Origin of the sequence: Kitasatospora sp. NPDC096140 (assembly GCF_040303045.1) — a bacterium.
Taxonomy (GTDB): Bacteria; Actinomycetota; Actinomycetes; order Streptomycetales; family Streptomycetaceae; genus Kitasatospora.
Window position 1 is genome coordinate 1 of record NZ_JBEOUW010000002.1, and the last position, 49945, is coordinate 49945.

The following is a 49945-nucleotide window of genomic DNA, read 5'->3' on the forward strand; positions in this document are numbered from 1 at the left end:
GTTGTTGGTGAGGTGGTGGTGGAGGTTGGTGAGGGCGTGTTGGGTGGCGGTGGTGTGTTTGTAGGTGAGGTTGGTGAGTTTGTGGAGGAGTTTGGGCCAGTGGTGGGGTGTGGTGGTGAAGGTGATGGTGAGGAGGGTGGTGTTGTTGGGGTGGGGGGTGAGGGTGTAGGTGGTGGTGCCGTGGAAGTGGCCGGTGTGGGTTTGGGTGAGGGTGTGGTGGGGGGTGATGTGGGTGGTGGTGGAGTGGAATTGGAGTGTGGGGCCGGGTTTGCCGATGCCGTTGGGGTGGATGGTGGTGGTGGTGGTTCCGCCGGTGGTGTGGGGTGGGGTGGGTCCGGGTTGGTGGGTGTTGTGGGGGTGCCACCAGGTGGTTTTGCCGTTGAGTTCGTTGATGATGGCGTTCCAGATGGTGGTGGGGGGGTGGGGGAGGAGGGTTTGGTCGGTGTGGTGGATGGCGTGCACGGGGGTTTCCTTTCGGGGGGTTGGTCGGCGGGTTGGTGGGTTGGTGTTTGGGGGTGGGGAAGTACCGGGGTTTGTGTGTTGTTGCTGGTTTACGTGCTCACTTGCTTGCTGCTTGTTTGTTTGTGGCTGTTGTTTGTTTGTGGCTTGTTGTTGGGGGTTAGGGGAAGATGTTTTGGCCGGGGGTGAGGGTGTGGGTGGGGTCGTGGTGGGTTTTGGTGGTGGTGAGGGTGGTCCATTGGGGGCCGTAGTGGGTTTGCCAGTCGGTGGGGGTCATGTGGGGGATGGCGCCGACGAGGTAGCGTTTGGCGCCGAGTTGGGTGGCGCGGTCGTAGAGGTGGCGGTTGCGTTGGAGGGCGGGGGTGGGGTTGTAGTCGGGGTGGGGGAAGGTGAGGAGGTCGAAGAGGTAGGCGGTGGGTTCGTTGGGGGTGATGGCGAGGGGGTGGGTGAGTTTGTTGGTGTGGAAGGGGTAGCAGAGGAGGAGGCCTTGGCCGATGTCGTCGGGGGTGAGTTGGGGGAGGGCTTCGGTGAGGAAGGTTTTGGTTTGGGAGGCGGGGAGGAAGAGGGAGAGCCAGGGTTTGGGGGAGTTCCAGTAGCCGAGGTTTTTGATGTTGTCGGCGAAGGCGTCGGCTCGGTAGGTGTATTCGCGGTAGGTGGTGTCGGTGATGGTGGTTTCGGTGGGGAGGGGGTTGAGGCCGGTGAGGAGGGGGGTGGGGTCGGGGGGTGTGGTGCTGTTGTAGTGGGCGACGGCTTCGATTTTGTAGCGGGGGGGTTGGTTGTTGGGTTGGATGAGGATTTCGCCGACTTGGGAGGGGAAGCGGCCGTCGTTGAGGAGGGTTTGTTGGTCGGTGAGGTAGGTGGTGAGGTCGTTGTAGTAGAGGGTGAAGACGCGGGCGTTTTGGGGGGCGGGGATGAGTTTGAGGGTGGCGCGGGTGATGATGCCGACTTGGCCGGCGCCGGCGAGGGCGGTGTGGAAGAGTTCGGTGTTTTTGGTGGGGGTGGCGGTGAGGATGCGGCCGGTGCCGGTGACGATGTCGATGGATTCGACGGTGTCGGCTTGGAGGCCGTATTTGTGGACGGTGGATCCGATGCCGCCGATGCTGATGGTGCCGCCGATGGAGAGGTGGAGGTAGTCGGTGAGGCAGGGGGGTGTTAGGCCTTGGGCGAGGGTGGCGTCGGTGAGTTGGGCCCAGGTGACGCCGGCGTCGACGGTGGCGTTGGTGGGGGTGATGGTGTGGATGCGGTTGAGGGAGCGGGCGTTGATGGCGATGCCGCCTGCGACGCCGGCTTGGCCGTAGTTGGAGTGTGATTCGAGTTCGCCGTTGTTGCCGCTTTGGCCGTTCATGGCGACTTTGAGGTTGTTGCGGCGGGCGAAGTTGATGATGGTGGCGATGTCCTGGGCGCAGGCGGGGTTGAGGACGGCGTAGGGGGTGGTGGTGGTGAGGCGTCCGAAGTCCTGGGCGAAGGCGGTGCGGGTGGTGGGGTTGGTGGTGAGGGTGCCTTGGATGGGGGGGATGGGGGTGACGCGGTTGGTGGTGGGGTCGTCGGTGGTGGCCCAGGCGCGGGTGGCGGTGTTGTAGCCGATGACGGTGGCGGCGGCGCCGGTGAGCAGGGCTCGCCTGGACAGGGGTGGGCGGTTCATGGGTGTGGGTGTCTCCTGACGGGTTGTGTGGGTCGGTTCCGGGCGGGGTGTGCTCTGTTGTGGCCGGTGGTGGTGCGTGCCCGGTGGTGTGGTGGTGGTCAAAGGGTGGTGCTGCCCGGGTGGGGCCTGCGGTTCCCGGCTGGTGTTGAAGTCCGGGTTGGTGCGGGCCGTTGTCACCGGTGCCATGTGGTGCGGTGGTGGTCAATAGGGGTGCTGCCCGGGGAGGGCTGCGGCGTCCGGTCTGGTGTTGAAGTGCCGGGCTGGTGTGGGCTGTTGTAAGCGGTGCCTTGTGGTGGTCAAGGGGTGGTGCTTGTGGGTGCTGCCTGCGGTGCTGGTGGGCTGGGTTGTCCTCGGCTGTCGGTGCTGGTGCCGGCGGTCGGTGGTGGTGTGTGCCCGGTGGTGTGGCGGTGGTCAATAGGGGTGGTGCCCGGGTAGGGCGTGCGGTTCCCGGCTGGTGTTGAAGTCCGGGTTGGTGCGGGCCGTTGTCACCGGTGCCTGGTGGTGCGGTGGCTGCTGGTGGTCAATAGGGGGTGCTGCCCGGGTGGGGCTCGCGGTTTCCCGGTCCCGGTGTCGAAATGCCGCTCCGGTGCGGGCCGTTGTAGCAGGTGCCTGGTGGTGCGGTGGTGGTCAAATGGTGGTGCTGCCCCGGGTGGGGCCTGCGGTTTCCCGGCCTGGTGTTGAAGTGTCGCTCTGGTGCGGGCTGTTGTGGCCGGTGGTGACTGGTGGTGGTGCCCCGGGGGCGTGTGGTGGTGGTCAATAGGGGTGTAGCTGTTCGGTTGGGGCGTGCGGCCTTCCGTATGGGTGTTGAAGTTCCGCGCTGGTGTGGGCTGTTGTAGCCGCCGCCTGGTGCTGGGGTGGGTGGTGCCCCGGTGGGGTGCTGGGTGGTGCGGTGTTGGTCAGTAGGGGGCTGTCCGGGTGGGGCCTGGGGCTCCCGGTTTGGTGTTGAGGTTCCGGGTTGGTGCGGGCGTTGTAGCGGGTGCCTGGTGCTGTGGTGGTCAAAAGGGGGTGTTGCTCGGGGAGGGCTCGCGGATTCCCGTTCTGGTGTGGGCTGTTGTAGCGGTGCCTTGTGGTGGTCAAGGGGTGGTGCTTTGTGGGTGCTGCCTGCGGTGCTGGTGGGCTGGGTTGTCCTTGGCTGTCGGTGCTGGTGTCGGCGGCCGGTGGTGGTGTTTGCCCGGTGGTGTGGTGGTGGTCAATGGGGGTGTTGCTCGGGTAGGGCGTGCGGTTCCCGGTCGGTGTTGAAGTGCCGGTTTGGTGTGGTCTGTTGTGGTCGGCGCTTGGTGGTGGTCGTGGGTGGTGTCCCGGGTCGTGCTGGGGTGGGCGGTGTTGGTGGGTTTCGGGGTGGTGGGGGGTTGTGTGTGGTTGTGCGGGGGTGTGGGGGTGGCCCGCGGTCCCCGGGTGTGGTGGGGGCGGGCGTGGTTGGGGGTGTTCGGCCGGGGTGGTGGCGGGTGGTGGGTCGGGCCGGCGGGTGAACGGGTGTGAAGTTGTGGGGTCTGGTCTGTGGTTGGTGTTCGGGTGGTGCGGTGGGTCGGGTTGACCGGTGGTGGTGTGCGGTGTCCGGTCTTCGGTTGTCCGGGCGGGGGCTGGGCTGGGTAGCTGTGCCGGGGTGCCGGGGTGCCGGGGTGCCGGGGTGCCGGGGTGCCGGGGTGGTGCGGTGGCCGGGTGTCTGGCGGGTTCGTCGTCCTGGCCGGGTTGGTCGTCTGGCGTGGTGGCCGGGTGGTGCTGTGTGCCGGTCCGGGTTGAGCGGGTGGTTGTGGTGCTTGGTCTGCGTTGTCCGGCGGGTGGCCGGGGCTTTGTGGTCCCAGTCGGGTTCTGTTGCTGGGTGCCGGTGCCCGGTGGGTGGTGCCTGGCTTTGTTCCGGTGTCCGGCGGGGGGTTGTGTGGTGGGTTTGTGGTCCCGGGGGTGGGTTGTTCGGCTGGGCTGAGGTGGTGCTGGATGCCGGGCATGTAGGCCTGGTGGTGCGGGGTTCTGGTGCGGGGCTGTTGGCCGGGTGCGTGGGCCTGGTGGTGCGGGGCTGTCGGTCGTTTGTGGTGCGGGGTTGTGTCCTCGGGCTGCTTGCGGGGTGAGGGTGCCGGGGTTGTGGTGCCTGGCTCTTGTTCCCGTGTGCGGCGGGGGGTTGTGTGGTGGGTTTGTGGTCCCGGGGGTGGGTTGTTCGGCGGGGCCGTGGTGGTGCCGGGGTGCCGGGGTGCCGGGGTGCCGGTGTGGGTGGTGTGGTGGTCGGTGTGTGGTTGCCTGTTCGGGTTGTCGTGCGGGGTGGCTCAGGGGCGGTGTTTCGCCTGTTCTGGCTTTGTCGGGTGCTGGTTTGGTGGGGTGGCCGGCCTGCCGCCCGGGTGGGTCGGGCGGCAGGCCGTGGTGGTGCCTGTTGTGGTGCGTGGTGGTGTTTGCCTCTTTGTTGCTTGGTGTGACTGCCCCGTGTATCCCAGGTGGCTGCGGGTGTGCCCTTGTGGTGCCCCGTGTCCTGGCACTTTGTGTTCCGTGTCCTGTGCCCGGTGTTCTGGCGTTGGGTGGCCTGGTGTCCCGGTGTCCTGATGTCCCCGGGTGTGGGTGCGGTGTGCCCCTGTGGTGCCCGCCAGTGTCCTGATGCCCGGTGATGTCCCGGGTCTTGGTACGGGGTGGTGCCCTGTGTCCCGTGTCCCGTGCCTTGGCACCTGGTGTTCCGTGCGGCCGGTGTCTTGGGGCCGCGTGGGACGGGCGGCGCCGGGTGTTGGTGGCGGGTGGTGCCTTGTGTCCCGTGTCTTGGCATCTCGTGTGCCGTGCGGCGCCGGGTGGTGCTTTGTGTCCCGTGTTCTGGTGCCCGGTGTTCTGTTGTCCGGTGCTGTCCGCGGGTGTTGGTGCCGGCTGTCCGGTGCCTGGTGGTGCGGTGGCCGGCTGTCCGGTGTTTTGCCTGGTGTGGCGTGGTCTGGCCGGGTCTGGCCGGGTGTGGCCGGGCCGCGGGGTGGGGCTGGGGTGTCCGGTGCCTGGCTGTGGCCGGCGGGCCGGGGCGGGCCTGGTGGTCCGGGGCGGGGCGGGCTGGGCGGGCGGGGGCGGGGCGGCTGGGGGCTGGGGCCCTGGGGTTAGGGGTTGGTGTGGTTGGTGTGGGTGGTGGTTTGGTAGTTGCTGATGTCGAGGTGGCGGGTCTGTTTGCGGAATCGCCAGGTGTAGGTCGGCCAGATCGAGGGGTTGTTCCCGCGGGTGTCGGTGTACCAGCTGGTGCAGCCGCCGTTGTTCCAGACGGTGTTCTTCAGGCGTGTCTGGACGTTGTGGTTGTAGGCGTTCTGGGCGTCTTCGTGGACGTCGATGCTGGTGATGTGGTGGGTGTCGAGGGTTTTCAGGGCGTCGAGGATGTAGGTGATCTGGGCTTCGATCATGACGGTCTGGGAGGAGTGGCCGAGGGTGGTGTTGGGTCCCAGGATCATGAAGAGGTTGGGGAAGCCGTGGATGGTGGTGCCGCGGTGGGCGGTCATGCCGTGGGTGTTCCACGTGTCGGCGAGGGTGGTGTTGTCGCGGCCGTGGATGCGGTGGGCGATGGGGCGGTTGGTGGCGGTGAAGCCGGTGGCGAGGATGATGGTGTCGATGTCGCGTCGGGTGCCGTCGGCGGTGGTGATGTGGGTGGGGCCGATACGGGTGATGGTGTCGGAGACGATGTCGACGTTGGGTTGCTGGATGGCGGGGTACCAGGTGTTGGAGAACAGGAGGCGTTTGCAGCCGACGGTGTAGTCGGGGGTCAGGCGCTGGCGCAGGGCGGGGTCTTTGACGCTCTTCTTGAGGTGGCCGGCGGCCATGTTCTTCATGCCGGTGGTGCGGGAGGGGCTGGACATGAAGAACGCGACGATTTCACGGCCGTGTTGGTTGAAGGCGCGGCGGAAGCGCTGGTAGCCGGGCAGGTGGCGCAGCATCCAGGTGTGGCGGGCGGTGTTGGGCTTGTCGGGTTTGGCGGCGACCCAGGGGGGTGTGCGCTGGTAGAGGTCGAGGCGGGCGACCTGGGGCTGGATCTTGGGGACGAACTGGATGGCGGAGGCGCCGGTGCCGATGACGGCGATGTTGCGGCCGGTGAGGTCGTGGTCGTGGTTCCACTGGGAGGAGTGGAAGACGGTGCCGGTGAAGGTGTCGAGGCCGGGCAGGTCGGGGGTGGCGGGGTTGGAGAGGTAGCCGGTGCCGGTGACGAGGATGCGGGCGGTGTAGCGGCCGTGGGTGGTGCGCAGGTTCCAGTGCTGGTGGGTGTCGTCCCAGCGGGCGTCGAGGAGTTCGTGGCCGTAGCGCAGGTGGGGGTCGACGCCGTAGCGGGTGGCGCAGGCTGTGAGGTAGGCGTGGACTTCGGCCTGGGTGGCGAAGGTGGATTTCCACTCGGGGTTGCGGGCGAAGGAGAAGGAGTAGAGGTGGGCCTGGACGTCGCAGGCGCAGCCGGGGTAGGTGTTGTCGCGCCAGGTGCCGCCGAGGTCGTCGGCGCGTTCGAAGACGAGGAAGTCGTCTTCTCCGCGGCGTAGGAGGCCGATGGCGGTGCCGAGGCCGGAGATGCCGGCGCCGATGACGGCGACTTTGAGGTGGCGCACGGCGAGGTCGCCGCTGTCCGCGGCGGCGGGCGCGGCGGCGGGTGTGGTGTCCGCGGTGGTGTCTGCGGTGGTGCCGGCGGCCGGGCCCTGGGCGGTGGTGGTGGTGGGGGTGGCCCCCGCCGCCGGGGCGGGGGCTGCGGCGGTGGTGCCGGTGGCCGCGGGGGTGGTGGTGCGGTCGGGGGCGGGGGTGGTGGTCATGGCGTCGGTGTCCCTTTGTCGCGGTTGGCTTGAGGGTGCCGTTCGGTGGCCCGGCAGGGGGCGGGGTCAGGCGCGGCGGGTGAGGGTGACGCGGAAGTTGTTGAAGATGTGGTCTTCGAGGGTGTAGGCGAAGATGTCGAGGTAGCGCTCGAAGCGGGCGACGGTGGTCTCGTCGGTCATGGCGACGGCTTCGTCGCGGCGGGCGGCGAGGAGCTTGAGCCAGGCGCGGCAGGCGCGGGCGAAGGACTCGGGCTCGTTGCGGATCTCGGTGACCTCGAAGAGGCCGTCGAGGCCGGAGGCGAGTTCGGGCAGGCGCGGGATGTGGCAGCCCTCGAACTCCTCGCGCTGGAGGAACTTGAGGTCGTCCAGGAGCTGGCGGCGCAGCGGGGGGTTCTCGACGGTCATGGTGTGCAGGACGAAACGGGCGCCGGGCTTGAGGAGGGAGTGGATCTGCTTGAAGAAGACGCGGTAGCGCTGGGTGCGCTCCTTGGGGGTGAGGGAGGAGAGCACGAAGTGTTCGAGGGCGTTGATGCAGAACGCGGCGTCGTAGGCCTGCTCGCCGTCGGCGAGGCGGTGCTCCTCCCAGCTCTCGACGCGGGCTTCGATGGCGGGGTTGCCCAGGGCGTGGACGAAGTCGGCCTGGGTGCGGGAGAGGGTGACGCCGACGGCGCGCTGGACGCCGTGGACGGTGGTGAGGCGGTTGAGCATGGTGCCCCAGCCGCAGCCGACGTCCAGGACCTTGGCGCTGCCGGCGGCGCGGGCGAGGTCGGTGAAGGCGTCGAGCTTGCGTTCCTGGGCCTCGTCGAGGACGGCGACGAGGTCCTCGCCGTCCTCCCAGTAGCCGCCGGAGTACATCATGGTCGGGCCCAGGATGAGGCGGTACAGCTCGTTGGGGACCTCGTAGTGGTGGCGGATGGCCTCGACGTCGGGGTTGATGGAGCGGGCTTCGACGGTGGTCATGGGATGGGGCCCCTCGAATGTGGTTGGCGGGTTGGGGGGAACGGGGTGCGGGCGCCGGCACACGCGGGGTGTGCGGCGCGGGCACGGGCGCGGGGCGCGGGGTGCGGGTGCGGGCGGCCGGCGCCGGGGCCGGCACCTGCGCGCTCCCGGACACCGGGCACGTACGGGCTGTGCGGGTCGTGCGGGGTGGTGCTGTGCCCTAGCGGCCGTGTGGGCCGGGCCTGTCGGCGTGTGACGCCGCGGGCGTGGACCGTGCGGGCCGTGCGGGCCGTGCGGGTGGTGCGGGGTGGTGCTGTGCCGTAACGGCTTTGCGGGTCGGGCCTGTTGGCGTGTGATGCCGGGGGTCGTGGACCGTGCGGGCCGTACGGGCTGTGCGGGGTGGTGTGGGGTGGTGCTGTGCCGTAACGGCTTTGCGGGTCGGGCCTGTTGGCGTGTGACGCCGCGGGCCGTGGACCGTGCGGGCCGTGCGGGTGGTGCGGGGTGGTGCGGTGTCCGACTGGCCCTGTGGGTGCGGCCGGTCGGCGGGTGGCGCTGTGATGCCGTGACGCGGGTGGGCTGTGGTGCCGTGGGCCGTGTGGAACCGGCTTGTGGGCCTGGCCTGTGGTGCGGCCGGGGCCGGTTGCCGTTCCGGTGGCCGGTCTTGAGGCCCGGTCAGGTCGGGTCCGGCCTGGCCTTGAGGGCCCGGCCCGGCCCGGTCTTGAGGCCCGGCCTGGTCTGGCCTGGTCTGGCCCGGTCGGGTCCGGCCTGGTCTTGCGGCCTGGCCCCGGTCCTGAGGTCCGGCCCGGCCTGGTCTGGTCCGGCCGGTTCGGTTTGGTTGGTCGGGGTGTGCCGGTGGGCGTGCGGGTGCGGTGTGTTGTGGGTCAGGTAAGCGTGTGTCTCGCAAGCGGTGCGCAAGGGCGGCGGGGTGTGGGGGGTTGCGGGGCGTTTGCGCGGGCGCGGGTTTCATGCGGTTTCGACAAGACACGCGGCCCCCACGGCCGGGTCGCTTTCCTTCTGCCTGTTCCTTGCGGGCCGGGGAGGGTGCTTGTCCGGGCCTTGTGCCGGCTCCCCAGGTGTTCGTCCCGCTTCCGGGCGGGGCGGGGCGGGGGGCCGGTGTGCCGGTCCCGTCCTGTGGGTGTTCCGTCTTCCTGGTTCCTGCCCCTTGTTCTCGTGGTTGCCGGTCTCCGGTTCGTCGTTGTCCGTCGTCGTCCTGTTCTCGTGGTGCCTGTGCCGGGCTCGCGGGTGTGCGGACGGGACGGCCGGACAACGGCCGGACAACGGCCGGCGGCCGCGGGCGAAGGGGCCGGCGGGGGGCGGGGCGCCGACGGGGCGGGGTGCCGGCCCGCAGGGTGCGGGCGGGTACCGCACCCCCCGGGCCTCCCGCACACAACGAGGGGCGGGCCGCGGGGTTGCGGTCCTCGGGTGTTGTCCCGGCCGGCGGTGCCTTCGGGTACCGGCGGGCCGGTCTGTGCGCTCCGTTCCCGACAAGGGGGCCGGTCGCGTGCACTTCGTTCCCCACATTCGACGCGTTGACAGCCGTCTGCCCTCCCCCCTGGTGCGCCGTGATACGGCCCCCGGGGGGGCGGGGCCGGCGAGGAGAGGAAACGATCACCAATGTCGCAGATCCCCACCATCGAGGACCTGGCCCAGCAGCTGCAGGCGGTGTCCGGTGCGCACGAGATCGACGCCGACGCGGCGTTGCAGCACATCGCGGACGTCGACTCGCTGGACCTGATGGAGTGGCTGTACGGCTTCCAGAACCAGTACCCGCACATCCCGGCGGACGAGTCGCTGTTCGCGGACATCGACGACACCACGACGCTGCGGGTGGTCCACGAGCGGATCCTGGCGCTCGTCCCCACCGAGAGCAACTGAGGCCCCGGAGCGGGGAGAGAGGGGTCGGGTGATGAGCGGTTTCGACGTCACCGGCTGGGGGATGTTCGTGCCCGAGCGGGTGGTGACCAGTGCGGAGCTCGCGCAGCGTTTCGGTGTGGACGAGCACTGGATCGTCTCGCGGTGCGGGATCCGGGAGCGCCGTGCGGTGGGGCCCGGGCAGACCACGGCGTCGATGGCCGTGGAGGCCGGGCGCCGGGCGCTTGAGCGGGCGGGGCTGACGGGTGCGGACATCGCGCACCTGATCGTGGCGACGGCCACCCCGGAGCAGCCCTCGCCGGCGACGTCGGCGTTCGTCCACGACGAGCTGGGGATCGCGGGCAGCGCACACGACGTGAACTCCGAGTGTGCGGGGTTCGTGTACGCGCTGGTGACGGCGGCGGGCCTGATGCGCATGGACCCGCGCCCGATCCTGGTGATCGGCTCGGACACCCACACCCAGACCGCGAACCCGGCCGACCGGGACCTGTCGATCCTGGTCGGTGACGGGGCCGGCGCGGTGGTGCTGACCCCCGGGCCGGTGGACCGCATCCGGGCGTGGAACCTGGGCGCGGACGGCTCCTGCAAGAACAGCCTGAAGGTCCTGGCCGGCGGCTCGCGGATGCCCACCACCGCCGAGACGGTCGCCCAGGGCCTGCACTACGCGCAGATCAACGGCAACGAGATCTACCTCAACGCCGTGCGCTACACGGTGCGCACGATCCGCGAGACGCTGGAACAGGCGAAGATCACCGCGGCCGAGGTGGACCACGTCGTGCCGCACCAGGCGAACATCCGCATCATCAACTCGGTGCTGTCCCACACCGGGATCCCCACCGACAAGCTGGTGACGAACCTGGAGCGCTACGGCAACACCGCCTCCGGGTCGATCCCGATCGCGCTGGCGGAGGCCCTGGACGCCGGGCGCATCGCGGACGGCGACACCGTCCTTTTGGCCGGGTTCGGCGCGGGCATGACGTGGGGTTCGGTCCTGATGACGTGGGGAGGCGTGCGATGAGCGGCAAGGACGCCTTCGGCGCGCGGCCCGTGTCGCCGGTGGCGCTGGTCACCGGCGCCTCGGGCGGCCTGGGCAGCGAGCTGGCGCTGGCCCTGGACGCGGCGGGCTGCCGCGTCGCGGTCCACTACAACTCCTCGCGCGACGGCGCCGAGAAGACCGCGGCGCAGCTGACCAACGCGCACGTCCTGGTCACCGGCGACGTGGCCGACTACGGCGCGGTCACCGCGATGTACGAGGAGATCTCGGCGGCGCTGGGCCCGGTGGACGTGCTCGTCAACAACGGCGCGATCCGCAAGGACTCGCTGATGGCGATGCAGGACCCGGCGCAGTGGCGCCAGGTCATCGACACCAACCTGGTCGGCTCCTTCCACACCGCCCGGGTGTGCGTGCCGGCGATGCTGCGCGCCCGGTGGGGGCGGATCGTCAACATCGTCTCCCCGTCGGCGCTGATCGCCACGGCCGGGCAGACCGCCTACTCCGCGTCCAAGGCGGGGCTGATCGGCCTGACCCGGACGCTGGCGGCGGAGTGCGGGCGCCGGGGGGTGACGGTCAACGCCCTGTCACCCGGCTTCATGATCACCGGGATGACGGACACCCTGCCCGAGCACGTCATCGCCGGCATGCGCGACAAGGTCCCGGTGCCGCGGTTCGTCACCCCGCGGGAGGTCGCCCGCTCGATCACCCTGTTCCTGGACCAGGACTGCATGACCGGGCAGGTCATCAGCATCGACTCCGGCGCCTCCATCACCTGATCACCCGAGCGGCACACCCGCCCCGCCCCGCCCGCCCGTACGGCGCGGTCGTCGCCCCGTACGGCGCGGCGCCCGCACCACCGCACGGCGGGGCGCGCGGGGCGGACCGGTCCTCACCCCCCGGCCGTCCCCGCACCGCCCGGCCGTCCCCGCACCGCCCGCACCGCCCGCACCGCCCGCACTGCCCGCACCGTCCGATGTCCGTCCTCACCACCGTGTGCGGTCCCTGACCGTCTACCGCGGCCCGGCCGGGTCCCCCCGGTCACCGCGGCCGGCCGCAACCGCGGCCGGTACGGCAGCCGGTACGGTGCCACCCGCACCGCCCGGCCCCTGTCCCACCCCGCCCCTCCCGGTCCCCTCCGGCCCGGCCCCCCGGCCGGACGGGACCACCCCGGCGCCCCCGTTCCCCGGCTCCCACCCGGGCAACGGGGGCGCACCCGTTGCCCGCGGGACGCACCGCCGCCTGCGCGCCTGCCGACCCCGGGCCCCGCCCCTGCACAACCCCGGCGCCCCGGCGCCCGTTGCTCCGCCGCCCCGTTGCTCCGGTATCCAGGGCGGCGGGTGCACGGACGGCCGGCGGGAGCCCGCCTGCCCGCCCCCGGCTCCCCGGCATCCCGGCGCCGGACGGCCGGCAGACGGCGCGTCGAGGGCTCCGGGACCCCGGCGCCCGGACACCCGGCCCCGGCACCACTGCGCCCCGAACCCCGTTGGCCCGACGCCCCGTTGCTCCGCTGTTCCGGCCGCCCGCCACCATGGGCACCGCGCTCTGCCCGGCGCCGCACGGCCGGCAGACGGCCGCTTCTTCACGTTGCGGGTTCAGGGGCTCCCGGACACCCGGCCCCGCCACCGCTGCGCCCCGAACCTCGTCGGCCCGGCCGCCCGGTTGCTTCGGCAGCCCGGCGTCTCGGCGTCGGGGTGTTCCCGGCGGCGGGGTGTGCGGGTGGTCGGCGCACGGCCGCTTCATCGCCTTCCCGGCGTCCTGCCTTTCCCGGCGCCGGACGGCCGGCGGTCGGTGGCCGGCTGTTCTCTGCCGTCCCGGCTTCGGGCTTGCGATGCCGGTTGCGGGGCGGCCGGCACCCTGTTGCGCTGCTGCCTCGGTACCTCTCGGCAGTTGCGGTGTCCCGGTCCCGGCCCCGGCCCCGGCCCGTTCTCCCGTGCTCCCGTTGGCCCGTTCTCCCGTTGGCCTGGTGTCCTGTTGTCCTGTTGTCCTCGGCTCTACCGGCCACAGGAGCGCGGATATCGGCTCTGAACTGCGACGATTCATGGACTGCATGTCCGTGACGGTCGCTCGGCGCGTTGCGGTGCAATCCCTGTGAAACCGTGGAGGCCGGCCGCCCCGGCCACCGCCCGCGTCGTGGCCGGGGGCGGCGGCGGTTGTGGTGCCCGGTGGTGTGGTCATCGGCAGCCGGGAACGTCTAAGGTCGCGGTTGTGGCGCCGAGTTGGCGGCGGCTTCGGGGCGGGGGAAGCACAGTGGGGGACGGGTCGGGCGGGTCGGGCGAAGGGCTGACGGGCAGTCGGCTTCGTCTGTACTTGGGTATGGGTGCGTCGGCCGTCGCGCTGCTCGCGTTCTTCGGGATCCGCAACTTCGATGATCTGCGTCAGGCGGTCGGTTACGGGCCGGGCGGTGGGTCGGGTGCGGCTGACGCGTGCAATGTCGCGTACGAGGCCTACCACAGTCGGGAGAATGACGATCGGGCGGCTCCGGCGGGGAGCAGCGGCTGGGAGGAGGCCAGGGCGCTCGAATATCGCACGTACGCCGGGAAGTTGAGGCAGGCGGCGGCCCTGACCGGCGATGGAACGCTCAAGGCCCATCTCGTCAACCGCGCCGACGACGCCCAGCACATCGGCGACTGGTGGGGGAATCCCGCCCGCTCCGATCAAGGGCGGCCGTCGCTGATGATGCTGATGGACGAGCCATGGAGGAAGGACTGCATCGGTCGGGGCATCAAGGCCCCTTCGTAGCTGATCGGTGTGTGTGCTGCGGGCCTGTGACGGGTGCGGTGACCGGTGTGGGAGCTCTTGCCCGGGTGTCTGCTGCTCCGGTTGTGCCGGGGCCGCGCCGGCAGGCTCGCTGATGCAGGCTTCGAGGTCGGCGACGCGGCGGTCCTGGTCACGTTCGCCCGCGTGCGTGGGGCCGGTGGCGCGGAAGGCGGTCGACCGCACTCGGTGGAAGTGGTCCCGGGGCTTGCACAGGACGAGCGCGAGGGCGGGCGTCTTCCATGGGGCCGAGTCCGGCCAGGGCCTGCTCCGGGCCGTCGATCGCGCGGGCAGTCGGCTCGACGTAACGGTGGAGGCGGTCGGCGGCGGCGTCGGGGCGCCCTCGGCGGCAGCCGCCACTGCTCGCGCTTGCGCCGCCATCGGAGCGGCGTGGGGACCTCCGCGCCGACGATGCCCATGTCGCGCTCAAGGTCCCGCAGCACGGCTTTCCCGAAGGCGAGGAACTCGCGCTCCGGCCACCGCAGATGGTCCACCAGGCGGTACGCGTAGGTCTTCTGTGTCCCGGACCCGTCGTGCAGGCGCAGGAAGCGGTCCGCCTCCGCGTGGAGACTGTCCTTGGGCCGCACGATCGTCCATGACCGCCGCCCGTCCTTCCGTTCGATCTGCTGGACCCTCGGGTCCGCGACCACCACGCGCCGTGCCACTCCTCCTGCGTACCGGTCCTGGAACATGACGGGCGCTGCGGGCGCGGTCGGCGGACGAGTCCGCGACGCCCGGGTCACAGGTCCGGACGGACATCACGGGCGGCACTGCCTGCGGTCGGTGGACCGGTGTCCCGGTGCTCGGGTGTTCCGGGCTTCGCGGTGGCGGTGGCGGTGGCGGTGGTGGCGGCGGCGGTCGCGGTTGCGGCGGGCGCGAGTGCGGTTGCGGTGGGTGCGGGACGGGGTCAGGGGGTGGTGGTGTGGGGGAGGGTGGTGTCGAGCCAGTCGAAGACGCTCTGGTGGAGGCGGGCCATGGCGCCCATGTGGCAGTGTTCGCCGGCGCCTTCGGCTTCGGTGAGGGTCAGGAGGGTGTGGGGGCAGGTGAGGGCGGCCTGGACCTGCTGGGGCTGGCCTTGGAAGAACTGGTCGTTCTCGGCGTCCAGGACGAGGGTGGGGCAGGTGATGAGGGGGGCGTGGCCCTCCAGGGTGTAGGGGGCGGTGCGGCGCAGGTAGTCCGCGGGGCCGGTGGCGCCGAACGTCCACACGCCGTTGCGCAGGGCCCAGCGCAGCTGGGTGCTGTGTTCCATGAGCAGGCCCAGGACGGCGTCGGCGAGGTCGTCGTGGCCGCCGTGGACCAGGTCGCGCAGGAACGGCGGAAGGAAGCGGTCGTGGGCCTGGCCGTAGCTGTAGAGGCCGTCGTCCAGGACGAGGGCGGCCGGGCGGTGGTCGTGGGCGCCGGCGCGGGCGGCGAGGTAGCCGCCGAGGCTGTAGCCGAACAGGACCAGGCGCTCGGGGTCGACCTCGGGGCGGGTCAGGGCGTGGTCGATCACCGGGGTGGCCACCGCTTCCCAGTCGGGGCGGAAGACGAGGTGCTGTTCGCGCAGGGCGGCGCCCTGGCCGGGGCCGTCGTAGGCCAGGACGTGGTAGCCGCGGCGCACGGCGGCGGCGGCGAGGGCGAAGTAGGACTCTTCGAGGGTGGAGTCGAAGCCGCTGGTGAACACGATGGTGGGGCGGGGGGCGGCGCTGTCGTCGGCGAGGAAGAGGTACCCGGGCAGGGTGGTGTCCCGGTAGGGGATGCGCAGGGCCTGGACGGGGGTGTCCATCAGGGCGGCGGCCGCCGCGAAGCTCTCGCGCGAGAGCGCGGACAGGCGACGGGCCTCGGGGTCGTTCGCGGGGTCGTCGCGGCGGTAGAACTCGGCGGTGCGGTAGTAGTTGGAGGCGCGCAGCAGGCCCTCGCGGGCGCTGACGCGGTGGCCGGCGGCCAGGGAGCGTTCGGCGGCGGCGTGGACGCGTTCGGCGGTGGCCGTCCATTCGCGCAGCCAGGCCGCCTCGTCGCCCTCGCCGATGCGCGAGGCGGTGGCCACCACCTCGCCCAGGTCGGCGCCGCCGTCGTTCGCGAACCCGGCCGCGCGCAAGGTCTCGAAGGAGAACGACTCGTCCTCGAAGAGGAACCGCATGGTGCACTCCCAACCAAAGCCGAGACGGAACCGTTCCGTCTCGACTTTGACGTTAGCCCTCTCCCAGTCGAGACGCAAGCGTTCCGTCCGGTGGTAGGTTCGGGCCATGCCCGCCACCCCCGCCCCCGCGGACCCCGGCCCCGCGTCCCTCCCCACGGACCCTGCCGCCGCGGACCCTGCCGCACCCGCGGACCCGGCCGCCGCCCCCGCCGCCCCGGCGGGGCCCGGGCGCCGTGCGCCCGGCGGGCCGGTCCTCCAGGACTCCGTCACCCGGGCCATCGCCGACGCGTTCTTCGAGGAACTCGCCGCGGTCGGCTACGCCCGCCTCTCCCTGGAGAACGTCGCCCGCCGCGCCGGCGCGGGCAAGGCCGCGATCTACCGCCGCTGGTCCTCCAAACTCGACATGACCCTCGCCCTGGTGCGCGCCGTCGCCGTCGACGACTCCGAGATCAAGGACACCGGCACCCTGCGCGGCGACGTCCTCGCCTTCCTCACCGACAATGCCCGCGCGCTGCGCCACCCGCTGCCCTCGCGGATCATCCCCGACCTGCTCGCCGAAGCCGGCCGCAACCCCGAACTCGCCCAGGTCCTGCTCACCGCCGTACGCGACACCCGCCGCGGCAACGCCTCCCGCCTGCTGGAACGGGCCGTCGAACGCGGTGAACTGCCCCCCGGCACCGACCTCGAACTCGCCCTCGACCTCCTCGCCGGCCCCCTGTACTGGCGCCTGGCCGTGGTCCACACCCCCACCGCCCCCGACTACCTGGAGCGCCTCACCGACAAGCTCCTCGCCGCCTTCGCCGCCTGACCCCCGAGAGGGGGTCGGAGCCGCTGCGGGCCCGGGGGGACGGCTGCCCGGGGCCGTGAGGGGTGGCCGCCCCGGGGGAGGGGGAGTGGGCGGTGGTGCCCTCACCCGCGTGTCGGTGTGTCGGGGTGTCAGCGCGTTGCTGCGCCGCCGGTGCCCCGGAACGGCCCGGGTGGGCACCGGCCCCTGTACTGGCGGCTGGCCGTGGTCCGCACCCCCACCGCCCCCGACTGCCTGGAGCGCCTCGCCGACAAGCTCCTCGCCGCCTTCGCCGCCTGACCCCCGAGAGGGGGTCGGAGCCGCTGCGGGCCCGGGGTCGCTGCGGGCCCGGGGCCGTGAGGGGTGGCCGTCCCCCCGGGGGGAGGGGGAGGGGGTGGGGGTGGTGCGGGTCCGGGGCCTGCCGGGCGGTGGTGCCCTCACCCGCGCGTCGGCGTGTCGGCGTGTCCGGCGGCGCTGCGCTGCGCCGCCGGTGCCCCGGAACGGCCCGGGCGGGCACCGGCCCGCTCGCGACGGACCGCCGGCAGCCCGAGGCGCCGCGGTGACCGGGGGTCCGGGCCGTCCGGCGGGGCCCGGGAAACCCTGCGGCCGTCCCGCCGCCCGCCGTGACGACGACCCGGTGGGACACGTCCCCGACCCGCCGCTGCCCGTCGTCCTCGGCGCGGGCGACCTGCGTCCCCTTCCCCGGGCCGTGCGGGGCGCCCGCACCGGCCACGAAGGCCTCCGGCTCCCGGAGGAGCACCGCGACGGCTTCATCGACACGCTGCGGCCCGACCACGACCACGACCTCGACCTCGACCTCGACCACGACCTCGACCTCGACGGCACCGTCATGCCGGTGGTCACGCTCATGGGAGCAGCCGCCTTGACCGGGCAGCCCTGTCGGACCGGAGCCGTCGTCAGGTCACCCGCCCCGCCCGGGGGCTGCCGCGTCCGCCAGGCGACCCCCCTGGCGGGAGCGGCCGCCTGCGCCTGCGCCTGCGCCGGCGGCACGCGGTGGGGCCGCGTTGCGGGGCCGGAACGGGCGCACCCCCGTCCCGGGGCGGGACGGGGGTGCGAGGTGCGCGCGGGAAGCGCGCGGGAAGAGCGCGGGGCGGCTCAGGCGAGGACGGCGAGCGCGGCCTCGTAGTTCGGCTCGTCCGCGATCTCGGCGACGAGTTCGGTGTGCAGGACGGTGTCGTTCTCGTCGAGGACGACGACGGCGCGGGCGGTCAGGCCCGTCAGCGGGCCGGAGTTGATGGCGACGCCGTAGCTGTCGTGGAAGTCGCGGCCGCGCAGGGTGGAGAGGGTCTTGACGTTGTCCAGGCCCTCGGCGCCGCAGAACCGGGCCTGCGCGAACGGCAGGTCGGCGGAGATGCACAGCACGACGGTGTTGGCCAGCGCGCCGGCCTGGGCGTTGAAGGTGCGCACCGACGTCGCGCAGGTGGGGGTGTCGATGCTGGGGAAGATGTTGAGGACCTTGCGGCTGCCGGCGAAGTCCTTCAGCGAGGCGTCCGCGAGGCCGGCACCGACCAGCGTGAACGCGGGGGCCTGGCTGCCGGCGGCGGGCAGCGCGCCGCCGACCTCGACCGGGTTCCCCTTCAGCGTGACCTGAGCCATGAAAAGCCTCCTACCAGCGGTGTGTCTACGGGTGTGCAACGGCGCCGATCCTACTGCCCGCCCCCGCCCCGCCCACCGGCCGACCAGGGGCTGGACACCCGCCCGGCCTGCCCGTCGGCTGCCTTGCCTGACCTGCCCGCCACCGGTCGGACGGCCCGCCCGCCTGATGGCCCGGGGTTGCACGCCCCGCCTCTGGGCGCCCCGTCCGGTATCCGGCCCGGCCCGCGGCGGCCCCCGGCCCCCCCCCCGCGGCCCCCCGGCCGCGCCGGCGGGGGGCGGGGCGGACCGCGGCGGCCCCGGACACCCCTCGGGGCCGCCGCGGGCCGGGCGGGCGGCGCCGGGCGTCACCGAAGCGGCGCGGTCCCGGCCTGCGGGCCCGGCGGGCTCAGTTGAAGACCAGCACGTCGGTACGCATCGGCAGCGGGCTGCTCCACCCGATGTCGATCTTGAACGTGACCACGCCGCTGCCGGGGGCGATGCTCGACACCCGGAAGGGCGCGGCGCCGACGAACCGGGCACCGCCCGCGTTGATCCCGCAGGCCGTGACGACGACCGTCGAGTCGGGCCCGATGACGTTCCGGGGGATCTGGAGGTCGAAGGTCCCGTTGCCCGGGCTCCACGTCCACCACGCCCCGCCACACGGCGCCGACGTTGCCGCCGATCGCCGCGAGGCCCCGGTCGTGGTCGGCGGGCTGCGAACCGTCCGCGATCCGCGGCACCCCGGAGGCGGAAGACTCGGCTGCGGCCGTGACGGCTCCCCTCGCGCCGGGAGAGCCCCCACGAGCTCTCCGTGCACGATGAGTGTCTGTCGGTGTGCGCAGCGTCACAATCACTCGTGCGGGTGAACCACCGGCGCGCCTGCACCCCGGCCCCCGCCCAGGCCTGCCCCCCGCCATCGTCCGCCCTCCGGTCCCCTGCCTCCGCCCGCCCTCCGGCCCTGCCCCGGCCCCGGCCCTGCCCGGTTCGTCCGCACCCCCGGGTGTCCCGTCGGGCAGGCAAGCCGCGGCTTGCCTATGGTGGGGTGGTGACGGACGACGCCCTGTGGAAGGCGCTGGCGGACCCCACCCGCCGCCTCATCCTCGACGAGCTCGCGCAGCGCGAGGGCCAGTCCCTGTTCGAGATCTGCGCACGGCTGGCCTCCCGCCACGCCCTGGGCATCTCCCGCCAGGCGGTCAGCCAGCACCTGGCCGTCCTGGAGGACGCCGGCCTCGTGCGTACCCGCCGCGAGGGCCGCTACAAGTTCCACGACCTGGACACCGGACCGCTGCGGCGCATCACCGCCCGGTGGCTCACGCCCCGCACACCCGAGGAGGCCCCGTGAGGATCAACCTGGCCAGCGTCTTCGTCGACGACCAGGACAAGGCCCTGCGCTTCTACACCGAAGTGCTCGGATTCGTGAAGAAGACCGAGGTCCCCCTCGGCGGCCACAGCTGGCTCACCGTCGTCTCCCCCGAACAGCCCGACGGCACCGAACTCGTCCTGGAGCCCGACCAGCACCCCGCCGCCAAGGCCTACGTGGCCGCACTCGCCGCCGACGGCATCCCCGCGACCTCCTTCGCCGTCGACAACGTCCACGCCGAGTACGAGCGGCTGCGCGCCCTGGGCGTGCGCTTCACCCAGGCCCCGCTGGCCCTGGGCCCGGTGACCACCGCCGTCCTCGACGACACCTGCGGCAACCTCATCCAGATCGCCCAGTACCACTGACGACCCCCGCCCGCCGGCCCCGCCCGTCCACGCCGCCCGTGCCCACGCCTCCCGTGCCCGCCCGCGTCAGCGGCCCTGCCCGCCCGAGCCCGAGCCCGAGCCGGACCCGGAGTCGGTGCCGGTGCCGGGGATCCGGCAGCGCCCGTCGGGGCAGGGCGGGTGTGCCCGGCCCAGGGTCAGGACGCGCAGCAGCGTGGCCGTCCAGCACAGCGGGCAGCCGCGCAGCGCGTACAGGCCGGCCGGGGCCAGCAGCAGGCCCGCCGGTCCGAGGACGGGCCACAGGGCCACGGAGGCGGCCAGCGCGCCGAACCCGGCCGCGCCGCGCGCCAGGTGACGGGGCAGCGAGGGGACGCCGGCGCCCGCGCGGGCGCCGGTCTTCACCGTCCGGTTCACCGCGCCCGCCCGCCCGCCGCCACCGGCACCGCCGAGGCCGGCACCGCCGCGGCCACTGCGGCTGTCACCGGCGCGGGTACGGGCGCGGGTACGGGTACCGGCGCGGGTACGGGTAGGGGCGCGGGTTCAGGTACGGGCGGGGGCGTGGTGGTCAGGGTGTGGCGCAGGGCGGCGCGGGCGCGGTGCAGACGGGACTTCATCGCGCTCTGCCCGATGCCGAGTTCCTCGGCGACGGCCCGACCGCTGCGGCCCTGCACGTCGCGCAGGACCAGCACGCGGCGCTGGTCGCCCGGCAGCGCGGCGATCGCCTGCGCGATCCGGTGCGCCTCCAGACGCCGCAGCGCCTCCTCCTCCGCCGAGGCCCACCCCGCCTCCCCGCCGCCCCCGTTCTGCCCGCCGCCCGCGCCGGCCCCGCCCTCCCCGCCGGCCCCGTCCTGCCAGCCGGCCGCGCCGGCCGTGTGCCCCGGCGGGTGGTCGCGCAGCACCGCGCGGGCACGGCGCAGGCACTCGTTGCGCACGATGCGGAACATCCACGACGCCAGCGCCGTGGAGGCCCGCAGCATGCCGATCCGCCGGTACAGCACGATCAGCGCCTCCTGCGCCGCGTCCTCGGCGTCCTCCCGGCCCGCGCACAGCGAGTGCGCGAAGCGCCGCACATGGGGGTGCGCGGCCGTCACCAGCGCGGCCAGCGCCTGGGCGTCACCGCCCTGCGCGGCGACGACCAGCCCCTCACCCGGCCACACACCACCCCCACCCCCGGCCGCCTCCCGGGCCGCCCCGCCGTCCGCGCCCCGGGCCGCACCGCCGTCCACGCGCTCAGCCACGCCCGCCGCCCCGCCTGCGCCCGAACACGAACACGCAGGCGCACACCAGCACCGCGCCCACGGCCACACCCACACCGACGACCACAACGACCTCCCACACAGGGGCTCCCGCCCACCGGGCACCACACCCGGGGACCCATACACGCGGACCCGGCAACGCACCGGGCCCGCCCATAAGAGGCACCCCGGCCCCGAAAGGATTCACAAGGATTCACCCCGCCTGTGAGAGCATCACCCGGTGAGCCGACTCACCGTCCTGGGAACCAGCGCCGCCCACCCCGAAGCGGACCGGGCCGCCAGCGGCTTCCTCCTCGAACACGACGGCTACCGCCTCGCCCTCGACCTCGGCTACGCCACCTTCCCCCGCCTGCTCCGGCACACCGCCGCCACCGGCCTGGACGCCGTCGTCATCACCCACGAACACCCCGACCACTGCGCCGACCTCAGCGCCCTGTGCCGCGCCCGCTACTTCACCACCCCCCGCCCGCCCCGCCTGCCCCTGTACTGCACCCCCGGCGTCGTCACCCGCGTCCAGGCCATGGAACCCACCGAAGACCTCAACGACGTCTTCGACATCCACCCCCTGCCCACCGCCGCCACCGCCACCCACCGCCTGGGCCCGCTGCGCCTGGACACCGCGCCGCTGCCCCACCACGTCCCGCACGCGGGCGTGCGCCTGAGCGCCCCGGGCCTGACCCTCGCCTACAGCGGCGACGCGGGCCCCGGCCCGGCGCTGGCCGAACTCGCCGCCGGCGCCGACCTGTTCATCGCCGGCGCCACCACCTGCGGCTGCGACCCCGACGACCCGTACCTGCTCAGCGCCGCCCAGGCCGGGCAGTGGGCCGAACGCGCCGGCGCCGCCCGGCTCCTGCTCACCCACTTCTGGCCCGGCACCGACCGCGCCCAGGCGCTCGCCGAGGCCCGCCGCACCTTCACCGGCGACGTCACCGCCGCCGAGGAGGACCTCCAGCTGCACCTGTGAGCGGCCCGAGCGCCCCGGCCCCGGCCCGGCCGAAGGCGCCCACCGTACGGGGCGGCCGCCCGCGCTCCGGCCCCCGGGCCCGGGGGTGCGCGCCGGGCCACAGCGGCGGAGCGCAGCGCTTCTGCCGCTTCGGGGGTTCGGTGCGCAGGAAGTCGGCCCCGCCGACTTCCCGTGCCGCAGGGGGGAGGGGTGCGGCCGGCCGTCGGTGCCGCGGTCCAGTCGGCTTGGGGCGCCGTGTCGTTGACGGTGTCGCGCCGCGTCGGTGCACGGGAAGTCGGCCCCGCCGACTTCTCACGCCGGGGGCGGCCGTCGGCATGACGGGCCTGGTCCGGCAGGACGGGAGCGATGCCTGCGGCGTGCGGTGAGGGGCGGCCGAGTGCCCGGGCTTCCGGTCCGGGACACCGCACGCGAGCGCTGTCATGCCCGGCCGCTTCGGGGGTTCGGTGCGCAGGAAGTCGGCCCCGCCGACTTCCCGCGCCGGAGGTGGAAGCAGAGCGCTTCCCTCACACGCCGCTGCCGGTGCCCGTGTTCGGTGCCCGGTCCTGCGGGCCGTGGCGGTGCGCCGCCCGTGGGCGTCCGCCTCGCGCCCACCGGGTCAGTCCCCGGTGACGCCCCAGAAGCACAGCCCCACCGCCCGGCCGCCGTCCCCGTGGACCGCGGTGCAGCAGCCCGAGCCGCGCCCGAACGGCGGGAACCACCCGTCCCCGGCCCGCGCCAGGGCCGACTCCACCGCCTCCCGCGAGGGCCGTGGCGTCCCGAACAGCTCCACCGCCTCCGCCTCCTCGACCACCCGCACCTCACCGACCCCCTCGGTGTCCGCCTCGCAGCGCACCACCCACCGGACGTCGAGCACCGAATGCGCGCCGCCCTCCTCCTCCAGCACCCCGCCCGCGTCCAGCTCGGCCAGCGACGCCACCCCCAGCTCCCGCCAGTACCCGGCGTCCCGCGCGAACACCTCCTCGCGCAGGGCCTCCAGCGCCCGCTGCTCCTGCGCCTGCCACGGCGTGACGTACGACCAGCTGCTCGCTCCCATGACGGGCGACCCTAACCGTTCCTACTGACTGTGCATGAGTTGCACGGCCGGACGCCCCGAACGGTCTTGGGTGTCCTGGTCTCCCGCGTTCGCTGCCACGGTCGGCGGCGCGCATCGTGTGTGCGGTCCGGGTAGGGGAGGGCGGGTTCCCTCGCGCTCCCGGTCGCCGGTTCGGGCCTGGGCGGTCCGATGCCCACCGCGATCGCTCTGGTCGTGGTGGGGCGGTGCCGTCCGACGCCTGATCCGGTGTCCGAGGGCGCGTCGTCCGATCGCCACGGCCGCCGCCTGGTGACGGGTGACGGGGCGGTTCGGTGCGGTGAGGGGCTTTTGCCAGTGCTCGGCCCCCCACATCGAGGTGTAGGCGGGGTCCACGGCGATGACGCCGATGCCGCGCTCGGCGCTCATCGCGAGGAGCCGGGCGCGCAGCTTGCCGGTGGGGACGCCGGAGATCAGCTGCCGGAACCGCTTGCGGCGGCCGTGCTTCTCGCGGGTCCTGGAGTCGGTGAAGTCCAGGTCCTCGATGACGACGGCCCGGCATCCGGTGTCCTTGGCCCAGTGGAGGAGGCGGATGAGGGCGTGCCGGATCTGGGCGTCCCGGTGAGTGGCGGTACCGGTGAGCCGGTAGTCGAAGGTGCGGGGCTTGCCGATCGGGTTGCCGTGGGTGTCCAGGCGCCAGGCGGCGAGGTGGTCGGCGTTCATGTCCACCCCGATCACTTCTCCCGAACGCAACGACTCCAGAGGGACGATGGGGAGGTCTTTGCGCTGCCAGCTCGCGTCGAGGTACCAGCGGCTGCGATCCACGTCCACGTGGATGCGGTAGGCCACCGCCCGGTTCGTCTCGATGCGGTCGCGCCACTCTGCGCCCCGGTGCGGGAACGAGGCCTTTGCGGTGAGGACGTACCGGCCGTGCTTGCCGTTGGCCAGGTGCGCCAGTGGCAGGGGCAGCTTGATGCTGACCTCGCCGTCCGGCGTGACACGGATCTTTTCATTGCCGAACCGCTTGCCGGACTCACCGTCGGCGGAGATGAACCAGCGCTCCGCGTCCCAGCGTTCCCGCCACTGATCCTCGGTCAGGTCTGCGGCGTCGAGGTTGTGACGGGTCTTGAGCAAGCGCCGGCCACCTCGGACGACGCAGACCGTTGCGGCCTCACGCTCGGCCTTGACATGCTCGAACTCGGCTTCAAGGTGCGCCAGGCGGCGGGACTTGACGAACCACTCGCGCTTGGACCGGTATCCGCCCGGGGCGCGCTTGGTGCCCTTCTCGCCGATGGGTAGGGACAGGCGGTGGCGGATCGTTGCGATACCGGCCCGCAACGAGTCGAGGTGCTGCCACTGGGCGCGGCGGGACAGCCCCCACTGGTCATGTGTGGTCTTCGTGATCGAACCGGCCCAGCGCGCCGATGACTCCGGCGTCAGGTCACGCTTTCGGGCCGCCCACGTCTTGGAGGAGTGCTCCGGGCCGTCCCGGACACGCCGGGCCAGATCCCGGGACGCGAGCGAACCGAGGTGCTCGCCGACCCGCCGCAGGACCTTGCCGTCCTCGGCTGTCAGGCCCTTGAGCCGGTCGCGCACGCACACACCCGAAGCGGGATCGGCGACGAACGGGCGGGCGATGTCACGCAGGTCAGCCACGCTCGGTGGCCTCCAGCGCGGCCTTCGCCCGATCCGTGGCCGAGCGACGCCCGTACAAGCGGGCACAGAACGAGGTCAGTATCTCGACCGTGTCCCGCACCAGATCGTCTTCGACCTCACCCTCGTCCAGGACGACCAGGCGGCGGCCCGACGCGGCGAGCGCGGCTTCCACGAGTTCGACGTTCATCCGGCCGAGGCGGTCCTTGTGCTCGACAACGACCGTTGTCACAGCCGGATCGGCCAGCAGACGACGGGCCTTCGACCGGCCGCCGTCCATCCCGGAACCGATCTCCGATTCGACCCGGACGACACGGTGACCACCCTTGGCCGCCCATCCGGTGAGCCGGGCCGTCTGCCGCTCAAGGTCCGACTTCCGGTCATGTGAGGAGACCCGGGCATGCAGGCCGACGCCGCCGGTCGGGTCGTCGGATGCGGTGTTGGCCCCGATGTTCACCAGGATCGTGCGCGGCCCCACCCGCTCGGCCGGAACCGGCACAGTGCCCTGACGGAACCAGCGGTAAGCGGTATGGGGACTGATCCCCTGCGCTCGCGCCCACTCCGTCAGATTCACGAACGCGATCATAAGCAACTGGATTACGCCCATGCGCACTTACGCACAGTCAGGCGTTTCAACAGTTCGCCACCCCTTCGGCACCGCCCGCCTGGGGACACGGCCCCCGGCCGGTCGCGGCCGAAGAACCGGCGCAGAGCCGGTGCGCGAGGACCGTGCCCGCTGTGTCCGCCGTGCCCGGCACCTGCCCGGACCAGGACACCCCTCCGGCGAGCGCAGCCCGCACCCGCCTCGCGCGCTGCGCCGGCGGCCCGCTGCCGTGCGGGGGTGTGTGCGGGCTGCAGCGGTGGGGTGCAGCGCGTCCGTCGCTTCGGGGGTTCGGTGCGCGGGAAGTCGGCTCCGCCGACTTTTCACGCGCGGGGGAGGGGGTGCGGCCGTCGGCATCACGGGCCTGGTCCGGTAGGACGGGAGCGATGCGTGCGGTGTGCGGCGAGGGGCGGCCGAGTACCGGGCTTCCGGTCCGGGACACCGCACGCGAGCGCTGTCACGCCCGGCCCGACGGCGCCCGCCGCGGCGGGTGCGGGGCTGCAGCGGTGGGGTGCAGCGCGTCTGCCGCTTCGGGGGTCCGGTGCGTGGGAAGTCGGCCCCGCCGACTTCCCACGCACCGGCGGTGTGGCCGGCGGGCCCGGCACACGGTGGAGTCCACCGCCGCAGCCGACACGGCGGCACTGCCGCGAAGACCCGTTGCCACGCGCCGTCGACGCCCCCCGGCACCGCCCGGGTGCCGGGGGCGTGTGGCGCTGCCCGCCGTGCCTTCGTGGGGCGGTGGGGTGTCAGGCGTAGTGGTCGAACAGGGCCTGCAGGTAGTCCTCCAGGCGGGCGGTCAGCAGGGCCGGGGTCAGGTCGGTGCGGCCCAGTTCGCGCCAGGGGACGGCGACCTTCTCGGCGTCGGGGGCGAAGGCGAGGGCGTCCAGCAGGCGCCAGTACAGGTGGTCGCTCCCCTCGGCGAGGGGGGTGCCGCCGGCCGCGCGGTAGCGCTCGGCGAAGGCCAGGCCGGCGGCCGGGCCGTGGAGCAGGGCCAGGGCGGTGGAGCAGTGGGCGACGTCCAGGTCCGCCGGGCCCCAGGAGGTCTCCACCCAGTCGACGACCCCGCTGACCGCGAGGGTGTCACCGGCGCCGGTGAACAGCACGTTGCCCGGGTGGAAGTCGCGGTGCAGGAAGCACCCCCGGAACGCGGGCGCCTCGCGGCCGATCGCCTCCACCGCCCGCGCCCACAGCCCGCGGCGCCCGGTGCCCTCGGGCACGCGCACCAGGTCGGGGGCCGTCCACGCCTGCCAGGTGCGCGGGCGCTGCCCGCGGGGCACCGGCAGGGCATGGACGGCGGCGAGCTGGGCGGCCAGCAGGTCCGCGCGCCGCGGGGCGTCCGCGTCCTGGGCGACCCGCACGCTGCCGGGCAGGCGGGTCATCACCAGCGACGGGTGGTCGCACGCCCGGCCGTCCTCGTCGAGGGCGACCAGGCGCGCGGCCGGCACACCCGCGCCCTCCAGCAGGCGCAGCACGCCGGCCTCGCGGGCCAGCAGGGCCGGGGCGTGGCGGCGGTAGAACGGCGTGACGAAGGACCGCAGCACCAGCGCGTACGGCGCCCGGCCGCCCGGGCGTTCGACATCCAGGCGGCGCATCCGGGAGGTCCACCCGCCCTTGAGCGGTGTCACCGCCGTGATCCGCTCGCCGGGTGCCAGCGCCTGCCCGGCCCAGCGCAGGGTCGCGGCCCAGCCCGGGCCGCCGTCGGTGTCTGCGCCGGTGCCGCCGTCGGTGCCGCCGTCGTTTCCGATCACGGGCCAGAGCCTACGCCCCGGCCCCGCAGCCCCCGGCCCGCAGCACCCGACGCCGGCGCGGACAAGCAGGAGTTGCAGCAGCCCAACTCCCGTGCAACAGGCGGAAGCTGACCGCTATTCCGATCGCCGTCGACGTTTGACAGGGCGGTGCCGGCACGGCTTGGGTGGGGGAGCGGACGCGACGCCGGCGCCGCACCACAGGACCACCACGAGCAGGGGAGGGGCGCCATGCCCAGGACCGTCGTCTTCGAGACCACCGGCGGACCGGAGGTCCTGTCCGTGCGCGAGTGCCCGCTGCCCGAACCCGGGCCCGGCGAACTGCGCCTGCGCGTCGCCGCGATCGGCCTCAACCGCGCCGAGGCGCTCTTCCGCGCCGGCACCTACCTCGAACACCCCGCCCTGCCCGCCACCCTCGGCTACGAGGCCTCCGGCACCGTGGAGGCCCTCGGCGACGGCGTCACCGGCTTCGCCGTCGGCGACCAGGTCGACACCGTGCCCGCCTTCGACCTCAACGACTACGGCGTCCACGGCACCCACGTCCTCGTGCCCGCCCGCGCCGCCGTCCACCGCCCCCGCGGCCTCACCCCCCTCCAGGGCGCCGCCGTGTGGATGTCCTACCTCACCGCCTACGGCGCCCTCGCCGAGGACGGCCACCTGCGCCCCGGCGACCACGTCCTGCTCACCGCCGCCGCCTCCGGCGTCGGCCTCGCCGCGATCCGCACCGCCCGGCGCCTGGGCGCGATCCCCATCGCCACCACCCGCACCCGCGCCAAGGTCCCCCGCCTCCTGCAGGCCGGCGCCGCCGACGTCGTCGTCACCGGCGAACAGGACCTCCTCGCACGCGTCGGCGCCGCCACCGGCGGACACGGCGTGCGCACCGTCTTCGACCCCGTCGCCGGACCCGGCGTCCTCACCCTCGCCCGCACCCTCGCCCCCGGCGGGCGCCTGATCGTCTACGGCCGCCTCGACCCGCGCGACACCCCCCTGCCCGGCCAGGACACCTTCGCCCCCGTCACCAGCCGCTTCTACTCCATGCACGAGGTCACCCGCGACGACGAACGCCTGCGCCGCGCCCGCGCGTTCGTCACCGCGGGCCTGGCCGACGGCACCTTCACCCCCGCCGTCGACCGCGTCTTCGAAGGCCTCGACACCATCGCCGAGGCCCACCGCTACCTGGAAGCCGGCACCCAGACGGGCAAGATCGTCATCACCGTGGACGACACCGCGCACGGCACGCGGGCGGACGACACCGCGCACGGCACGCCGGCCGGCGGTGGCGCGGCGGGCTGACCCCGCGTCACCGCACGGCCGAACGCGCCCGGGCCCACGGCACGAACCGTGCCGCGGGCCCGGGAAGGCGAACCGGTGCCGGCAGGGCCCGGTGCCGGGAGGGAGCGCTGTCAGGAGGGCGCGGTGTCCAGCACCTCCGCGTCCGCGGCGGCCACCACCGCCGACAGCAGACCCGGGAAACGCCGCTCCAGCTCCTCGCTGCGCAGCGCGTTCATCTTGGTCGTGCCCACGTAGTACTGGCGCAGCAGCCCCGCCTCGCGCAGCACGCCGAAGTGGTGGCTGGAGGTCGAACGCCCGACCGGCAGGTCGAAGGAACCGCAACTCAAGTCCGCCCGGGAGTGCGCGAGCGTGCGTACCACCGACCTGCGGGCCGGATCAGCGAGCGCCTCCAGCACCTGCTGGACGCTCACGTCCTCCACACCAGGGTGCACGATCACCCGCGCCGCCACGCGTGCCCGTCCCACACCCACCACCCCTTCCCAACGCTCGACCCCCGTCCGTCCGATGGTCAAAGACCGCGCCGTGCGCGCGACTTCACGCCCCGACGCTACTACGGCAAGGCCGTCTGCCACGCCCACCGCAACACCTCCGCAACACGCCCCGGCGCAGGACACGCAAGGCCGCACCCGCCCGCACACCCCGCCCGCACACCCCACCGGCCGGGCGCGCCCGGCGGCTCACCGCACCCCGGGAGCGCCGCCCGGCCCCACCGCGCGCCCGCCGGCGCGCCGGGAAGGCCCCGCGCAGGAAGCACAGCAGCACCGGAGCCCGCCCGCGGCGCCGACGGGGCGGCCGGGGCGGACGGGGCAGCGGAGGAAGGGACGGGGAGAAGCGGACAGAGGGCGGGGGAGAAGGGGGCAGGGGGCGCCGTACGCCGGTGTGCCGCGCGGGAAGTGGAGCCGCGTAGGCGGGGCGGACAGGGCAGCGGACAAGGGGCGGGGAGAACGGGGAGAGGGGGCGGGGACGAAGGGCGCGGGAGCGGACGGGCGGCGCCGCGCGGCCCCCGGCGTCCCGTGACCGGGGCGCCGGGGCGCGGGGAGAGGGGAGGGGAGCCGGCGGCGGGGCCGCGGGGCCGTCCGCCCCTCCCGGGGTGGGGGTGGGGGTCGGGGGCGGACGGCCCGCGGGTCAGGCGGCGCGCACCGGGGTGGGGGCCGGGCGCGGCAGGCGGATCAGCGCGAGGGGCTCGAAGATGCCCATCAGCACCGGGTCCACCGGGCGCACCGCCGCCGGGGCGGGCGGCGCCGGGGTCGGGGTGCGCAGCAGCGCGAGGTAGAGCTCCTGGGTCTCGGCGGCCGGGTCGATGCCCAGCTCCTCGGCCAGCACCTGGCGCAGCTGCTGGTAGCAGCGCAGCGCCTCGGCGCGGTTGCCGGAGGCGGCCAGCGCCTCCATGCGGCAGCGGTAGGCGCTCTCGCGGAACGGGGCGCGGCGCACCGCCTCGTCGGCCCAGCGCAGCGCGTGGTGTTCTTCGCCGAGCGCGGAGGCCGCCAGGCTCGCGGTCTCCAGCGCGCTGATCCGCAGCTCGTCCACGTGCTCGCGCACCCCCTGGGCCCACTCGCCCTCGTGGTCGGGCAGGAACGCCCCGCGCAGGTTCGCCAGCGCCCCGGCGGCCAGCTGCTGCGCCACCGCGTGGCTGCCCGCGGCCAGCGCCTCCCCGGCCTCGCCGACCGCGGACGCGGCGGCTTCCAGGTCCACGGCCGCGTCCGCCGGCAGGCGCAGCACGTAGCGCCCGCCCTGGGCGATCAGCGGGGTCGCGCCCGGGCCCTGGCCCGGGTCGGTGACGAAGGCCCGCACCCGGCTCACCACGCTGCGCAGCGCCGAGGCCCAGGTGTCGGGCAGCCCGTCGGGCCAGATGGTGTCGGCCAGTTGGTCGCGGCTGGTGCCGCCGGAGCGCTCCAGCACCAGGCGGGCGAACGCCACCTGGGCCTGGGCGCTGGACAGGTGCTGCGGGGCACCGTCCTCGTGCTCGATCGCGACCAGACCGGTGAGGCGGATCAGCATCGCCGCGCCCCCGATCTGCCGGACGGACTGTCTTCCCTGAAGCCGTTCAACGTAGCTCCAACCCCCTTGAGCCAAAGCGGAAGTGACGGCCCGTGCCGGGCCGTCGGCATGGGAAACCCGGAACAGAACAAATAGCCGCCGACCAGCCGTTCGGTTTCGGCGGATTTTGACCATACATTCGCCGCGAGGCGCGGTGTCAACACCGGCCGCGAAAACATACCCGCCGGCCGGTCGATGCGTCGTGGACGCAAGGTTTCCGCACGTCAGAGCGGAACCGCAGGCCGGCGAAGCGCCTATTGCGGATGCCTTGCGCATCCTGCCGTAGAAATGTAGCCATCCTTGAGCACCCCGCGTGAACGCTTCGAGAAAGCCCGCCCGAAGCCGCCCCGGACCCCGAACACCCCGGCCCCGGCCGGAAAGCAACCGGAAGCAGCCGGAAACAAACCGGACCGAAACCGGAAGCGAACCCGGAAACCGGCAGGCCCGGAAACGGGAACCGGGAAACCGGGAAACCGGGAATCCGTGAAATCCGCGAAAGCCGTCCAGCCCCGCGAAGCCCGCAAACCGCGACAGCCGTGAAGCCGTGAAGGAGAAACGCCCGTGAACGCCACCGGAGCATGGGACCGCCTGGAGCCGAAGCTCGCCGCAACGAACGCCCGGGTGGCCGCACTGGAGTCCGACCCCTCCCGGCGCAACAGCTTCGTCGCCTACACCATGGAACGCGACAGCGCCTACTGCGACCTCGACGGCGAGCGCCTGCTCATGATGTCCGGCTACAGCTACCTCGGCCTGGCCGGCGACGAGCGCGTGGTGGCCGCCGCCAAGGCCGCCGTCGACGTCTACGGCACCGGCAACCACGGCGTGCGCGCCCTGGCCGGCACCATCCCCCTGCACGAGGAACTCGAAGCCGAGGTCGCCCGCTTCGCCCGCCGCGAACGCGCCCTGGTCTTCGGCTCCGGCTACGCCGCCAACGTCGGCACCGTCGGCGCCCTCGTCGGCCAGGGCGACACCGTCCTGATCGACAAGTACGACCACGCCTCCATCGTCGACGGCTGCCGCCTCTCGGGTGCCACCGTCACCCGCTTCCGCCACAACGACGTCGAGCACCTGGAGCGCCGCCTCAAGGCCGCCTCCCCCACCGGCGTGCGCCTGGTCATCGTCGACAGCGTCTACTCCATGGACGGCGACATCGCCCCGCTGCCCGAACTGCGCGAGGTCTGCGACCGCTACGACGCCCTCCTCATGGTCGACGAGGCCCACGCCCTGGGCGTCATCGGCAAGACCGGCGGCGGCATCGAGGAGCACTTCGACCACAAGGTCCGCGTCGACGTCAAGCTCGGCACCCTCTCCAAGGCCATCCCCTCCATGGGCGGCTGGATCGCCGGCAGCCACGACCTCATCGGCCACCTGCGCTACGCCGCCCGCCCGTTCCTGTTCTCCGCCGCCCTCGGCCCCGCCCAGACCGGCGCCGCCCTGGAGTCCCTGCGCATCCTGCGCCGCGAACCCGAGCGCGTCACCCACACCCAGGTCCAGGCCCAGCGCCTGCGCGAGCGCCTGAACGCCGCCGGCATCTCCACCATGGACTCCACCACCGCCGTGCTGCCCGTCATCGCCGGCTCCGACGACGCCGCCTACGACTACGCCACCGCCTGCCGCAAGGCCGGCGTCATCGGCCTGCCCGTCGTCACCCCCGCCGTGCCCAACGACCTCGCCCGGCTGCGCATCGCCGTCACCGCCCGCCACACCGCCGCCGACATCGACTTCGCCGCCGACGCGTTCCTGACCGCCGCCGCCCAGACCGGTCTGATCTGAGCCCCCGCCACCACCCGGCCCGCAGAGGAGAGGACGCCATGGCCCCGCACACCCGCCCCCCGATCGCCGTCACCGGCCTCGGCGTGGTCAGCCCCGCCGGCCACACCGTCCAGGAGTTCTGGCACACCGTCGCCTCCGGACGCTCCACCGCCACCGCCCTGACCGATGTGGCCCTGGCCCGCCACCGGGTACGCCTGGGCTGCCGCGTGAGCGACCTGCCCGCCGACGGGCCCGTGCCCGCCAAGGACGCCCGCCGCCTGGACCCCTTCGCCCACTACGGCACCCTGGCCGCCCTGGCCGCCCACGCCGACGCCGGAAGCCCCCGGCCCGAACCCGGGCGCAGCGCCATCGTCGTCGGCAACGCGGTCGGCGGGCGCACCACCAGCGACCGCGAGTCCGCCCTCTACACCGAGCACGGGCCGCTGCGCGTCTCGCCGCTGATGCCGCTGGTCACCATGCCCAACGCGGCCGCAGCCCAGATCGCCATGCGCCTGGCGTGGAGCGGCCCGGCGCTGACCATCGCCACCACCTGCGCCTCCAGCGCGGACGCGATCGGCCACGCCGCCCTGCTCCTGGAGACCCACCGCGCGGACGTCGTCATCGCCGGCGGCTGCGAGGCCACCCTCACCCCGGTCACCCTCGCCGCGTTCGGCAACCTCGGCGCGCACTCCCAGCGCAACGACGACCCCGCCCGCGCCTCACGGCCCTTCGACACCGAACGCGACGGCTTCGTGATGGGCGAAGGCGCCGGCTTCCTCGTCCTGGAACGCCTGGACGACGCCCGCGCCCGCGGCCGCACCCCCTACGCGCTGCTCGCCGGGTACGGCTCCAGCTCCGACGCCTACCACCTGTCCAACCCGCGTCCCGACGGCGCCGGCGCGGTCACCGCGATGCGCGCCGCCCTCGCCGACGCCGGCCTGAGCCCGGCCGACATCGCCCACGTCAACGCCCACGGCACCTCCACCGTGCACAACGACCGGGCCGAAGCCGCCGCCCTGCGCACCGTGTTCGGCCCGCACGCCGTGCCGGTCACCTCCACCAAGGGCGCCATCGGCCACCTGATCGGCGCCGCCGGGGCCGTCGAGCTGATCGCCGCCGTCCAGGCCATGAACACCCGCACCGTCCCTCCCACCGCCAACCACGAGAAGACCGAAGAGGGCCTGGACCTCGACGTCGTCCACACCGCACCCCGCCCCATCCGAAGCGGCGCGGCGCTGTCCAACTCGTTCGGCTTCGGCGGCCACAACTCGACCCTGGTGGTGACCCCGCTATGACCACGCCCGCCCCCGCGACCGCCCCGGCCCCCGCGACCGCGACCACGCCCGCCCCCGCGACCGCCCCGGCCCCCGCCGCGCCCGCGGCGCGCACCCGCCTGACCGTCACCGCCGGCGACCTGGCCGCCTACCGCGCCGCCGCCCGCACCGCCCTGCCCACCCCCGACGGCGCCGGCGCGGCGAGCCCCGCCCACCCCTTCGTCGCCGCCCACGCCCTGGCCCAGCACACCGTCACCGCCCTGACCGCCGGCGACGACGGCTTCACCGGCGTGGTCCACCTCGCCCAGGAGATCCGCACCCACACCCCCCTGGCCCCGGGCGAGGTGGACGTCAGCGTCGAACTCACCGCGGTACGCCGCGAAGCCCGCGGCACCCGCCTGGCCCTGACCACCCGCATCACCGACGCCGCCACCGCCACCCCCATCGCGGACCTCGACACCTCCGCCCTGCTGGTCGGCGCCACCCGCACCGAGGCCCGCGGCATCCTCACCCCCGCCGCCCACCCCGGCACCACTCCCGACGGCGAACCCCTCACCCTCACCCACACCCTCACCGCCGCCGACACCACCGCCTACGCCAACGCCTCCGGCGACCTCAACCCCATCCACCTCGACGACTCCGCCGCCCGGGCAGCCGGCTTCCCCGCCGCCATCGCCCACGGCATGCACCTCGTCGCCCTGGCCGCCGAGGAGATCACCGACCGCCACGCCGGCGGCGACCCCTCCCGCGTCACCGCCCTCGGCGCCCGCTTCGCCGCCCCCACCCTCCACGGCACCGAGCTGCGCCTGACGCTGCAGCCCTACGACGGTGCCACGGTGGTGCGCTTCACGATCGCCACCGACGCGGGCACCGCGGTCAAGGCCGGCTGGGCGCGGATCGCGCCGGCGGGGGAGTGACCCCGATGACCACCCACGCCACCGGCACAGCCACCACCGCCGCCGCCACCGGCACCGCCGCCGCCGGGGCCGCCACCGCGACCACCGCCGCCGACGGTGATGCCGCGACCGCCGCCGCCGAGGCCGCGCTGGCCCCGCTGCCGCTGCCCGACGCGTTCACCGCCCACGCCCGCACCCGGCCGAACGCCCCGGCCCTGCTGTGGCACGAGCGCACCGTCTCCTACGGCGAACTCGCCGCCCTCGCCGACGCCGAACGCGAGCGCCTGGCCGCCCTCGACCTGGCACCCGGGGAACCGGTGGGCCTGCTCGCCGTCAAGTCACCCGAGGCCGTCGCCCTGGTCCTGGCCTGCCTGATGGAGCGCCGCCCCTTCCTGCTGCCCTCCCCGCAGCTCGCCCCGGCGCTGCTGGCCGCCCTGTTCGCCCAGGCCGGCGCCCGCCGCCTGCTCACCCCCCGCGGCCAGGACACCCCCGCCCTGCCCGCCCTCGCCCACGCCGCCCCGCGGCCCACCCTCGCCGCCGGCACCTCGTTCATGCTCACCACCTCCGGCTCCACCGACCTGCCCAAGATCGTCCCCCTCGCGCAGGGCGCCGTCGACCGCTTCACCGCCTGGGCCCACGACACCTTCGACCTCGGCCCCGGCCGCGTCGTCGCCAACTACGCCCCGCTGAACTTCGACCTCGCCCTGCTCGACGTGTGGGCCACCCTCGCCGCCGGCGGCACCTGCCTGCTCATCGACCCCGCCCACGCGCTCAACGCCCGCCACCTGCTCGCCGAGCTCACCCACCACCGCCCGCACGTCATGCAGGCCGTCCCCCTGGCCTGGGCCCTGCTCCTGCAGGCCGCCGGCACCACCGCCCTGGACAGCGTCGAACACGCCGCGTTCACCGGCGACGCCATCGACGCCCGCACCCTCGCAGCCCTGCCCGCCCTGCTGCCCGCCGCCCGCCTCTACAACATCTACGGCTGCACCGAGACCAACGACAGCTTCCTGCACCGCCTGGACCGCCTGGACGCCGCCGCCGCCCTGCCCGTGCCCATCGGCCGCCCGCTGCCCGGCGTGCGCACCCTCATCGCCACCCCCGACGGCACCCCCCTCGACGGCCCCGGCAGCGGCGAACTGTACGTCTCCACCCCCTTCCAGGCCGCCGGCTACCTCGACCGCTCCCGCGACACCGGCCGCTTCACCACCCAGCCCGAAGGCGCCGGGGCCGGACGGCGCTGGTTCCGCACCGGCGACCTCGTCACCCGCGACGAACACGGCCGCGTCCACCTCACCGGCCGCTCCGACTTCCAGGTCAAGGTCCGCGGCGTCGCCGTCAACACCGCCGAGATCGAACGCGTCCTGCTCACCCACCCCGAGGTCCTGGAAGCCGCCGTCGCCGCCGCGAGCGACCCGCTGACCGGCAAACGCCTGCACGCCGCCGTCCAGCGCACCCCCGGCTCCACCCTCAACACCCTCACCCTGCGCGAGCACCTGGCCCGCAACCTGCCGCGCGCCGCCGTCCCCGAGAAGCTCGCCATCCACGACGAGCCCCTGCCCAAGACGGCCACCGGCAAGATCGACCGCAAGGCCGTCCTGCCCACCCCCTGAACCACCCATCCCTTTCCCAATTCCTCAACCATGCAAGGGAGTTGCCACCATGAGCAACATCACCCAGATCAAGCGGTTCCTCATCGAGGAGTTCCTGCCCGACGTCACCCCCGAGCAGCTCGCCGACGACCACGACCTGCTCTCCGACGGCGTCATCGACAGCCTCGGCGTCCTCAAGCTCATCGCCTGGGTCGAGGACCACTTCTCCCTGCCCGTCGACGACACCGACCTCGACCCGAACAACTTCCGCTCGGTCGCCGCCATCGACGCCTTCATCACCGAACGCCGCGCCGCGGCCAGCGCCACGGTGGGCGGCTGATCCCATGCACCCGGCCCTCACCGCACTCCTCGCCGGCCGCCCGGTACCCCTGGAAGCCTGGCGCTCGTGGTGGGACCAGCTGGAGCAACGCACCCTGGGCCCGGCCCGCGACAGCGACCGGGCCCAGGCGGCGGCCCTGCTGGCCAGCCTCACCACCCGCCTGCCCGAGCCCGCGACCCTCGCCGCCCTCACCACCTCCCTCACCGAACGCGCCCCCGACCCCGGCCCCGCCCACCCGGCCAGCGTCAACATCGTCGGCACCGGCGGCGGACCCGCCACCTTCAACCTCTCCACCGCCGCCGCCCTGACCGCCGCCGCCATGGGCATCCCCGTCGTCAAAACCGGCTCCCGCGCCTACACCAGCGCCGCCGGCTCCGTCGACCTCCTCGAACGCCTGGGCATCACCCTCACCTCCGGCCACGCCGCCACCGCCGACCACCTCGCCCGCCACGGCATCGCCTTCGCCGGCCCCCACGTCTACCCGCCGGCCCTCACCCGCCTGGCCCGCATCCTCTACCCCCTCACCCTCAAACCCTTCGGCGCCTTCCTCAACACCCTCGGCCCGCTGCTCGCCACCGTCCCCGTCACCGCCCAGCTCACCGGCGCCTGCGCCGCCGCCCCGCTGGACGCCCTGCGCGCCCTCGCCGCCCGCAACCCCACCCGCACCGTGTGGCTGGCCCACAACAGCGCCGGCGCCGACGAGCTCCTGCCGTTCGCCGACAACACCCTCCACACCCCCGACGGCGCCATCCACCTGCCCGCCGGATCCGTCGCCCCCGACACCGGCACCCTCGCCGACCTCGCGCCGCACCCCGACGACCTCACCGGCCACTTCCTGCGCGCCCTCAGCGCCCAGGCCGGCGACACCGCCACCCACACCATCGCGCTCAACGCCGCCGCCCTCGCCCTCGCCAGCGGCCGCCACACCCGCTGGCACACCGCCTACACCACCGCCCTGGACGCCCTCGCCGACGGCGCCCCCCGCGCACTCGCCGAACGCCTTGGCGCCCGCCCCCGGGAGGCAGCCGGTGTCTGAACCCCTCTTCCCCGACGGCGAACTCGGCCTCGCGGTCTTCCTCAACGCCGGCGACCCCGCCGGGCGCCTCGCCGACCTCGCCCACATGCTCGACGCCCACGGCACCGACGTCCTCGAACTCGCCGTCCCCTTCCCCAACTCGCCCACCGACGGCCCCGTCATCCGCCGCTCCGCCACCCGCGCCCTCGACGCCGGCACCACCCTGGACACCGTCCTCGCCGAACTCGCCGACCTCACCCCGAAACTCACCCGCCTCAAGGTCGTCCTGCTCGCCGACTGGAGCCACAGCCTGCGCCACCGCGACCCCGCCGCCACCGCCCGCGCCGTCACCCGCGCCGGAGCCGCCGCCCTCCTCGTCCACGCCCTGCCCCCACGCGTACGCCCCGCCTGGCAGCAGGCCCTGCACGACGAAGGCCTCCCGCAGGTCACCACCTGCTACCCCGCCTCCACCCCCGAGGTCCTCACCGCCGCCGCCCACGGCGCCGCCGGCGCCTACGTCTACCTCGTCGCCCACTACGGCCGCTCCGGCACCACCCCCGCCCACGGCCACCGCGCCCTCGCCGACACCGTCACCGCCCTGCGCACCGCCGCCCCCACCACCCCCGTCGCCGTCGGCTTCGGCGTCAAGACCCCCGCCGACCTCACGGCCGTCGCCGACAGCGGCGCCCACGCCGCCATCGTCGGCTCCGCCGCCGTCGCCCGCATCGAACACGCCCACACCGAAGGCCTCGACCCCGTCGAGGAGTTGCGCGCCTTCCTCACCGACCTCCGCCCCACCCGTCCCCCACAGCCGGACGCACCCGGCGGACGCACCACCGCCCACAGCACCACCAGCACCACCAGCACCGGCACCACCACCCTCACCCCCGCCAGCACCACCACCCGAGAGGAACAACCGGCATGCTGATCCGCGACATCGCCGACGTGAAGACCGTCGAGTGGGGCAACGGCCTGTCCCGCCGCTTCCTGGTGGCCAGCGACGGCCTCGGCTACAGCCTCACCGACACCATCGTCAACGCCGGCACCAAGTCCCGCCTGGAGTACCGCAACCACCTGGAAGCCTGCTACTGCATCGCCGGCTCCGGCGAGGTCATCGACATGGACGGCAACTCCCACCCCATCACCCCCGGCCGCCTGTACGCCCTCGACGAGCACGACGCCCACTACCTGGTCGCCAGCCCCCACGAGGACCTGCGCCTGGTCTGCGTCTTCTCCCCGGCCCTGCGCGGCGACGAGGTCCACCAGCTCGACGCCCACAACTCCTCCGCCTACTAACGGGCGCAGCGCCCGGGGAGCCCGCAGCGCCCGGCGCGACACCTTCCGCCCGGCGGGCCGCAGCGCCCGCAGCGCCCCGGCCCCGAGCGCGAGACCTTCTGTTCAGACGAACGCCGGCGACCCGTGCGCCGGCCTGCCACCCCGGGCCCCCGAAAGGCGGGCCCGGGAGGAAGGCGGCAACACCGTGATCCGCTGGAACGCCGACCAGAAGGCCCTGCGCGAGGGCCTGGCCCGCTTCGGCGACGACCTGAGCGCCGGCCACATCGAAGGCGACGAACAGGCCGCCTTCTCCCACGACAAGTGGCGCCTGATCCAGAAGACCGGCATCCTCTCCCTGCCCTTCGACGAACAGTACGGCGGCCTGGGCCAGTCCCTGCTCACCACCATGTACGTCCTCGAAGGCCTCGGCCAGACCTGCCGCGACGGCGGCCTCAACTTCTCCGTCACCACCTCCATCGCCTCCACCGGCGTCCCCCTGCAGGCCTTCGGCTCACCCGCCCTCAAAGAGGCCTACCTGCCCCGCATCGCCTCCGGCGAGGCCATCGGCGCCCACGCCATCACCGAGTCCGACAGCGGCTCCGACGCCATGCAGATGCGCACCCGCGCCGTACGCGACGGCGACGACTTCGTCCTCACCGGCGCCAAGACCTTCGTCTCCAACGGCCCCGTCGCCGACGTCATCGTCGTCTACGCCCGCACCCACCCCCAGGGCGGCGCACTCGGCGTCACCGCCTTCCTCCTGGACGCCGACATGCCCGGCCTCAGCTGCGGCAACCCCATCAAGAAGATGGGCCTGCGCACCTCCCCGCTGTCCGAACTCTTCCTCGACGGCGTCCGCGTCCCCAAGGACCGCGTACTGGGCCGCGTCGGCGGCGGCTTCATGGTCCTCGACCACGTCATGAAACGCGAGATCCTCTACTCCTTCATCGTCAACACCGGCGAGATGCAGCACCGCCTGGACCGCTGCCTGGACTACGCCAAGACCCGCATGTCCTTCGGCAAGCCCATCGGCTCCTACCAGTCCGTCGCCAACAAGATCGTCGACACCAAGATCCGCCTGGAAACCGCCCGCAAGTGGCTCTACGACACCGCCCAGCGCCTCGAAGCCGGTGACAACGTCACCGTCGACATGGCCATCGCCAAACTCCTCACCAGCGAGTCCAACCTCGCCACCTCCCTCGCCGCCGTCCAGGTCTTCGGCGGCAACGGCTACATGTCCGAATACGGAGTGGAGAAGGACGTGCGCAACGCCGTCGCCGGCACCATCTACTCCGGCAGCAACGAGATCCAGTACAACCGCATCGCCGCCATGCTGGGACTGGGCAAATGACCGCCCCCGCCCTCGCCCCCGCCCGCGCCCTGCGCCCCGGCCACCTCAAGGTCTGCGGCGCCCGCACCCGCGCCGACCTCGCCCTGCTCGCCGACACCGGCCCCACCCTCGTCGGCCTGTGGCACGGCGTCCCCGACGGCCCCGCCGACCTCGAACCCGAACGCCTCGCCGACCTCGCCGCCACCGCCATCCGCCTGGGCCTGGAACCCGTCCTCGTCACCTTCCTCGACGACGCCGACCAACTCGCCCGCCTCGCCCGCGCCACCGGCATCCGCTGGATCCAGCTCCACGCCTACCAGAACCCCGCCCTCGTCGCCGACCTGCGCGAAAAACTGCCCTACGCCGTCCTCGTCAAAGTCCTCCACCTCTCCCGCGGACGCTGCCTCGAACGCGCCTTCACCGGCGCCTTCGAACGCGCCGGATGCGACCTCTTCCTCCTGGACACCGTCACCGACGACGGCCGCGTCGGCTCCACCGGCCAGAGCCTGGACCCCGACCACGTCCACGCCCTGCTGCCCCGCCTCACCATCCCCTTCCTCCTCGCCGGCGGCCTCAACACCGCCAACCGCGACACCTACCGCACCGTCACCGACCACCCCCTGTACGCCGGCGCCGACATCGACACCGCCGCCCGCGACCGCACCGGCCGCCTCACCCGCGACGCCGTCACCGCCCTCACCCGCGCCTGGCACCCGCGCCTCCAGGAGGCCGCCGTATGACCTTCATCGACACCCTGCTGGCCGCCCGGCGCCCCCTCATCATGGAAGTCAAACTCCGCGACCCCCACGGCAACGACCTCCTGGGCGAACGCACCGTCACCGACCTCGTCACCCGCTACGAACAGGCCGGCGCCCCCTGCCTGTCCGTCGTCACCGGCCGCTGGTTCGGCGGCACCACCCGCCTGCTGCGCGAGGTCACCGCCACCACCACCCTGCCCGTCCTGCAGAAGGACTTCCTCACCCGCCCCGCCCAACTCGAAGCCGCCCACGCCATGGGCGCCTCCGCCGTCCTGCTCACCGCAGCCCTGCTCCCCGCCACCTCCCTGCACCGCCTGGTCACCTGCGCCCTCACCCTGGGCCTGACCCCCTTCGTCGAGATCACCGACGAACACGAACTCGACCACCTGCCCGACATCGACCGCTGCGTCGTCGCCGTCAACAACAAGGACATCCGCACCCGCGAACGCGACCCCGGCGACCTCCAGCGCAGCCTGCGCCTGCTGCCCGCCGTCCGCGCCGCCGGCTGCCGCGCCCCCGTCTCCGCCTCCGCCATCACCGACCCCCACACCGCCGCCCGCCTCCTGGACGCCGGCTACGCCGCCCTCCTCGTCGGCACCGCCCTCATGCGCACCGACGACCTCGACACCTGGCTCACCACCCTCGACACCGCCCGCACCGGGGCCCTGGCATGAGAAACGACCCGCTGCGCACCCGCTCCCTGGTCCTGGACGCCGCCGGCATCCCGCTCTCCGCCCTGGTCGCCGAACCCGAACACGGCGAACCCAAGGCCGTCATCCTCGCCATCCACGGCCGCGGCATGCGCGCCGCCTACTTCGCCGGCCCCGCCCACCCCGACACCAGCCTGCTCACCCTGGCCGCCGACCTCGGCTACACCGTCCTCGCCATCGACCGCCCCGGCCACGGCGCCTCCGCCCACCGCCTGCCCGCCGGCCAGCTCATCGCCGACCAGGCCGCCACCCTCCACGCCGCCCTCACCGACTACGCCCGCGCCCACCCCACCGGCGCCGGCGTCCAGCTCCTCGCCCACTCCTTCGGCGGCAAGATCGCCCTCCACCTCGCCGCCCACTGGCCCCACCACCCGCGCCTGCCCCTGCTCGGCGCCGACATCAACGGCCTCGCCCAGCACTACGCCCCCGGCGCCTGGGACCGCCCCGACGACCTCGCCGGCGGCGGCCGCCTCAACTGGGGCCCCCTCGGCCTCTACCCGCCCGGCACCTTCCACGCCGCCCGCACCCTGCTCACCCCCGTCCCCGCCCTCGAATCCCGCGAACTCGCCGACTGGCCCGCCCGCTACGCCGCCCTCGCCGCCCGCGTCCGCGTGCCCGTGCGCCTGACCCTCGCCGAACACGAGCACTGGTGGCGCCTGGAGGCGGCCCACCGCACCGCCCTGACCGCCGCCTTCCCCCCGGGCCTGGCCCACCTGGTCACCGCCCACGGCGCCGGCCACAACCTCTCCCTGGGCCACGCCGCCCGCCCCTACCACCTGCGCGCCCTCGCCTTCACCGACGACTGCCGCACCGCCGCGCCCGCCACCACCACGGCCCCCGCACCCGCCCCGGCGGCCACCACCCCGGCCGCCGCCCCGGCCGCGCGGCCCGTCCTGGCCGCGGTCCGCTGACCGCAGCCCGCACACCACCTGGCGCAGGGTGGGAAGAAGGGCCCCGCCGCCCCCTCGGGCAGGGACGGCGGGGCCCCGCCCCACCCACGCCCCCGGGCCGCCCCCCGCACCCCGCGGGCGCGGGCCGGCACGCCCCCTGACACCCTGGGATCATGACCCCCTCCGACGACCGGGAACAGGCCGCAGCGCTGCGCGACGCCGACGCGCCCTCCTGGGCCGTGCGCGCCGCCGCCGGGCGCCGCCTCGCGGCATCGGAGGGGATCGGCGAGGTGGCCCACGTCCTCCACCGCCTCCTCCTGGACGACCGGGACACCGCCGTCACCCAGGAAACGGCCCAGGCCCTCCTCGCCCGCGCGGACACCGCAGGCCTGCGCTGCGTGCTCCTGGCCGTCAGCCGCGCGGCCGAGACCTGGACCGCGGACGAACTCCACGCCGCCCTGAACGCCGACCCCCACTGGACGACGACCGAAGGCAGCGACGCACTCGTCGAGCGGCTGAACGAACTGACGGCGGACGACGACGCCGGCGTACGCGACCAAGCCCGCAGGATCCTCGCCGGACTGCGCCCGCGCGAGCAGTGGGCGCAGGAGACGGACGCCGCCGCCCCCTGACCGGGCGCCCCGCCGCCCCGGCGGCCGGGAGCAGCGGGGCGCCGGGGGACGCGGTGGAGCGCGGCCGGCCCCGGCCTCACGCCCCGATCTCGAACACCGGCGGCTGCAGGCCCGCCAGGCAGCCCGTGTCCGGGGCACCCGGCGTGTCGAAGAACGACCGGGTGATCGACTGCGCGCACGCCGAGTCGGCGAACACCACGTGGGCGACGTAGGGCACCGTCACCTCGGTCGAACGGCTCAGCGTCCGCGCGGCGTAGGGGCCGTTGCTCGGGGCGGTCTGCGAGTCGAACCCGCCGGACAGCACGAGCGAGGGGATCGAACTGCGCGTCACCTCCCGCACCGAGTCGGGCGCGGCCGGCACGTTCCAGGCCCGGCAGTCCTCGTGCAGCCAGGCCAGCCCCGGCGCGTTGACCAGCACCGACTCGGGGAACGACGGGAAGGCGCGCCGCCCCGCCTCGGTCACCTGCGCCTCGCTCTCGAACGGCGTCCACTCGCCGCAGAACACCCCGTAGGCCAGGCCGTGGGAGAGCCGGCCGATCGCCTGCGGGCCGAGCTTGCCGCCCGCCCACTGCTCGGCCACCCGCTGCGGATTCCCGTGCGCCAGCTCGTCGATCGAACGGGGCACGCCCGGCGCCAGATGGCTCGCGAAGGTCAGCCAGCTCACCAGGACCCCGCCGTCCAGGGTCACCGCCACCGGCTCCGCACGGCCCGGCACGGTGACCGTGGTCGTCACCGGGTGGGCCTCCAGCTCCCCGACCAGGTGCTCGAAGGTGCCCTTCAGGTCCGGATAGCGCTCGTTGCAGGCACTCTGCCGCGCGCACGCCTCGAAGATGCCGTCGAAGCCCTCCCGGGCGGCCTGCCAGGTCGCGGCGCCGCCGGCCAGGGACGGCGGCAGGATGCCGTCGATGCCGACCGAGCGGATCCCCCGGGGGTGTTCGCGCATGTAGAGCAGGGCCAGGTCGGAGCCGTAGGAGATGCCGAAGACGTTCCACTGCTCCAGGCACAGCGCTTCGCGCAGGTCGGCGTAGTCGGCGGCGCTCTCGGTGCTGTTGTACGCGCCGAGGTCGCCGGTGCGGTCGGCCAGGTCGTCGCGGCAGACGCGGGTCTGCTCGACGTGCAGGTCCCGGGTGGACGGCGCGCCGTAGACCAGGTCGAGGGTGTCCGCGGTGAACCGGTCGATGTTCGGGCAGGTGAGGGCCGGCTGCGCCGAGTAGGTGCCGCGCTGGGACATGAAGATGACGTCCCGGTCGTGGTTGAGGCCGCCGTTCAGGGCCAGCTGGATTTCGGAGACGGCGTCGTCGCCGGGCCCGCCGGCCAGCCACACGATCGGGTCGGGTGCCGGCCGGCCGGTGGCGGCGGGCACGATCTCCACGCCCAGGGTGATGGTGCGCCCGTCGTGGCGGGAGCGGTTCTCGGGGACGGTGAGGGTGCCGCAGCGGGCGCCCTCGATGGGGGGCGCGGGGTCGGCGGTCCGCGGGCAGGGGCCCGGCTCGAAGCGGGCCCGGCCCGCGCTGTGGGCGACCGTGCCCAGCGGCATCCGCACCCCGGTCACGCCCGGCGGGCCGAGGGGCGCGGCGTGGGGCGCGGCGTGGGCGGGCAGCGCGCCCGGGCCGGCCAGCAGGCAGACGGCGGCGCCCGCGGCGAGCGCGGCCCGCAGCCGCCGTACGGTGCGCCGGCGCCGGGGCACGGCGGCGGGCATCACGGGGCTTCCGTTCCGGGGGTGACGGTGACCGGGGGCTGCTGGCGAAGGGTGTTCGGACCGGTGTCCTGTTCCACGTCGTGTTCCCGTCTCTCACGCCCCCGGCCGCCCCGGTCGGGACGGCCCCGCGCGGCACCGCCCGCCACCGCAGGGTCCGGACGGGCAGCACCGGGGCCCAGCCTGTGTTCGCGTGCGCCCGGTCACCAGCCGTGGGCGCCACTCGGCGCACACCGGCCCACCCCTGCGGGGCCCGAGGGGGAGAGGGGGCGGGGCGGGGCGGGGGAGGGGCGGTGCCCCGGCGCCGACGGGGGCACCGCGCTCTTCGACGTCCGCGCCGCGCCGCGCGGGCCGCAGTGACCTCGCCCGCCGGCGAGGTCACTGCGGCCCGGCCCGGGGCGTCTCACGGGCCCGGGGCGGTGGTGCGGCGGCTGCCGGGTCAGGCCTTGCGGATGTTGTAGGCGACGCCGCTGCCGTAGCAGTTGTTGCTGGGGTAGTAGTTGCTGACGACCCAGCCGGTGGGCAGCGGGGAGAAGGAGCACACGACGGCGGAGGTCTCCGTGGTGATCTTGACGAGGGTGTAGCCGACGCCGGTGCCGGCGCAGTTGTTGGTGCTGTAGGAGCTGGTGACGACCCAACCGGTGGGGATCGGGGTCATCGAGCACGTGCCGACGCGGGTGTCGTTGGCGGTGTTGTGGAGCGAGTAGCCGACGCCGGTGCCCGCGCAGATGTTGCTGCTGTAGGAGCTGGTGATCACCCAGCCGGTGGGTATCGGGGTCATCGAGCAGGCGCTGGCGTTGGTGTCGTTGGCGACGTTGCGGAAGCCGTAGGCGACGCCGCTGCCCGCGCAGATGTTGCTGCTGTAGGAGCTGGTCACCACCCACCCGGCCGGCTTGGGGGAGAAGGAGCAGATGGCGAGGTTGGTCTGCCCGGCCGTGTCGGTGATCGTGTACGAGACACCGGAGCCGGGACAGCCCCAGCTGCTGTACGAGCTGGTGACGACCCAGCCGTCCGGGATGGGGGAGAAGGAGCAGATGGTCGTGGAGCCGGCGACCCGCTGCGGGGCCGCCTGGGCCTGCGCGGACGCGGCGGTCATCATGCCCAGGAGCAGCAGCACGACCGTCAGCAGGTGTGAGGTGTGGGTCCGTAGGGTCTTCATGGCAGGCCTCAGATCTTCTCGGTGACGCGCTACGACTGTTGTGCGGGTGGCGTGAACGATTGGCACACGGTTCGTTCACGTCGGCTGAGATGGTGTCAGAGATCGTCCGGCGGCGCCAGAGTGGAACCGGCAGTACCTCCGGGCCCCGTGCGCCCCCTTCACCCCCGCGCACCCGCGCGCCCCGCCGGTCGTGAACGGAAGCCGTATGGGCCGCGTACGGGTTGCGTCAACGCAGGCCGGACGTGCACGGACCCCCGGTTAGCCTCTCGCCGAAACAGTGATCAACACACGGGGGTTGTTCCATGGCGGACTTCACGGTCAGCCCGCAGTTCGTGGCCCAGCTCTGCCGGGACCTCAAGGGCTGCGGTGACGAACTCGACCAGGGACTGCAGGCGTTGAAGGGCGCGGGCCGAGCCGGCCTGGGCTACGACTTCCTGGAAGACGCCGGCAGGCACTTCCAGGACACCTGGGACTACGGGCTCGGCAAGGTCCGCGAATCCGTCAAGGTGCTCGTCGAAGGACTGGAGAGGATCCAGCGGGAGTACGACGGCACCGAGCAGAGCATCATCAAGGCCCTTACCCCGCAGGCCGCCTGATGGCCGACCAGCAGCCCGCCGCCTGGTCCGGCCTCGGCTTCGACCCCGCACCCGGCGACCAGGGCGCCGTCACCGCCCTGAGCGCCACCCTGCGCCGGGTCGCGGGCCACCTGGGCGCCATCCACGCCACGCTCGCGCAGCTCTCCCGCCACGAGGGCCAGTGGACCGGCGCCGCCGCCGACGCGTTCGCCGAGAAGTTCGGCGAGCTCCCCGACTACCTCAAGGACGCCTCCGACTCGATCACCACCGCCTACGGCGCCCTCGACACCTGGTACAAGGCCCTGGCCGAACACCAGCCCAAGGCGGCGGAGCTGGAGCGCGCCGCCCTCGCCGCCCGGCAGCACAAGACGGAGGCCGAACAGGCCCACACCGCGGCCGCCGCCCACCCCGACCTCCAACTGGCCGGGCAGACCTTCCCCGACGACGCCTCCCTCGCCGACGCCACCGCCCGCTACAACGCGGCCAAGAAGCACCTCGACGAGGCCGCCGCCACCGTCCGCAGCGCGGGCGAGGAACTGGGCCACCTGCAGAGCCAGGGCGCCACCCTGCACACCACCCACACCGGCGACGCGCGCAGGACCGCCGACGCCATCCGCAAGGCCGCCGACAGCAAGGCCCCGCCGGAACCCGGCTGGCTCGACAAGGTCGGCGACTGGTTCGGCAAGCACGGCGCCGACCTGCTGACCGTGGCCGCAAGCGTCGCCGGCGTCGCGGCGATCTTCTTCCCGCCCCTGGCCCTGGCCGCCGTCGCCCTGAGCCTCGCCGCGGCCGGCGCACACGCCAAGCAGTACGGCGCCAAGGGACTGTGGCCCCCGACCTGGGACAAGGTCGGCAACTACCTGACCCTGTCCGGGGACATCCTCGGAGCCATCCCGCTGCTCGGGGCCGCGGCCAAGGGAGGAGTCACCGCCGTGAAGGTCGGCGTCAAGACGAGCGCCGCCGCAGGCGCCAGGGCCGGGGCCGCCGAGGCGGCCTCCGGGGTCCGCGGGGTCAAGTACCTCGACCCGCAGAACCCGCTGTTCAAGGTCGCGGTCGAGAAACCGGCCCTGAAACTCGGCGTCCCCCTGGAGCGCGCCCAGGACCTCTCCGACGGCGTCCAGGGCGCCACCTCGCTCGCCCTGGCCGCACCGACCGCCGCCACCCTGTTCACGGACACGCCCGGCGACGACCTCAACAGCGCGGTGAACAACACCACCGGCGCCGCCAACGTCATGGGCGCCGCCGGCATGGCCTGGGGCGGCAGCACGCCGGCCAAGGTCGCCGGCGGGGTCCTCGCGGTCGGCAACGCCTTCGGACTGTACGGATGGATGAGGGGCCATGGCCGCTGACACACCCCCGCTCCGGCTCGCCCCGCTCTGGCTCGCCCCGCCCGACGGCTTCACCGCCGTCGACCTCACCGAGGACCCGGGCGAGCGGATGGCACGCACCGCCGCCGCCCTGGACACCGTCTTCGCCGACGCCGGCCCCGAGCAGCGGCTCAGCCTCACCGTCGCCACCGAGAGCGCCCTGCAGAACCAGCTGCGCGAAGGCGCCGTCCACCTGTCCGCCCGCCTGGCGCGGGCCTCGGACGGCGCCCCGGTCGTCGGCGTGTTCACCGTCTTCGTCCGCCCCGAGGACACCGGCCCCCCGGGCAGCTACCCGCAGCGCATCGCCGACCGGCTGGCCGCCACCTGGCCGCACGCCGACGTCGGCGTGCTCGAACTGCCCCCCGGACGCACCGCGGTGGCCGTACGCGACGTGCCGGTGACGGTGCCCGGCGCGCTCTACGGCGTACCGCAGCCGACGGCCACCACCGTGCGGCAGGTGGAGTTCCTGATCCCGCACCCGTGGAGCCCCCACGTCGTCGCGGCCGTCTTCACCACCGAGCAGGCCGAGTACTGGCAGGAGTGGCTGCCCGCGATCGCCGGCGCGGTCGGCGCCATCTCCTTCCACCCGCCCCGGAACGAGGCCCTGGACGACCTGCCGCCCGAGCAGTGGGACAACATCCGCAAGGCGTTCGGTTGACGACCGCCCGCACCGACCGGGCCGTGCGCGACGGGCGCCGCCACCGGTACGGCCACGCGCTCGGCGTCATCGCCGTCTCGACCGGCATCATCCTCGGCGTCATCGCCGCGGACGTGTACGCCGGTACGGTCCCCGCCGTCCTCCTCGGGCTTCTTTATCCCGTGGCCGTCGGCGTCGCGCTCGCGTCGCGGCGCGACGCCGACGGGAGGCGCGGGCTCGGGAAGGACGAGGGCGCCCTGATCGCGGCCACCGCCGTTGCGGCCCTGTTCGCCTGCCTGACCGGCACCGACGTGTGGCACAACCTGGTCCTGCGCTCGGGCGAGGACGTGAGCGCCGTGGTGCTGCAGGAGAAGGTCGAGAGGATCGGCCGGGGCACGGTGCGGTCCTACACCCTCCTCCCGAGGGACGGCGGGGCCGTTCCCGGCGGGGACCTCCGGCCGGACTCCCAGCGCTTCAAGCCCGGGGACACCGTCACCGTCCGGGTGGACCCGGCCGGGCGGGTCGCGCCCGAACTCCCCGGCGAAGCCGACTCCCCGGCCCCGCTCCTGGGCTTCCTCGGCCTCAATGCGGCGATCGGAGCAGCCGTGCTGTGGACGGCCCGCAAGCCCCGGCCACCACACCCGCCCGGCCCGGGCCGCCGGCGCCTCACCGAGCGCGCCAGGCGCGCCCGGGAACGGCTGCGCGGAGTGACGGGGTGGCCGTTCGCCGCGGCCGCGGGGGCGCTCTCGGCGGCGTGGCTGGGGCTGTTGCAGATCGCCCGGACCGACCCGACCCTGACGGTCATGGCCGCGGTGGCCTACTTCTTCGTGATGGGGGGCTTCTTCGGCATGTTCGACGACGACAAGGCCAGGAACGCCTACCGCGCCCGCGTAGTCCTCCTGACGGTGCTCGTCACCGCCGCCCTCGGTGGTCTCCTCCTGTCGACCACCTGACACGGTGCTGGCAGCGGCGGCGAACGGAGTGGGAAGTCGGTGGGACCGACTTCCCACTCCGGCGGAAGGTGCGACTACCGGCCGTCGAACTCGCCGGCGCGGACGGCGGTGACGAAGGACTGCCAGGCGGAGGAGGAGAAGACGAGCGCCGGGCCGGAGGGGTCCTTGGAGTCACGGACGGGCATGACGTTCGGGAAACCAGGAGCGACTTCGATGCACTGACCCCCGTCGGAGCTGTGGGAGGACTTGACCCAGAGGGCGGAGGACAGATCGAGGCTGGAGCTCATGGCGGGTTCCTCCAGGTCGTGGTCATGCGAATGGAGTGTGAAGTAGGCCTGTCAGGCGTCGAGTTCGCCGGCGCGGATGGCGGTGACGAAGGACTGCCAGGCGGTGGAGGAGAAGACGAGGGCCGGGCCGGAGGGGTCCTTGGAGTCACGGACGGGCATGACGTTCGGGAAACCAGGAGCGACTTCGATGCACTGACCCCCGTCAGTGCTGTGGGAGGACTTGACCCAGAGGGCGGAGGACAGATCGAGGCTGGAGCTCATGGCGGGTTCCTCCAGGTCGGGTTGTGCGAACGGAGTGGGAAGTCGATGGGGACGACTTCCCACTCCGTTGCGAAGTAGGCCTGTCAGGCGTCGAACTCGCCGGTGCGGACGGCGGTGACGAAGGACTGCCAGGCGGAGGAGGAGAAGGCGAGCGCCGGGCCGGAGGGGTCCTTGGAGTCACGGACCGGGACGAGGCCGGCGAAGCCGTCTGCCACCTCGACGCATTGGCCGCCGCTGCCGCTGTAGGTGCTCTTGCGCCAAGTGGTGAGGTGAGCGGAGTCCATGGCGGGTTCCTCCTGGTCGGGGTGTGCGAACGGAGTGGGAAGTCGATGGGGACGACTTCCCACTCCGTTGCGAAGTAGGCCTGTCAGGCGTCGAACTCGCCGGTGCGGACGGCGGTG

Annotated in this window: 45 protein-coding genes and 2 pseudogenes; 28 read left to right on the forward strand and 19 right to left on the reverse strand. The window is 73.8% G+C overall.

Annotated elements, in window-relative coordinates; genetic code table 11:
* The 4 genes and pseudogenes from ABT048_RS01665 to ABT048_RS01680 all read right to left on the reverse strand — a co-directional run.
* Positions 1-462 (reverse strand): annotated as a pseudogene (locus ABT048_RS01665) (hypothetical protein); the annotation flags it as partial.
* Positions 463-619: 157 nt separating this feature from the next.
* Complete coding sequence (locus ABT048_RS01670; RefSeq protein ID WP_350519289.1) at positions 620-2101, reverse strand: FAD-binding protein; 1482 nt, start codon at positions 2099-2101, stop codon at positions 620-622.
* 3050 nt (positions 2102-5151) lie between these two features.
* Positions 5152-6825, reverse strand: a complete 1674-nt coding sequence (locus tag ABT048_RS01675) for a flavin-containing monooxygenase (RefSeq protein WP_350519290.1) — start codon at positions 6823-6825, stop codon at positions 5152-5154.
* 66 nt (positions 6826-6891) lie between these two features.
* Positions 6892-7785 carry a class I SAM-dependent methyltransferase gene (locus ABT048_RS01680; protein WP_350519291.1) on the reverse strand — a complete coding sequence of 298 codons (894 nt, stop codon included), beginning with the start codon at positions 7783-7785 and terminating at the stop codon, positions 6892-6894.
* A 1593-nt stretch (positions 7786-9378) separates the two neighbouring features.
* On the opposite strand from ABT048_RS01680, the gene ABT048_RS01685 reads away from it, so the two are divergent.
* The 4 genes from ABT048_RS01685 to ABT048_RS01700 all read left to right on the forward strand — a co-directional run bounded on the left by ABT048_RS01685 (position 9379) and on the right by ABT048_RS01700 (position 13369).
* On the forward strand, positions 9379-9639 hold the full coding sequence (locus ABT048_RS01685; protein ID WP_350519292.1) for a hypothetical protein: 261 nt from the start codon (positions 9379-9381) through the stop codon (positions 9637-9639).
* Between the two features lie 31 nt (positions 9640-9670).
* Complete coding sequence (locus ABT048_RS01690) at positions 9671-10654, forward strand: 3-oxoacyl-ACP synthase III family protein (protein WP_350519293.1); 984 nt, start codon at positions 9671-9673, stop codon at positions 10652-10654.
* Positions 10651-11406 (forward strand): SDR family oxidoreductase, encoded by a 756-nt coding sequence (locus tag ABT048_RS01695; RefSeq protein WP_350519294.1) that lies wholly within the window; start codon positions 10651-10653, stop codon positions 11404-11406. The genes ABT048_RS01690 and ABT048_RS01695 overlap by 4 nt, the downstream gene beginning before the upstream one ends.
* Positions 11407-12943: 1537 nt before the next feature.
* A complete protein-coding gene (locus tag ABT048_RS01700) occupies positions 12944-13369 on the forward strand; it encodes a hypothetical protein (RefSeq protein WP_350519295.1) in 426 nt (141 codons plus the stop codon).
* A gap of 922 nt (positions 13370-14291) precedes the next feature.
* Here ABT048_RS01700 and ABT048_RS01705 read toward each other — a convergent pair.
* A complete protein-coding gene (locus tag ABT048_RS01705; protein ID WP_350519296.1) occupies positions 14292-15503 on the reverse strand; it encodes an alpha/beta hydrolase family protein in 1212 nt (403 codons plus the stop codon).
* Positions 15504-15609: 106 nt separating this feature from the next.
* Between ABT048_RS01705 and ABT048_RS01710 the strand changes: the two genes are divergently transcribed.
* The 3 genes from ABT048_RS01710 to ABT048_RS01720 all read left to right on the forward strand — a co-directional run bounded on the left by ABT048_RS01710 (position 15610) and on the right by ABT048_RS01720 (position 17434).
* Positions 15610-16311, forward strand: a complete 702-nt coding sequence (locus tag ABT048_RS01710) for a TetR-like C-terminal domain-containing protein (protein ID WP_350519297.1) — start codon at positions 15610-15612, stop codon at positions 16309-16311.
* Between the two features lie 150 nt (positions 16312-16461).
* Positions 16462-16587, forward strand: a complete 126-nt coding sequence (locus tag ABT048_RS01715; RefSeq protein WP_350519298.1) for a hypothetical protein — start codon at positions 16462-16464, stop codon at positions 16585-16587.
* Between the two features lie 337 nt (positions 16588-16924).
* Positions 16925-17434, forward strand: a complete 510-nt coding sequence (locus ABT048_RS01720) for a hypothetical protein (protein WP_350519299.1) — start codon at positions 16925-16927, stop codon at positions 17432-17434.
* Here the strand turns inward: ABT048_RS01720 and tpx are convergent.
* Complete coding sequence (tpx, locus tag ABT048_RS01725; RefSeq protein ID WP_350519300.1) at positions 17404-17904, reverse strand: thiol peroxidase; 501 nt, start codon at positions 17902-17904, stop codon at positions 17404-17406. The two genes, ABT048_RS01720 and tpx, sit on opposite strands and share 31 nt — an antisense overlap.
* A gap of 1021 nt (positions 17905-18925) precedes the next feature.
* On the opposite strand from tpx, the gene ABT048_RS01730 reads away from it, so the two are divergent.
* Positions 18926-19225 carry an ArsR/SmtB family transcription factor gene (locus ABT048_RS01730; RefSeq protein ID WP_396553112.1) on the forward strand — a complete coding sequence of 100 codons (300 nt, stop codon included), beginning with the start codon at positions 18926-18928 and terminating at the stop codon, positions 19223-19225.
* Positions 19222-19608: a VOC family protein gene (locus ABT048_RS01735; protein ID WP_350519302.1), complete on the forward strand. Its 387-nt coding sequence runs from the start codon at positions 19222-19224 to the stop codon at positions 19606-19608. The genes ABT048_RS01730 and ABT048_RS01735 overlap by 4 nt, the downstream gene beginning before the upstream one ends.
* A 66-nt stretch (positions 19609-19674) precedes the next feature.
* Here ABT048_RS01735 and ABT048_RS01740 read toward each other — a convergent pair whose 3' ends face one another.
* Complete coding sequence (locus ABT048_RS01740) at positions 19675-20001, reverse strand: hypothetical protein (RefSeq protein WP_350519303.1); 327 nt, start codon at positions 19999-20001, stop codon at positions 19675-19677.
* A gap of 137 nt (positions 20002-20138) precedes the next feature.
* Positions 20139-20726 (reverse strand): annotated as a pseudogene (locus ABT048_RS01745) (RNA polymerase sigma factor); the annotation flags it as partial.
* 337 nt (positions 20727-21063) lie between these two features.
* Here ABT048_RS01745 and ABT048_RS01750 point away from each other — a divergent pair.
* A complete protein-coding gene (locus ABT048_RS01750; protein ID WP_350519304.1) occupies positions 21064-21807 on the forward strand; it encodes an MBL fold metallo-hydrolase in 744 nt (247 codons plus the stop codon).
* Between the two features lie 595 nt (positions 21808-22402).
* Here ABT048_RS01750 and ABT048_RS01755 read toward each other — a convergent pair.
* The 4 genes from ABT048_RS01755 to ABT048_RS01770 form a co-directional block, all read right to left on the reverse strand.
* A complete protein-coding gene (locus ABT048_RS01755; protein WP_350519305.1) occupies positions 22403-22840 on the reverse strand; it encodes a hypothetical protein in 438 nt (145 codons plus the stop codon).
* A 21-nt stretch (positions 22841-22861) separates the two neighbouring features.
* Positions 22862-24412, reverse strand: a complete 1551-nt coding sequence (locus ABT048_RS01760; RefSeq protein WP_502893957.1) for an IS200/IS605 family accessory protein TnpB-related protein — start codon at positions 24410-24412, stop codon at positions 22862-22864.
* Between the two features lie 52 nt (positions 24413-24464).
* Positions 24465-25043 (reverse strand): IS607 family transposase, encoded by a 579-nt coding sequence (locus tag ABT048_RS01765; protein WP_350519306.1) that lies wholly within the window; start codon positions 25041-25043, stop codon positions 24465-24467.
* A gap of 773 nt (positions 25044-25816) precedes the next feature.
* Positions 25817-26818 carry a phosphotransferase family protein gene (locus ABT048_RS01770; RefSeq protein ID WP_502893958.1) on the reverse strand — a complete coding sequence of 334 codons (1002 nt, stop codon included), beginning with the start codon at positions 26816-26818 and terminating at the stop codon, positions 25817-25819.
* A 228-nt stretch (positions 26819-27046) separates the two neighbouring features.
* Here ABT048_RS01770 and ABT048_RS01775 point away from each other — a divergent pair, with 228 nt between their 5' ends.
* A complete protein-coding gene (locus tag ABT048_RS01775) occupies positions 27047-28108 on the forward strand; it encodes a zinc-dependent alcohol dehydrogenase family protein (RefSeq protein WP_350519307.1) in 1062 nt (353 codons plus the stop codon).
* A gap of 110 nt (positions 28109-28218) precedes the next feature.
* On the opposite strand, the gene ABT048_RS01780 is transcribed toward ABT048_RS01775, so the two are convergent.
* The gene (locus tag ABT048_RS01780) at positions 28219-28572 is read right to left on the reverse strand and encodes an ArsR/SmtB family transcription factor (protein WP_350519308.1); all 354 of its coding nucleotides are present in this window, start codon (positions 28570-28572) and stop codon (positions 28219-28221) included.
* Between the two features lie 661 nt (positions 28573-29233).
* Complete coding sequence (locus ABT048_RS01785; protein WP_350519309.1) at positions 29234-30106, reverse strand: AfsR/SARP family transcriptional regulator; 873 nt, start codon at positions 30104-30106, stop codon at positions 29234-29236.
* A 600-nt stretch (positions 30107-30706) separates the two neighbouring features.
* On the opposite strand from ABT048_RS01785, the gene ABT048_RS01790 reads away from it, so the two are divergent.
* The 13 genes from ABT048_RS01790 to ABT048_RS01850 all read left to right on the forward strand — a co-directional run bounded on the left by ABT048_RS01790 (position 30707) and on the right by ABT048_RS01850 (position 42609).
* Complete coding sequence (locus tag ABT048_RS01790) at positions 30707-31918, forward strand: aminotransferase class I/II-fold pyridoxal phosphate-dependent enzyme (RefSeq protein ID WP_350519310.1); 1212 nt, start codon at positions 30707-30709, stop codon at positions 31916-31918.
* 38 nt (positions 31919-31956) lie between these two features.
* The gene (locus ABT048_RS01795) at positions 31957-33192 is read left to right on the forward strand and encodes a beta-ketoacyl-[acyl-carrier-protein] synthase family protein (RefSeq protein WP_350519311.1); all 1236 of its coding nucleotides are present in this window, start codon (positions 31957-31959) and stop codon (positions 33190-33192) included.
* A complete protein-coding gene (locus ABT048_RS01800; RefSeq protein WP_350519312.1) occupies positions 33189-34088 on the forward strand; it encodes a MaoC/PaaZ C-terminal domain-containing protein in 900 nt (299 codons plus the stop codon). The genes ABT048_RS01795 and ABT048_RS01800 overlap by 4 nt, the downstream gene beginning before the upstream one ends.
* A gap of 5 nt (positions 34089-34093) precedes the next feature.
* Positions 34094-35680, forward strand: coding sequence for an AMP-binding protein (locus ABT048_RS01805; protein ID WP_350519313.1), 1587 nt, complete (start codon positions 34094-34096; stop codon positions 35678-35680).
* 49 nt (positions 35681-35729) lie between these two features.
* Positions 35730-35999: an acyl carrier protein gene (locus tag ABT048_RS01810; protein WP_350519314.1), complete on the forward strand. Its 270-nt coding sequence runs from the start codon at positions 35730-35732 to the stop codon at positions 35997-35999.
* 4 nt (positions 36000-36003) lie between these two features.
* The gene (locus tag ABT048_RS01815; protein WP_350519315.1) at positions 36004-37035 is read left to right on the forward strand and encodes a hypothetical protein; all 1032 of its coding nucleotides are present in this window, start codon (positions 36004-36006) and stop codon (positions 37033-37035) included.
* Positions 37028-37942, forward strand: coding sequence for a tryptophan synthase subunit alpha (gene trpA / locus ABT048_RS01820; protein ID WP_350519316.1), 915 nt, complete (start codon positions 37028-37030; stop codon positions 37940-37942). Before ABT048_RS01815 ends, trpA begins: the two co-directional genes overlap by 8 nt.
* Positions 37936-38310: an ectoine synthase gene (locus ABT048_RS01825; protein WP_350519317.1), complete on the forward strand. Its 375-nt coding sequence runs from the start codon at positions 37936-37938 to the stop codon at positions 38308-38310. The genes trpA and ABT048_RS01825 overlap by 7 nt, the downstream gene beginning before the upstream one ends.
* 184 nt (positions 38311-38494) lie before the next feature.
* The gene (locus ABT048_RS01830; RefSeq protein WP_350519318.1) at positions 38495-39640 is read left to right on the forward strand and encodes an acyl-CoA dehydrogenase family protein; all 1146 of its coding nucleotides are present in this window, start codon (positions 38495-38497) and stop codon (positions 39638-39640) included.
* Positions 39637-40359, forward strand: coding sequence for a phosphoribosylanthranilate isomerase (locus ABT048_RS01835; RefSeq protein ID WP_350519319.1), 723 nt, complete (start codon positions 39637-39639; stop codon positions 40357-40359). Before ABT048_RS01830 ends, ABT048_RS01835 begins: the two co-directional genes overlap by 4 nt.
* Positions 40356-41051 carry an indole-3-glycerol-phosphate synthase gene (locus ABT048_RS01840; protein WP_350519320.1) on the forward strand — a complete coding sequence of 232 codons (696 nt, stop codon included), beginning with the start codon at positions 40356-40358 and terminating at the stop codon, positions 41049-41051. The genes ABT048_RS01835 and ABT048_RS01840 overlap by 4 nt, the downstream gene beginning before the upstream one ends.
* Entirely contained in the window at positions 41048-41998 is a 951-nt protein-coding gene (locus ABT048_RS01845) for an alpha/beta fold hydrolase (protein WP_350519321.1), read from the forward strand. The genes ABT048_RS01840 and ABT048_RS01845 overlap by 4 nt, the downstream gene beginning before the upstream one ends.
* A 152-nt stretch (positions 41999-42150) precedes the next feature.
* The gene (locus ABT048_RS01850; protein ID WP_350519322.1) at positions 42151-42609 is read left to right on the forward strand and encodes a hypothetical protein; all 459 of its coding nucleotides are present in this window, start codon (positions 42151-42153) and stop codon (positions 42607-42609) included.
* 76 nt (positions 42610-42685) lie between these two features.
* On the opposite strand, the gene ABT048_RS01855 is transcribed toward ABT048_RS01850, so the two are convergent.
* Complete coding sequence (locus tag ABT048_RS01855; protein WP_350519323.1) at positions 42686-44308, reverse strand: alpha/beta fold hydrolase; 1623 nt, start codon at positions 44306-44308, stop codon at positions 42686-42688.
* Between the two features lie 436 nt (positions 44309-44744).
* Positions 44745-45464 carry a hypothetical protein gene (locus ABT048_RS01860; RefSeq protein ID WP_350519324.1) on the reverse strand — a complete coding sequence of 240 codons (720 nt, stop codon included), beginning with the start codon at positions 45462-45464 and terminating at the stop codon, positions 44745-44747.
* Between the two features lie 302 nt (positions 45465-45766).
* Here ABT048_RS01860 and ABT048_RS01865 point away from each other — a divergent pair, with 302 nt between their 5' ends.
* Genes ABT048_RS01865 through ABT048_RS01880 form a run of 4 tightly spaced genes read left to right on the forward strand, consistent with a single transcriptional unit; the run spans position 45767 to position 48996 of the window.
* A complete protein-coding gene (locus ABT048_RS01865; protein WP_350519325.1) occupies positions 45767-46060 on the forward strand; it encodes a hypothetical protein in 294 nt (97 codons plus the stop codon).
* Positions 46060-47388, forward strand: a complete 1329-nt coding sequence (locus ABT048_RS01870; protein WP_350519326.1) for a WXG100 family type VII secretion target — start codon at positions 46060-46062, stop codon at positions 47386-47388. Before ABT048_RS01865 ends, ABT048_RS01870 begins: the two co-directional genes overlap by 1 nt.
* A complete protein-coding gene (locus tag ABT048_RS01875) occupies positions 47378-48064 on the forward strand; it encodes a hypothetical protein (protein ID WP_350519327.1) in 687 nt (228 codons plus the stop codon). The genes ABT048_RS01870 and ABT048_RS01875 overlap by 11 nt, the downstream gene beginning before the upstream one ends.
* Positions 48061-48996, forward strand: coding sequence for a hypothetical protein (locus ABT048_RS01880; protein ID WP_350519328.1), 936 nt, complete (start codon positions 48061-48063; stop codon positions 48994-48996). Before ABT048_RS01875 ends, ABT048_RS01880 begins: the two co-directional genes overlap by 4 nt.
* 74 nt (positions 48997-49070) lie before the next feature.
* Here ABT048_RS01880 and ABT048_RS01885 read toward each other — a convergent pair whose 3' ends face one another.
* The 3 genes from ABT048_RS01885 to ABT048_RS01895 form a co-directional block, all read right to left on the reverse strand.
* Positions 49071-49283 (reverse strand): DUF397 domain-containing protein, encoded by a 213-nt coding sequence (locus ABT048_RS01885; protein ID WP_350519329.1) that lies wholly within the window; start codon positions 49281-49283, stop codon positions 49071-49073.
* Between the two features lie 51 nt (positions 49284-49334).
* Positions 49335-49544, reverse strand: coding sequence for a DUF397 domain-containing protein (locus tag ABT048_RS01890; protein ID WP_350519330.1), 210 nt, complete (start codon positions 49542-49544; stop codon positions 49335-49337).
* An 83-nt stretch (positions 49545-49627) separates the two neighbouring features.
* Complete coding sequence (locus ABT048_RS01895) at positions 49628-49828, reverse strand: DUF397 domain-containing protein (RefSeq protein ID WP_350519331.1); 201 nt, start codon at positions 49826-49828, stop codon at positions 49628-49630.
* Positions 49829-49945: the final 117 nt, after the last annotated feature.

Excerpts from the sequence above, each read along its gene's own strand:
- ABT048_RS01700 (WP_350519295.1), top strand. The coding sequence starts at position 12,944 with ATGGGTGCGTCGGCCGTCGCGCTGCTCGCGTTCTTCGGGATCCGCAAC.
- ABT048_RS01705 (WP_350519296.1), bottom strand. The coding sequence starts at position 15,503 with ATGCGGTTCCTCTTCGAGGACGAGTCGTTCTCCTTCGAGACCTTGCGC.
- ABT048_RS01755 (WP_350519305.1), bottom strand. The coding sequence starts at position 22,840 with ATGGGAGCGAGCAGCTGGTCGTACGTCACGCCGTGGCAGGCGCAGGAG.
- ABT048_RS01890 (WP_350519330.1), bottom strand. The coding sequence starts at position 49,544 with ATGAGCTCCAGCCTCGATCTGTCCTCCGCCCTCTGGGTCAAGTCCTCC.
- ABT048_RS01805 (WP_350519313.1), top strand. The coding sequence starts at position 34,094 with ATGACCACCCACGCCACCGGCACAGCCACCACCGCCGCCGCCACCGGC.
- ABT048_RS01695 (WP_350519294.1), top strand. The coding sequence starts at position 10,651 with ATGAGCGGCAAGGACGCCTTCGGCGCGCGGCCCGTGTCGCCGGTGGCG.
- ABT048_RS01895 (WP_350519331.1), bottom strand. The coding sequence starts at position 49,828 with ATGGACTCCGCTCACCTCACCACTTGGCGCAAGAGCACCTACAGCGGC.
- ABT048_RS01680 (WP_350519291.1), bottom strand. The coding sequence starts at position 7,785 with ATGACCACCGTCGAAGCCCGCTCCATCAACCCCGACGTCGAGGCCATC.
- ABT048_RS01875 (WP_350519327.1), top strand. The coding sequence starts at position 47,378 with ATGGCCGCTGACACACCCCCGCTCCGGCTCGCCCCGCTCTGGCTCGCC.
- ABT048_RS01840 (WP_350519320.1), top strand. The coding sequence starts at position 40,356 with ATGACCTTCATCGACACCCTGCTGGCCGCCCGGCGCCCCCTCATCATG.
- ABT048_RS01795 (WP_350519311.1), top strand. The coding sequence starts at position 31,957 with ATGGCCCCGCACACCCGCCCCCCGATCGCCGTCACCGGCCTCGGCGTG.
- ABT048_RS01825 (WP_350519317.1), top strand. The coding sequence starts at position 37,936 with ATGCTGATCCGCGACATCGCCGACGTGAAGACCGTCGAGTGGGGCAAC.
- ABT048_RS01870 (WP_350519326.1), top strand. The coding sequence starts at position 46,060 with ATGGCCGACCAGCAGCCCGCCGCCTGGTCCGGCCTCGGCTTCGACCCC.
- ABT048_RS01835 (WP_350519319.1), top strand. The coding sequence starts at position 39,637 with ATGACCGCCCCCGCCCTCGCCCCCGCCCGCGCCCTGCGCCCCGGCCAC.
- ABT048_RS01885 (WP_350519329.1), bottom strand. The coding sequence starts at position 49,283 with ATGAGCTCCAGCCTCGATCTGTCCTCCGCCCTCTGGGTCAAGTCCTCC.
- ABT048_RS01850 (WP_350519322.1), top strand. The coding sequence starts at position 42,151 with ATGACCCCCTCCGACGACCGGGAACAGGCCGCAGCGCTGCGCGACGCC.
- ABT048_RS01860 (WP_350519324.1), bottom strand. The coding sequence starts at position 45,464 with ATGAAGACCCTACGGACCCACACCTCACACCTGCTGACGGTCGTGCTG.
- ABT048_RS01670 (WP_350519289.1), bottom strand. The coding sequence starts at position 2,101 with ATGAACCGCCCACCCCTGTCCAGGCGAGCCCTGCTCACCGGCGCCGCC.
- ABT048_RS01865 (WP_350519325.1), top strand. The coding sequence starts at position 45,767 with ATGGCGGACTTCACGGTCAGCCCGCAGTTCGTGGCCCAGCTCTGCCGG.
- ABT048_RS01810 (WP_350519314.1), top strand. The coding sequence starts at position 35,730 with ATGAGCAACATCACCCAGATCAAGCGGTTCCTCATCGAGGAGTTCCTG.
- ABT048_RS01845 (WP_350519321.1), top strand. The coding sequence starts at position 41,048 with ATGAGAAACGACCCGCTGCGCACCCGCTCCCTGGTCCTGGACGCCGCC.
- ABT048_RS01855 (WP_350519323.1), bottom strand. The coding sequence starts at position 44,308 with ATGCCCGCCGCCGTGCCCCGGCGCCGGCGCACCGTACGGCGGCTGCGG.
- tpx (WP_350519300.1), bottom strand. The coding sequence starts at position 17,904 with ATGGCTCAGGTCACGCTGAAGGGGAACCCGGTCGAGGTCGGCGGCGCG.
- ABT048_RS01690 (WP_350519293.1), top strand. The coding sequence starts at position 9,671 with ATGAGCGGTTTCGACGTCACCGGCTGGGGGATGTTCGTGCCCGAGCGG.
- ABT048_RS01675 (WP_350519290.1), bottom strand. The coding sequence starts at position 6,825 with ATGACCACCACCCCCGCCCCCGACCGCACCACCACCCCCGCGGCCACC.
- ABT048_RS01710 (WP_350519297.1), top strand. The coding sequence starts at position 15,610 with ATGCCCGCCACCCCCGCCCCCGCGGACCCCGGCCCCGCGTCCCTCCCC.
- ABT048_RS01775 (WP_350519307.1), top strand. The coding sequence starts at position 27,047 with ATGCCCAGGACCGTCGTCTTCGAGACCACCGGCGGACCGGAGGTCCTG.
- ABT048_RS01800 (WP_350519312.1), top strand. The coding sequence starts at position 33,189 with ATGACCACGCCCGCCCCCGCGACCGCCCCGGCCCCCGCGACCGCGACC.
- ABT048_RS01785 (WP_350519309.1), bottom strand. The coding sequence starts at position 30,106 with ATGCTGATCCGCCTCACCGGTCTGGTCGCGATCGAGCACGAGGACGGT.
- ABT048_RS01685 (WP_350519292.1), top strand. The coding sequence starts at position 9,379 with ATGTCGCAGATCCCCACCATCGAGGACCTGGCCCAGCAGCTGCAGGCG.
- ABT048_RS01815 (WP_350519315.1), top strand. The coding sequence starts at position 36,004 with ATGCACCCGGCCCTCACCGCACTCCTCGCCGGCCGCCCGGTACCCCTG.